Origin of the sequence: Streptococcus sp. HMSC10E12 (genome assembly GCF_001807855.1) — a bacterium.
GTDB classification, from domain to species: Bacteria; Bacillota; Bacilli; order Lactobacillales; family Streptococcaceae; genus Streptococcus; species Streptococcus salivarius.
The window spans coordinates 1-47,556 of record NZ_KV791098.1 but is presented as its reverse complement, the minus strand read 5'-3'; the positions used below and the strand labels follow the sequence as shown (position 1 = coordinate 47,556).

At 36.7% G+C, this 47,556-nt stretch carries 43 protein-coding genes, 1 tRNA gene, 1 other RNA gene and 3 pseudogenes; 22 read left to right on the top strand and 26 right to left on the bottom strand.

The window, feature by feature from the left end; genetic code table 11:
- From HMPREF3112_RS06515 to HMPREF3112_RS06480, 8 genes and pseudogenes are all read right to left on the bottom strand, one after another.
- Positions 1–802, bottom strand: a pseudogene (locus HMPREF3112_RS06515) (serine/threonine protein kinase); the annotation flags it as partial.
- Positions 803–1,305: 503 nt separating this feature from the next.
- On the bottom strand, positions 1,306–2,571 hold the full coding sequence (locus HMPREF3112_RS06510; RefSeq protein WP_060973106.1) for a tyrosine-type recombinase/integrase: 1,266 nt from the start codon (positions 2,569–2,571) through the stop codon (positions 1,306–1,308).
- Between the two features lie 89 nt (positions 2,572–2,660).
- A complete protein-coding gene (locus HMPREF3112_RS06505; protein WP_060973105.1) occupies positions 2,661–2,921 on the bottom strand; it encodes a MerR family transcriptional regulator in 261 nt (86 codons plus the stop codon).
- A complete protein-coding gene (locus HMPREF3112_RS06500; protein WP_060973104.1) occupies positions 2,911–3,498 on the bottom strand; it encodes a replication protein in 588 nt (195 codons plus the stop codon). The genes HMPREF3112_RS06505 and HMPREF3112_RS06500 overlap by 11 nt, the downstream gene beginning before the upstream one ends.
- Before the next feature lie 194 nt (positions 3,499–3,692).
- The gene (locus HMPREF3112_RS06495; RefSeq protein ID WP_060973103.1) at positions 3,693–4,310 is read right to left on the bottom strand and encodes a hypothetical protein; all 618 of its coding nucleotides are present in this window, start codon (positions 4,308–4,310) and stop codon (positions 3,693–3,695) included.
- Positions 4,311–4,312: 2 nt separating this feature from the next.
- Positions 4,313–5,389 (bottom strand): AAA family ATPase, encoded by a 1,077-nt coding sequence (locus HMPREF3112_RS06490; RefSeq protein ID WP_070438753.1) that lies wholly within the window; start codon positions 5,387–5,389, stop codon positions 4,313–4,315.
- On the bottom strand, positions 5,389–5,703 hold the full coding sequence (locus HMPREF3112_RS06485; protein WP_070438756.1) for a hypothetical protein: 315 nt from the start codon (positions 5,701–5,703) through the stop codon (positions 5,389–5,391). The genes HMPREF3112_RS06490 and HMPREF3112_RS06485 overlap by 1 nt, the downstream gene beginning before the upstream one ends.
- A 153-nt stretch (positions 5,704–5,856) precedes the next feature.
- Positions 5,857–6,291 carry a sigma-70 family RNA polymerase sigma factor gene (locus HMPREF3112_RS06480; RefSeq protein ID WP_070438751.1) on the bottom strand — a complete coding sequence of 145 codons (435 nt, stop codon included), beginning with the start codon at positions 6,289–6,291 and terminating at the stop codon, positions 5,857–5,859.
- Positions 6,292–6,818: 527 nt separating this feature from the next.
- Here HMPREF3112_RS06480 and HMPREF3112_RS06475 point away from each other — a divergent pair.
- The 5 genes and pseudogenes from HMPREF3112_RS06475 to HMPREF3112_RS06455 all read left to right on the top strand — a co-directional run bounded on the left by HMPREF3112_RS06475 (position 6,819) and on the right by HMPREF3112_RS06455 (position 17,651).
- A pseudogene (locus tag HMPREF3112_RS06475) lies at positions 6,819–8,422 on the top strand (N-6 DNA methylase).
- Complete coding sequence (locus tag HMPREF3112_RS06470) at positions 8,412–9,512, top strand: restriction endonuclease subunit S (RefSeq protein WP_070438746.1); 1,101 nt, start codon at positions 8,412–8,414, stop codon at positions 9,510–9,512. Before HMPREF3112_RS06475 ends, HMPREF3112_RS06470 begins: the two are co-directional and overlap by 11 nt.
- Positions 9,505–12,639, top strand: coding sequence for a type I restriction endonuclease subunit R (locus HMPREF3112_RS06465; RefSeq protein ID WP_070438743.1), 3,135 nt, complete (start codon positions 9,505–9,507; stop codon positions 12,637–12,639). Before HMPREF3112_RS06470 ends, HMPREF3112_RS06465 begins: the two co-directional genes overlap by 8 nt.
- 15 nt (positions 12,640–12,654) lie before the next feature.
- Positions 12,655–14,490: an ImmA/IrrE family metallo-endopeptidase gene (locus HMPREF3112_RS06460; RefSeq protein WP_060973098.1), complete on the top strand. Its 1,836-nt coding sequence runs from the start codon at positions 12,655–12,657 to the stop codon at positions 14,488–14,490.
- A 233-nt stretch (positions 14,491–14,723) separates the two neighbouring features.
- Positions 14,724–17,651, top strand: a complete 2,928-nt coding sequence (locus HMPREF3112_RS06455; protein WP_231724218.1) for an NACHT domain-containing protein — start codon at positions 14,724–14,726, stop codon at positions 17,649–17,651.
- Between the two features lie 326 nt (positions 17,652–17,977).
- Here the strand turns inward: HMPREF3112_RS06455 and HMPREF3112_RS06450 are convergent, their stop codons facing one another.
- Complete coding sequence (locus HMPREF3112_RS06450) at positions 17,978–19,462, bottom strand: RNA-binding domain-containing protein (protein WP_014632497.1); 1,485 nt, start codon at positions 19,460–19,462, stop codon at positions 17,978–17,980.
- Between the two features lie 166 nt (positions 19,463–19,628).
- Positions 19,629–20,549: a helix-turn-helix domain-containing protein gene (locus HMPREF3112_RS06445; protein ID WP_014632498.1), complete on the bottom strand. Its 921-nt coding sequence runs from the start codon at positions 20,547–20,549 to the stop codon at positions 19,629–19,631.
- A gap of 320 nt (positions 20,550–20,869) precedes the next feature.
- Here HMPREF3112_RS06445 and HMPREF3112_RS06440 point away from each other — a divergent pair, with 320 nt between their 5' ends.
- The 6 genes from HMPREF3112_RS06440 (at position 20,870) to HMPREF3112_RS06415 (ending at position 25,085) form a co-directional block, all read left to right on the top strand.
- The gene (locus HMPREF3112_RS06440; RefSeq protein WP_070438740.1) at positions 20,870–21,085 is read left to right on the top strand and encodes a hypothetical protein; all 216 of its coding nucleotides are present in this window, start codon (positions 20,870–20,872) and stop codon (positions 21,083–21,085) included.
- Positions 21,085–21,540 carry a hypothetical protein gene (locus tag HMPREF3112_RS06435; RefSeq protein WP_014632499.1) on the top strand — a complete coding sequence of 152 codons (456 nt, stop codon included), beginning with the start codon at positions 21,085–21,087 and terminating at the stop codon, positions 21,538–21,540. The genes HMPREF3112_RS06440 and HMPREF3112_RS06435 overlap by 1 nt, the downstream gene beginning before the upstream one ends.
- 274 nt (positions 21,541–21,814) lie before the next feature.
- Entirely contained in the window at positions 21,815–22,246 is a 432-nt protein-coding gene (locus tag HMPREF3112_RS06430) for a hypothetical protein (protein ID WP_014632500.1), read from the top strand.
- Between the two features lie 2 nt (positions 22,247–22,248).
- Positions 22,249–23,277 (top strand): replication initiation factor domain-containing protein, encoded by a 1,029-nt coding sequence (locus HMPREF3112_RS06425; protein ID WP_070438738.1) that lies wholly within the window; start codon positions 22,249–22,251, stop codon positions 23,275–23,277.
- A gap of 65 nt (positions 23,278–23,342) precedes the next feature.
- On the top strand, positions 23,343–23,591 hold the full coding sequence (locus HMPREF3112_RS06420; protein WP_070438735.1) for a hypothetical protein: 249 nt from the start codon (positions 23,343–23,345) through the stop codon (positions 23,589–23,591).
- Positions 23,592–23,600: 9 nt separating this feature from the next.
- The gene (locus HMPREF3112_RS06415; RefSeq protein WP_070438732.1) at positions 23,601–25,085 is read left to right on the top strand and encodes a tyrosine-type recombinase/integrase; all 1,485 of its coding nucleotides are present in this window, start codon (positions 23,601–23,603) and stop codon (positions 25,083–25,085) included.
- 94 nt (positions 25,086–25,179) lie between these two features.
- Here the strand turns inward: HMPREF3112_RS06415 and HMPREF3112_RS06410 are convergent, their stop codons facing one another.
- The 4 genes from HMPREF3112_RS06410 to rpmF form a co-directional block, all read right to left on the bottom strand.
- A complete protein-coding gene (locus HMPREF3112_RS06410; protein ID WP_021152667.1) occupies positions 25,180–26,487 on the bottom strand; it encodes an FtsX-like permease family protein in 1,308 nt (435 codons plus the stop codon).
- Positions 26,488–26,490: 3 nt separating this feature from the next.
- On the bottom strand, positions 26,491–27,231 hold the full coding sequence (locus HMPREF3112_RS06405; RefSeq protein ID WP_014632505.1) for an ABC transporter ATP-binding protein: 741 nt from the start codon (positions 27,229–27,231) through the stop codon (positions 26,491–26,493).
- 183 nt (positions 27,232–27,414) lie between these two features.
- Positions 27,415–27,564, bottom strand: a complete 150-nt coding sequence (rpmG, locus tag HMPREF3112_RS06400) for a 50S ribosomal protein L33 (protein WP_002262412.1) — start codon at positions 27,562–27,564, stop codon at positions 27,415–27,417.
- 15 nt (positions 27,565–27,579) lie between these two features.
- The gene (gene rpmF, locus HMPREF3112_RS06395; RefSeq protein ID WP_002892130.1) at positions 27,580–27,762 is read right to left on the bottom strand and encodes a 50S ribosomal protein L32; all 183 of its coding nucleotides are present in this window, start codon (positions 27,760–27,762) and stop codon (positions 27,580–27,582) included.
- Positions 27,763–27,992: 230 nt separating this feature from the next.
- Here rpmF and HMPREF3112_RS06390 point away from each other — a divergent pair, with 230 nt between their 5' ends.
- From HMPREF3112_RS06390 to yaaA, 7 genes and pseudogenes are all read left to right on the top strand, one after another.
- Positions 27,993–29,105: a vitamin B12 independent methionine synthase gene (locus HMPREF3112_RS06390; RefSeq protein ID WP_049529086.1), complete on the top strand. Its 1,113-nt coding sequence runs from the start codon at positions 27,993–27,995 to the stop codon at positions 29,103–29,105.
- 271 nt (positions 29,106–29,376) lie between these two features.
- Positions 29,377–30,378: pseudogene (locus HMPREF3112_RS06385) on the top strand (PTS transporter subunit EIIC).
- A gap of 152 nt (positions 30,379–30,530) precedes the next feature.
- Entirely contained in the window at positions 30,531–31,811 is a 1,281-nt protein-coding gene (gene hisS, locus HMPREF3112_RS06380; protein WP_002885861.1) for a histidine--tRNA ligase, read from the top strand.
- Between the two features lie 7 nt (positions 31,812–31,818).
- Positions 31,819–32,241 carry a hypothetical protein gene (locus HMPREF3112_RS06375; RefSeq protein ID WP_002885776.1) on the top strand — a complete coding sequence of 141 codons (423 nt, stop codon included), beginning with the start codon at positions 31,819–31,821 and terminating at the stop codon, positions 32,239–32,241.
- A gap of 109 nt (positions 32,242–32,350) precedes the next feature.
- Positions 32,351–34,102, top strand: a complete 1,752-nt coding sequence (gene aspS / locus HMPREF3112_RS06370) for an aspartate--tRNA ligase (protein WP_002885629.1) — start codon at positions 32,351–32,353, stop codon at positions 34,100–34,102.
- Complete coding sequence (locus HMPREF3112_RS06365; RefSeq protein ID WP_038676896.1) at positions 34,095–35,036, top strand: YitT family protein; 942 nt, start codon at positions 34,095–34,097, stop codon at positions 35,034–35,036. The genes aspS and HMPREF3112_RS06365 overlap by 8 nt, the downstream gene beginning before the upstream one ends.
- A gap of 86 nt (positions 35,037–35,122) precedes the next feature.
- Positions 35,123–35,854 carry a peroxide stress protein YaaA gene (yaaA, locus tag HMPREF3112_RS06360; protein WP_002885850.1) on the top strand — a complete coding sequence of 244 codons (732 nt, stop codon included), beginning with the start codon at positions 35,123–35,125 and terminating at the stop codon, positions 35,852–35,854.
- A gap of 28 nt (positions 35,855–35,882) precedes the next feature.
- Here the strand turns inward: yaaA and nrdG are convergent, their stop codons facing one another.
- From nrdG to rpmB, 9 genes are all read right to left on the bottom strand, one after another.
- Positions 35,883–36,488, bottom strand: a complete 606-nt coding sequence (nrdG, locus tag HMPREF3112_RS06355; protein ID WP_002885801.1) for an anaerobic ribonucleoside-triphosphate reductase activating protein — start codon at positions 36,486–36,488, stop codon at positions 35,883–35,885.
- A gap of 4 nt (positions 36,489–36,492) precedes the next feature.
- Positions 36,493–36,993 (bottom strand): GNAT family N-acetyltransferase, encoded by a 501-nt coding sequence (locus tag HMPREF3112_RS06350; RefSeq protein WP_002885693.1) that lies wholly within the window; start codon positions 36,991–36,993, stop codon positions 36,493–36,495.
- Position 36,994: 1 nt separating this feature from the next.
- Positions 36,995–37,126: a hypothetical protein gene (locus tag HMPREF3112_RS11740; RefSeq protein ID WP_002885877.1), complete on the bottom strand. Its 132-nt coding sequence runs from the start codon at positions 37,124–37,126 to the stop codon at positions 36,995–36,997.
- Positions 37,127–37,215: 89 nt separating this feature from the next.
- Complete coding sequence (gene nrdD, locus HMPREF3112_RS06345) at positions 37,216–39,420, bottom strand: anaerobic ribonucleoside-triphosphate reductase (RefSeq protein WP_002885751.1); 2,205 nt, start codon at positions 39,418–39,420, stop codon at positions 37,216–37,218.
- A gap of 98 nt (positions 39,421–39,518) precedes the next feature.
- Positions 39,519–41,165, bottom strand: a complete 1,647-nt coding sequence (locus HMPREF3112_RS06340; protein ID WP_038676894.1) for a hypothetical protein — start codon at positions 41,163–41,165, stop codon at positions 39,519–39,521.
- 212 nt (positions 41,166–41,377) lie between these two features.
- Positions 41,378–41,683: a DUF1292 domain-containing protein gene (locus HMPREF3112_RS06335; protein WP_002887079.1), complete on the bottom strand. Its 306-nt coding sequence runs from the start codon at positions 41,681–41,683 to the stop codon at positions 41,378–41,380.
- A 105-nt stretch (positions 41,684–41,788) separates the two neighbouring features.
- A complete protein-coding gene (ruvX, locus tag HMPREF3112_RS06330) occupies positions 41,789–42,208 on the bottom strand; it encodes a Holliday junction resolvase RuvX (protein ID WP_022496180.1) in 420 nt (139 codons plus the stop codon).
- The gene (locus HMPREF3112_RS06325; protein ID WP_002885737.1) at positions 42,208–42,474 is read right to left on the bottom strand and encodes an IreB family regulatory phosphoprotein; all 267 of its coding nucleotides are present in this window, start codon (positions 42,472–42,474) and stop codon (positions 42,208–42,210) included. Before HMPREF3112_RS06325 ends, ruvX begins: the two co-directional genes overlap by 1 nt.
- 126 nt (positions 42,475–42,600) lie before the next feature.
- Positions 42,601–42,789, bottom strand: coding sequence for a 50S ribosomal protein L28 (gene rpmB, locus HMPREF3112_RS06320; protein ID WP_002885786.1), 189 nt, complete (start codon positions 42,787–42,789; stop codon positions 42,601–42,603).
- Between the two features lie 169 nt (positions 42,790–42,958).
- Here rpmB and HMPREF3112_RS06315 point away from each other — a divergent pair, with 169 nt between their 5' ends.
- From HMPREF3112_RS06315 to HMPREF3112_RS06305, 3 genes are all read left to right on the top strand, one after another.
- Positions 42,959–44,227, top strand: a complete 1,269-nt coding sequence (locus HMPREF3112_RS06315) for a replication-associated recombination protein A (protein WP_002885641.1) — start codon at positions 42,959–42,961, stop codon at positions 44,225–44,227.
- 86 nt (positions 44,228–44,313) lie between these two features.
- Positions 44,314–44,509, top strand: a non-coding RNA gene (ssrS, locus tag HMPREF3112_RS06310) — 6S RNA.
- A tRNA-Lys gene (locus tag HMPREF3112_RS06305) sits at positions 44,510–44,582 on the top strand.
- 86 nt (positions 44,583–44,668) lie between these two features.
- On the opposite strand, the gene HMPREF3112_RS06300 is transcribed toward HMPREF3112_RS06305, so the two are convergent.
- The 3 genes from HMPREF3112_RS06300 to HMPREF3112_RS06290 are packed head-to-tail and all read right to left on the bottom strand — an operon-like array spanning position 44,669 to position 46,987.
- A complete protein-coding gene (locus HMPREF3112_RS06300; RefSeq protein ID WP_070438729.1) occupies positions 44,669–45,808 on the bottom strand; it encodes a tyrosine-type recombinase/integrase in 1,140 nt (379 codons plus the stop codon).
- A 1-nt stretch (position 45,809) separates the two neighbouring features.
- A complete protein-coding gene (locus HMPREF3112_RS06295; RefSeq protein WP_000369785.1) occupies positions 45,810–45,998 on the bottom strand; it encodes a DUF3173 domain-containing protein in 189 nt (62 codons plus the stop codon).
- A gap of 11 nt (positions 45,999–46,009) precedes the next feature.
- Positions 46,010–46,987: a hypothetical protein gene (locus HMPREF3112_RS06290; RefSeq protein WP_002927018.1), complete on the bottom strand. Its 978-nt coding sequence runs from the start codon at positions 46,985–46,987 to the stop codon at positions 46,010–46,012.
- Positions 46,988–47,426: 439 nt separating this feature from the next.
- Here HMPREF3112_RS06290 and HMPREF3112_RS06280 point away from each other — a divergent pair.
- On the top strand, positions 47,427–47,556 hold a 130-nt coding region (locus HMPREF3112_RS06280; protein WP_141738658.1), incomplete at its 3' end, for a helix-turn-helix domain-containing protein.

Here is a 47,556-nt window from a genome sequence, read left to right as displayed (position 1 = left end):
GAAGAGCAAGCCACCCGTTCTCACGGGTGGTTTTAACTATTCCGTTTATGAAGAAAATATTAGTAGGGCTTAGATCCCTGTGCAAAATTCCTCGTTTATGCACTAGAGATATAGTGTGAAGTATTTGCCGTAAAATATTAAATTTTGATTCATCTGGTAATTCGCTTTCTTTAATATAATTAGCAAAAGTAAAATCCGCTTTTTCCATTGTGTAGGAATAATTATCGATATTAAAGTCATATACATTTATAATACTTTCAATATCTGAACATGATTTTGTAATTTCAAACTCTCTACGAAATCGACTTCTTAGCGATTCATGTCTAACCGAGTCTTCATTTAATTTTTTTAATACTAATCCTGTAGATTTTTGTAGAAAAATATCTGCAAATCCACCTTTTCCGATTTCTACTAAATCTTGATTGGTTTCTACTAAGAAGAATTCATTGCCTTTTTTTGACAAATACAATGAATAAATTGAGCAGACTTTATTTAATTCCGTTAAAACCTTTTGTTGGTATTCTAAAGAATCAACTTCACCTTTTTAACGTTCTGTTAAAAGATATTGTTTGCTCAATATAATGCTGAAAAAAAGATCAAGTTTACCAGTTTCAGAGAAACTTAGTAATTTATCATTTACATAAACCCATCTTGTTGGGAACCCTTGACGGTAAACATCACTAAAACCGAAATAGCTATTAAAAAAGTCTACTAACTGTGGGCCAGTTTTATAGGTAAATAATTCTGTTTCATCCCCACAGAATATTTTTGCAAGTGTTTTGTAAAATTCTGGATTGATCAATAACGATACCTCTATCATAAATAAGCTAATAGATTCATTATAGCACTATAAATAAAGAAGACTATCTTTGTAATACACTTACTTAATTTTTTATATATCAACAATTTATTTGGTCAATTTAATTTGCTTAATTGACAGAAAAATGAAAGATCTCATTCAATCAGATCTATTTATTTTTTATGAATAAGTTGTACAACCTTGCTAAAGGTTGATATAAAGCTATTTATAAATCACTTGGACACAAACCGTGTCCAATCAGATTTTACGATAAAAAGGTAGAGAAAAAGGTAGAGTTTGAATTGAAATACAGTGCAATAAACTGCAATTGACAAAAAGAAAAAACGCTTGAAATCAGCGTTTTTCTTTTGTATTGATTCGTATTGAATCCTTATTTTACTTCTGTAAAGGTTTATTAGTGTTATTTCAGCATGCTATAAACGCTGTTATATCAACGTTTTTGAGTTCCTGTCTAATAAAATGTAGTCAAAAATGTAGTCATTTTATTAAGATGTAAGTTTGGCAATTTCTTTGAGGTAAATATCAACAGCCTCAGACTTTTTCTTAGGTGCTAGTTCAGCATAGGTGTCCATGGTTGTCTTGATTGACTTATGCCCCATTCTGATTTGGAGCTCTTTCCAGTTTGCACCTGCATTAAGCATCATAGAAGCATGTGTGTGACGAAACAGATGGAAACCATAATCAGGTAAGCCAAGCTCTGAGAGGCGCTTTTTAAGCGTTGTACGCTCGTTTCTATCGCACATATAATTCCCATAGATAGTCGGGAAAATAAGGTCTGTAGGGGGTAAATCGTACTTTTCAAAGTAAGTGTTCATCTCATTATGAAAATCTCTAAGGTCTTCCAATGTTTTTCTAGGAACGGCGACCCTGCGATTTCCTGAGTCTGTTTTAGCGCTATTTTTGCAGACAACCTCCCCCTTGATGCCAAGCTTTTTATTGGCAGCTCTCCACATAAGTGTTTTGGTAACAATAAGCTCATTGTTATCAAAATCAAGGTCATGAACGGTCATTGCAAGCAGTTCATTGATACGCAAAGCAGAAGCTAGCAAGGTATCACATATGACCTTAAAACGTCTATTAGCCCGTGTATTTGGTAAGCTACTTAGATAGTTCAGCCAAGTTGCTAAATCATCTTCATGTAACACCATAATACGCTCTTTAGATGGTTTTGGTTTAGGTGGGATTTTTATTGTTTTAGCTGGGTTATAAGAGAGTTCAAAGTTGGTAATACCGTAGTCGAAAATATCACTTAATTTATAGATAACAGCCCCAAACTCTTTGGCATGTCCTTTTTTAGACTTTTTAGCGCCTGATTCCACAGATTTCTTTGATTGTTGAGCAAGTTTGTTTACCCATACTTGAATATCAACAGATTTTATTTCCTCAGGCTTATAAGTACCAAATTTTGGAATGATATAAGTATCTAAGTATCCTCTAACACGGTTGATAGTATTTTGTGAGGTCACCCATGTTACAAAGCTAGTGAACCACGCTTCTGCGAGTTCTTCAAAATTATTGATGACAAGAGTCTCTTTTAAGGTAGCCCCTTTTTCTTCAAAGTCTAGTCTAGCCTGCATGATTTTTCGGTCAAGACTTCGTAAAGTTTTGGCAGTGATGGATGAGGTGACTTTTTTACCAGTCTTAACATCAATCCCAATATAAACACCTCTTTGAGTGTAGCTGATTGTACCGTTGTTTTTTGTAGTTTTTGTTATCTTTCGATTGTTGTGAATGATAGTTTCTTTTTGCATAGTAGCCTTCTTATTTCGGATATATAAAAGGCTAAAATAACAACCTCACATTTATTTATTGTGATAGTTTTATTTTAGCACATTTTGGATTAAGGAGTTAAGTATTTTATAACATCTTCCATTTTGTAATAGACTGTACGTGTTCCTTCTATAGGAGGTTCAAGCCTCTTTAGACCAGTTTTCTCCCACGATTTTAAGGTGTTAGGAGAAATCTGAAGAATTGACAACAATTCCTTTTGAGTGACGATGTTAGAGCTTTTCTGTTGTTCTTGTTGATGTTGAATGATGGTTAATAAGGTATTTAACAATTGTTCAATTTGGGTTAATTTGGCATATTCATTATTGGTCATTATCGTTGTCCTTTCCATAGCCTGAGTGACGACGAGAGTCAAGATATTTCGCAAAGAAGTAGGTTTTATCAACTATAACACTCAGTAGTAATGGGTTTTCCTCACGAGCATATATGACAAGATTATTAAACTCTGTGAAATTATGCTCCTCAATAGTATCAATCACAGTCGAAAGAAATTCATCGTTGTTATTGCTTATAAGAAATTTATCAAGTTCAAAGCCACACCCTGATTCAATATCCTCGATATCGTAAGGTGTCTTTTCAGGATTTTCAGCATGGATAAAGTAATCATACATACCTTTAGGGGACATGACGATTTCAACGTGACTAGGTGTGTTTAGTTTCTCTGTCAAAAGTTCTGAGACTTGCGAGTAGCTTTTAAGTGAATCAAAGAACAAAGCGCCATGTTTATGCGACTTCTTAAACTCACCTGTTTGTCTATTGACATCTTTATCATGCCATGGACTGAGCACAAAGGGGACGTGCATTTCTTCAAGGATTTCCAAATAGTTTTCAGGAGCACTCTCTTGATAGAGAAGGAAAGCCCATTTGTTAGAACGTTTTTCTTTTGCCATAGGCAGGTACCTCGTTTCTAGTTCTTATCTGTTAGGAGAATTTTAGGGTGATTTTGGTAGTCTTGTTTCAAAACTGTGATTATTGATTATTGGTGTAATGGGGGTCGTAGTAGCCCCATTACATAGCTAAGTTAGAGAGTTTGAAAGGGCAGTGCCTTTGGCTTTCACTTTGTGAGCCAAGCACCGCCCTTTCCTTATCTTCTTGTAGCTTTAAACCAGAGCTTATTTCCTTCCCGATTAGGTGAAGAAAAATAATAATTTGGATTACGGCTAGAAATTTCTTCCTTGATATGAGCCTCCATATCTCTCAGAAGTTTCTGAGCTTGTTGTGTCCTTGGATATTTGAGAAAGACGACAACAGTGCTTTTTCTGACATCAACAGTTGCTTTTCCTACTGTTTGGTTGAAATTTTTAAGAATTGGATTGAATTTTGTTATGGTTGTCTGATTATCAATCGTGATAGCAGACTCTGATTTATCATCTTGTCTGAGAAATTGTCGCAGGCGTATCGTCTGGTAGACAGACTTGAAGTAGTTCAAAATACTATCGTTAATCATTCGTTGGGTTAACTCAACGATAATCAGAGAAACAGCAACTAGTACAAGTATGGTGGCTATTTGGCTTGTGTAGCTTCCTAGAAGAATAAGTTTATTTTGGATAATGATGATAAAACTATTCAAAGATGGGATATCAAAATCTCCAAACAATTTTACAAGCAGATTGAAAGCGAAACTGAGTATGAAGCTAATTAGCCCAACGAAAAGAAGGGAGGAAATAAGATTGTATGATTTTTGAAAGAAAGTCTTTTTCATGTTTAGAGTATACCTTTCTTAGCGTAGTAGGTAGGACAAAGAAGAGGAAGAACTTGATAGGGATGTTCATTGTCGATGATTTGGATGAGTCCTGTTCCCTTACCTATTGGGATAACAATTCCTTCAGGGTCTAAGTCAGGAAAGAGAAATTGTGTCGTTTTCTTATTGATATTCCCTATTTGAACCAGTACATTCAATTGTTCACGAACTGATACAGGTATTGTATTGTGGTCAAACCTCTGGCTGACTAAAAATAGGTGGACTTTAGTGGCACGTCCAAGTAAAGCAATTTGAGACAAGAGTGAAAAGAATGAATCCTTAATAGTCTTGTTTACTCCTTCACTCAAGGCAAGTACCTCATCAATGACAACTGTCAAATGGTCAAATTGATGTTCAGGATTGTCGTAAAGTATTTCTTGGCGTTGCTGAATGAGATTTAGACAATTGCTGAGATTTTCATTGATTTCCGAAACAAAATCTGATTTTGAACGGTTCTTTTGAGGATGAATGACGGCAATACCATTTTCACGAGCCCAGCGAGACGGCGTATCAAACTTTGGGTCTACAATAATAAGTTCAGAATAATTTTTTAATAAACTTAGAAAGTAGGTAAGAGCATATGACTTCCCAGAGCCACTATTACCAGCAATTGCTAGCGAAGTGACCTTATTAAAGTTTAGAGTAAGATTTTTCATAATTGGAAGAATATCTTTTTCCTGCATTTTTGAAAATTCCTCTAAATCTGAGATGACTAAACGCTCAGAAACACCTTTTTTCCAAGGAAAGAAAAGCCCTCGCTGAACATGTATGTCATCAGTATCTAATGCCATGAAATAGGCTGAATTTTGCTTTAAGAGGGTATAACGTGGGTAAAGGGAAGCATTGGCAATCAAGAAAATTTTCTGATAGAGTTCATCATCAATGATATAACCTGCAGGTAAGCGAGGAATAAACAGAAAGCCGTCAGACATAATCTTAGTATCAAAGCTGTTGGTATAGCTAGTTTCCCCCTGCATGAGGGCTCCAAGTCCCATATTGAGACTTTGGAGCAGGTATTGAGCTAGTTCTTTATTCGTCATCATTTAACCTCCTTAATATTAGTAGCACGGAAATAGACATTATAGCCAACTTCACAGGCTTCTAGGTTCTCAAATTCAACCATAGTCATATAGGCAGGCAGTGTTACCTCAGATTCAAATTTCACTTGGAAGAGTGGAAGTCCTTTTTGAGAGAACCAAGCTTTATGAGCAATAATTTCCCCTGTTGGCTGACCGTCTTCAAATCTCATTTGAGGTTCAAGTTCAGTGCTCAAGCAATGAATTGCTTGTTTGATGTCAATATATTCAGTTGCTGTATTGGCTGAGTAGCCACCTTTGCGATTACGAGTTTTCATAGTTTTCACCATTTATCTTTCATTGTGTTTGTAGAGTTAGGTCGATGTGCTCCTTTTTAGTCTTGAGCTGGACTCTTGTTAGGTCATAATTTCTTACCTCCTTATCTATAAGGAGAAAAAAGCAGGAAATTGGTAGTTCCTGCTATAAGTTTTTTAGAAATATTTTCCGAGTTCTTCTTTTAGGATATTAAGGGTGTCCTCATAGTGCTTTTTAACGGTTTTATGGCTCTTGAATGGTGTCTCTTTCGTCAGTTGTAGTGCAGAAGTGCCATAGAGTGCAATTTCTAAGAAAATATGAAGGTCAACTTCTGGAAGCTTAGAGAGGATATTGTAGAGGTGTTCATTACGCTCCTTGATAAGTAACTGTTCAATGGGGTTATAAGTATTATCAGGATATAAATCCATAAGCTCCGTTGCTCGTCCTTCGTTCGTAACAGTAGCATTTAGACTAGTCTTGCCATAATAGCGTTCCTTGCGTTCAAGGTTATCCATTGCTTGACTGAGCAGTTTATCAACTCCGCTCCAATCGCCACTCTTAACAGCATTTGCAATTTTACGTTCACGTTTATCTTCGACTTTGTTAGTCATAAAGTTTCCTTTCCGTCCTAGGACGGAAGAGAAACACAGTAGTTTGCCGAATTGAGTATGAAAAAATGCACACCAAAGAAACGGCGAAACAGTTGGCACAGTCTACACCTGATGATGTAGCTATGTTCTGAGTTTCAATCCGTCCGTTTGATGCGCATCAATATAGGACTATAAAAATGATTTTGTTAAGATTTTCATCTTATGTTTACATTGTAGTTGATGGTAATCACTTTTCCCATGACCTGTTAGTTCATGTGTTTTAGGGTGACTGTTAAGGGATTTTTATAGTATAAAGTTCAAATTATGGGCTAATTCTGTGATAAAACATGAACTCCTAGTTCATAAAACACGTAACTTTTTTCAAAAACTTTTCTCACGTGATATAATAGTAGTAAGTAAAATTTGATTAGGAGAACAGTTGTGAAACAATCTAACAACACAACACAACACAGCACAGCAGGTAGTTTCTACCTTTTTTCAGCACGCAAAAAAACACCTTCACTCACTAAGAATGGAGGTGCTTTTTAATGGCTAAAAAAACAGTTTCTAAAGAGGCAACTCTAGAGCAAATTCTTTTTAATTGCCGTAATGCTTTACGTGGAGCAGGTGGAACAGAAAAGAACCGCGATGCCGTTATTGGTCTAGTCTTTATTAAATTTGCTAGTGATAAGTTTGAAAATCGCCGTCAGGAGATTAGTCGTGAATATGCTGACAAACCTGAATTGGTAAAGATTTTAGCAGAGAAGAAAGACTCATACACTTCACAGAATGTATTCTATCTTGAACCAGAGAGTCGCTGGTCTTATCTTGTTCAAGAATCAAGCTCCAATGATATAGCTATTAAAATTGACACAGCCATGGCAACGATTGAAAAGGATAATCCTTCTCTGGAAGGTGCTCTTTTGTCAAACTTCTATGCTGGCTTAGGTGCCGAGATTAGAACCTTAAAGAACTTGATTGACGAAATCAATAAGATTGACCAAAATAAATTCCATGAAGAGGATTTGATTGGGCGTGTTTATGAATATTTCATGCAATCTTATGCAGTGATGAGTACCAAAGAAGAGGGGGAGTTCTATACTCCGCCTTCAGCAGTTAAGTTGATTGCTGAACTTATTGAGCCATATTCTGGGCGAGTTTATGACCCTGCTTGTGGTTCTGGAGGAATGTTTGTTCAGTCTATGAAATTCGTTGAGCAACACCATGGCAACAAAAAAAGCATTTCTATCATTGGTCAAGAAAAGAACCCTGATACCCGTCGCTTGGCAAAAATGAATCTTGCGATTCGAGGAATTTCATATAACCTCGGGAATAAGCCTTATGGCGAAAGTTCGAGCTTTACAGATGACCAACATAAGGATATGAAGGTTGTGACTACATCATGGCTAATCCGCCATTCAACTTAAAAGATTGGCGTGGGAAAAAAGAGTTGCTAAATGACGCTCGCTGGGAAGGATATAAAGTCCCACCTGCTTCAAATGCCAACTATGCTTGGATTCTGCACATGTTATCGAAATTAGATGTGACGGATGGTGTCGCAGGCTTTCTTCTGGCTAATGGTGCTTTGAATGCCGATGGTGTAGAGTATGAAATCCGTAAACAGCTCATTGAAAATGATAAGGTCGAAGCGATTATTGTCTTACCTCGTGATATGTTCTATACGACAGATATTTCAGTAACGCTTTGGATTTTGAACAACAATAAAAAAGGTGGCCTGAAAAACGGTCATCAATACCGTAATCGTGAACATGAAATTCTTTTCTGTGACTTAAGGCGATGGGATGACCATGTAGAGCAATATGTTGTCGAAAAAGGAAAGAAAAAGAAAAAAACAGTCTTGACTGATAAGCAAATTGCTGATGTAAAAGCAATTTATCACTCCTGGCAAACAGGTGAGGGCTATGAAGATGTAGCTGAATTATGCAAATCAGCAAGTCTTGAGGAGATTCGCAAAGCTAACTATTCTCTTGCACCATCAAAATATGTAGAATTCATCGACCACGACTTAGAAATTGACTATGACACTGAAATGGCACGTATTCAAGCAGAAATGAAGGAGCTTTTAAAACTAGAGAAAAAATCTCAAGCTAGTATGGAAAAAGCATTTAAGGGTATTGGGTATGAATTATAAGCTAATAGAATTAATTGAACAAGTATCTGTAAAGTGTGGTACAGAGAATCATAACAATATTTCTGGAATAAACATTCAAAAACGCTTTATGCCTTCTAAAAATTCAGGTTCTAATACATCAAACTATAAAATCGTTGGTCACAATCAGTTTGCATGTAATTTAATGCACGTAGGCAGAGATGAAAAAATTCCTATAGCTTTAAACTTTGATAATCAAGAAATTGTCGTATCTCCTGCATATACAGTCTTTAGGGTTATCGATACTTCCATTGTCAATATTGATTATCTAAATATGATATTCACTTCGTCTGAGTTTGACCGATATGCTTGGTTTTGTACGGATGCTTCTATTCGAGGTAATTTGGATTGGGAGAGGTTTTTGGACATCCAACTCGATCTCCCACCTCTCCATGTTCAAGAAAAGTATGTAGCGATTTATAAAGCCATGTTAGCCAATCAAAAAGCTTATGAGAATGGCTTGGAAGATTTGAAGCTTGTTTGTGATGCAGAGTTAGATATTTTCAAGAGAACCTGTCAATTTGAATACGTTGGAAATCTCTTTAGCGAGGTTGATAAAAGAAACACTGGGAATCAGTTATCAAATGTCTTAGGAATAAATATCAATAAAGAATTTATGGCATCAAAATCAACTTCTGAAAAACTTGAGCGGTATAAGATTATAGAGAAAGACCAACTTGCATACAGCTCAATGCAGACAGGTAGAGATGAAGTTATTCGTATCGCCTTATATTCAGAAGATGAACCTGCGTTGGTTTCACCAGCCTATTCTATTTTAGTAACTAAAGAAAATGTATTACCAGAGTATATTATGATGTGGTTTAGTAGAAAAGAAGTGGATAGACTCGGGTGGTTTTTGAGTGACAGTAGTATTCGAGCAAATTTAGATTTGAAAAGATTTTATGAAATTAAAATCCCTATTCCTGACATCCATATTCAACAATCTATTGTAGATATTTACAATGCCTATATCACACGCAAGCAAATCAATGAGAGGCTTAAGAAGCAAATCAAGGATATTTGCCCTATTTTGATTGCTGGGGCGATAAAGGAGGCGAATGCCAATGCCTAAATTTACCGAAGCTCAGCTTGAAGAAGCCATTATTGAGCTTTTTCAAGAACAAGGCTATGACTATATCAATGGCGATAAACTTCATCGCAAGTATGATGAGATTCTACTGGAAGAAGATATGAGGGAGTTTCTGAGCCAGTGCTATTCAAATCTAACCGCTACAGAACTTGAAAAGGTCATCAATAAAATTAAATATGTCCCTAACACTCCACTTTATATGGGGAACCGTGAAGCGTTTTATCTAGTAAATGAGGGTTTTAACTTAGTTCGTGATGACTCAGCGCTAGCACCGATTCATATTGAGTATATTGATTTTGAGAATCCAGAAAATAACATTTTTAAAGTTGTTAATCAATATACTGTTCAAGATGTCCGTGAGCGACGACCTGACCTGATTCTCTTTATCAATGGGATTCCTGTTGCTATTTTTGAGTTTAAAACAGCCATTCAGGAGACAACAACTGTCTATGACGCTTGGAAGCAGATTACCATTCGCTACAATAGGGATATTCCATCTCTGATGAAGTATGCTTTCTTGTCAGTTATTTCTGATGGAGCTAATACCAAGTTGGGTTCTATCTTCACTCCTTATGAATACTACTATTCATGGAATAAGGCAAATGATGATGAGAAGGTATCTAACGGTATCTCTGCTCTTTTGACCATGATTCATGGAGCTTTTGCCAAAGATAGAGTGGTGGCTATTTTACGAGATTTCATCTACTATCCTGATTCTGATAAGAAGGATACAGCTATCGTGACACGCTATCCTCAGTTTTTTGCAGCCAAAAAGATGTTGGAAAATATCAAATTGCATTTAAAACCTTATGGAGACGGCAAAGGAGGTACTTACTTTGGTGCGACTGGTTCAGGTAAGACCAATACCATGCTTTTCTTGTCACGCTTGCTAGCTACACATGACCGAGAAACCTTCAAATCTCCAACGGTGATTATTTTGGTTGACCGTGAGGATTTAAGCGACCAGACTAGTAAACTTTTTGAAGGGTCAAAACGTTACCTGAAAACAGAAAAAGTTAAAACGATTGGAAGTCGAGCAGAACTTAAGCAAGAGTTATCTATCAATGAAAGTGGTGGTGTTTACATTACCACGATTCAAAAATTTGAAGAGGCGACAGGACTGCTTTCGGAACGGACAAATATCATCTGTATTTCAGATGAGGCACACCGTACACAGACCAATGTAGGTTCTAAGCTGAAGTACACAGAGGCTGGCGTTGAAACTTCTTACGGCTTTGCAAAGTATCTGAGGGACTCATTTCCAAATGCGACTTATGCTGGTTTTACAGGAACACCAATTGATGAGACTATCCATGTTTTTGGTGAAGTGGTTGAATCTTACACAATGAAGGAATCAACAGATGACGGCATTACGGTTCGTATTTCCTATGAACCACGTCTAGCGCGTGTTATCACGAATGAAGAACAGGTTGCTGAGATTGACAACTATTACAAAGAAGTTGAGGAACAAGGTGCCAATATTGAGCAGATAGAGGCAAGTAAACGTACCATGTCTAAGGTGACACAAATTTTAAATCACCCAGACCGAATCCGAAAAGTAGCTGATGATATTGTTGAACACTATGAAAAGGTAGTTAGTGAGAAACCTGAGATTGTTCAAAAAGCCATGGTTGTTTGTTCGAACCGTGAACATGCTTTTAACGTTTACCAAGCTATAAAATCAGTTCGTCCAGAATGGTTCATTGCGAAGAAAACAGAGCGTGAGGACTTATCACCGCAGGAACTAGAGAAGTTAGAATCTCTTCCTAAAGTCAATATAGTTGCAACTCGTAGCCAAGATGATGTCAAGGAGATGTATGATTTATTGGGAGATGCTAAACACCGTAAGATGTTAGACGCTCAATTTAAAAACAATGATTCAAACTTTCAAATTGTTATTGTAGTGGATATGTGGATTACTGGGTTTGACGTACCATCCCTTGCCGTTATGTACATTGATAAACCCCTTCAAAAACATACCCTCATTCAGACGATTTCCCGTGTAAATCGCGTCTTTGAAGGGAAAGACCATGGTTTGGTAGTTGACTATATCGGAATCAAGAGAGCCATGTTAGAAGCCATCAAAACCTATGGTGGTGAGCAAGAAAGTCCGATTGATGAACTGGAGATTACCTTGAAAATCTTTAGAAATCAGTTGAGTTTAATTGATGAATTGCTGGTTAATTTTGATGCTTCAGACTTCTATCATGGTACGCCTGCAGAGAGATTGCTTTGTCTTAACAGAGGGGCAGAGTACGTTCAAAGACTTCACGACATGGAAGTACGTTTTATGTACCTGTCACGTCGAATGAAGTCTGCTTATGAGATTGTATTTCCTTCTGGAGAGCTCACAGATGAGGAAACAGAGAAAGCTCAATTTTACATGGCAATCCGCTCAATTATTTATAAACAGACCAAAGGCAATGCACCCGATGCTGAAATGATGAACAAGCATGTTCAACAAATGATTGAGAATGCGATAGCTTCAACGGGTGTAGAGGATATTGTTAATAATGATAAGCAAGAGCTGTTTGATGAAAGTTTCCTAGATGAACTGGATGCTTTAGAAATGCCAATCACCAAATTTAATGCCCTGCTTAGGTTGTTAAAACGTGCCATTGACCAGTACGGCGGAACTAATCAGGTTAAAGCCATTGAATTTTCAGAGAGACTAGATAGAGTTGTTGAAGCCTATAATAACAGAGATAGTCAAATCTTTATTTCTGAGGTGACAGCAGATTTCATCAATAGCCTTTCGGATGAAATCATGAAGATTTTGAAAGACCTTCAAATTGATATGGATTCGTTCAAAGATTTAGGAATTTCTTATGAAGAAAAAGCCTTTTATGACATTCTTATCAAGGTTCGTGATGAACATGAATTTGAATATGCTGATGAAAAATGTATTGACCTAGCTAAAGCTATTAAAGAATTGGTTGATGACAAAGCTCAGTATGCAGACTGGTCAAGTCGTGAGGACATTAAGAGTCAGCTGAACATGGATTTAACGATATTACTCTACGAAAACGGGTACCCACCGCAATGGAATGATGAAGTCTTTGAGCAAGTACTTGGACAAGCTGAGAACTTTAAAAAGTCTACAAATTGATACCTAGGAGGATATATGGCTTCAATTACAAATTATGTAAAAGAGCATTACTTTGATGAGGTGTCTATAGCAGGGACTGATTACTTTGTACAAAACGCACTTAGTTTGGGGCTTTTAAGGAATGGAGTATCAGGGTCAATTTATGTTGAGTTCAGTGAGATTAAATATGTTTATGCGGGAAATAGAGATGATGATTTAATTGATATTGACGTAATCTTAAACATATATGCGGATGTTGTGTGGTTTGAGCTTTATAAAACATCATCTAGTCAAAAGAAAAATCGATGGTTACGTGTTTCTTGTACGGCACGTGTAGAAGATGGGCTTCATGGTTTTCAAATTCATAAAGTCACCCCATATAAGAAAGGTGAACTAAGCCTTTTTGAACATCCTTTTACAGATAAACTAGTACCTTTTTTATGGAAAAATGAGTTAGACAAAACCGCAGAAGCAATTCTAGCATTATATTACCCAGAATCTCTTCAATCACCCATGCAAATCAATCCTTATGCATTAGCTCAAACGTTGGGGCTCAGAGTTGAATTTGTAGAAATTAACCCTGACACCTCCATTTTTGGAAGGATTTATTTTGAGGACGACACAGAGAGAGGAATATCCGAGGGGACAATTGTTATCGATGGTAATTTGGAAAAAATAAGACCATCAGGGACAGTTAATAATACTATTATTCATGAGTGCTTACATTGGATTTTACACAGATATTCAGTAGAACTAGAGAAGGGCTCTGCTGACAGCGTAACCCAAATTTCAACAACTGAGGAAGCTGATGAGAAAGATTGGATGGAATGGCAAGTACATAGCCTTGCCCCTAAACTCATGATGCCTAAAGTGATGACCCAGCAGTTTGTCAAAGCTAAGTATGCTGAATTAAAAGAAAATAAACCTGTGAACTCAATGATTGATATCATTGAAGATTTAATTAAAGCCACAGCGAATTATTTTGGGGTGACTATTATAGCAGCTCAAAAACGCTTGGCAGAATTCGGGATAGAAGAGGCTAGAGGAGCATTTAATTATGTTGATGGTCGCTATGTTCCAGCTCATTCTTGGCAAAAAGGTTTTCTAGGAGTTGACCAAACATTTTCAATAGGGCTAAAGGATTTGTCAAAATTACTTTTAGAACATCAATCCGTTAAAAATAGATTAACAGAAGGTGGGCTAATCTATATTGACTCTCATATTTGTTTAAACGAACCAAAATATGTAGTTTTATCTGAAGATGATATTCCTAAGATGACCTACTATGCTCGAACACATATGGATGAGTGTTGTCTTGTTTTTGAAAAAATAAATCATAATCAAAGCTATTCAAGAGTAACATTTATCAATGTTTTGAATAATTCAGCTGAACTGAGTATCACTCCATCTTTCAAGTATCCAGCTAATGATAGGAATTTAGACATAGAGTCTAGAGCACGGTTACTAAGTGAATTAAGTTCGGAGTTGAGTCAAGCCTTAAGGGAATTACCGTATGATTTTGGTAGTGCGTTAAATTATCTAAGGAAGTATCGAAAATTGACCAATCAGTCTCTATCGAACTTATCCCTATTATCTGTAGAATATATTTCTAAACTTCAAAACAATCACATCAAAGAACCATCTGTTCAAACTGTTGTAGCGTTATGTATAGCCATGTCACTTCATTTTCAACTGAGTGATGAATTATTAAAGCGGGCTGGTAGAAGTTTGCGCTCATTATCTACGGATGAAGATATGCTCTATAATCTTATGATTTTGAGTTCTTCCGACTATACTGTGGAGGATTGTAATCAAATATTACTTGAAAACAATTTACCACCATTGACTATAAAAAAAGATTCTAGCATTTAAGCTAGAGTCTTTTGTATGTCCAAATTTCTCAGTTTAGAAATCTCCTAATGTAGCTAGTCGAACTCTCAACCTTCTTTTAACCACAAATCAAGAAAATATCTTGTACTGAATGGAACAATGAGAAAAATTATGTGATGTACTTGAATGTAATCTAGATGACATTTTAAATATGAATTAAACGAGAAGAGAATTCTATCCTTATGTTATAATTCAAATATGAAAGGATTTCGTATATGGTAGTTATTTTATCATTAATGGAAAATCTATTAGTAGAGCAACTAGGAAATTACTTTAATGGACTTATAGGTAAAATAAAATTAAGATTCGTTATAAAAGGGCTAAAGAACGAAGTTGAAGTGTTAATATTAAAACAATATGGAGACAGGGAATATTATCTAGATTTTGATAGATTTTTAATTGAACAGAATGTTCTTGAAAAAATAATAAAAAATTTTCTTAACCAAGATGTTTTACAATCGAAAACAATAAATCAATCAGTAGATTTTTACATGAATTTGTTTGTTGAAAAACACCCTAAGTATATATTATATAATATTGAGTTAAAGCAGATTATTCAAAAATATTTTGAAATCATATTTAAACAACTTAATAAAATAAGCACCTCGGAATCACAGGTACTATGTCGGACTATTAAGGAAATTGTTGATGGTATAGAAAGGCAGTTGCAGTACTTAACAGAAATAGTGGATGATAATAATTCATTATTAAAACAGATTGTAAGTGGAAATTTTAGAACACGCTCCTATATTGAAACCCTATTAACAACATCAGGTGATTCTTTTGTTCAGTCCGACTATTTTGAACGTTATCTATTTCAAGATACAGAAGGGGGTAAAGAGAGAGATTCATTAGATATCCTTTTACAACATCATAAAGTTGTATTAATTGGAGAAGCAGGATTTGGAAAAACTTTTGAAACCTTTAAGCTTATAAATCAATTATGTGCAAAATATTCTGATTATCAACTAATTCCTGTTTATGTTCCATTAATAGAGTATGAGGATGGTTTAGTAACATTATTCGATATTATTCAGTCGAAAATGGCCCCTTTCTGTGAAGGAAATTCTAAAGAAGCTATTAATCAACTATTTGTTAATAATAAATTGGCAATGTTCTTCGACGGCATTGATGATATTATTGATGAGAAAAAGAGATTGAAATTTTTTTCTGAAGCAAATCAATTAATGACACAATATAATCAAAATTTTTTCTTTTTCACAACACGAAATAATCGATATAAGCATGAACTCGGAGAAGATAAGAGCTTCCGACTAACGAACCTAGTTGATAGTATAATTCAAAGAGATTTAATTAGACTTGGATGGTATAGTAATCTTCCTCCATCATATCTTGAGTTATTTAGAAATCCCTTACTGTATAAAATTGGTAAAACTATTTTGGTTGATAGACAAAATAAGGAGTTGCTCAATAGAACTCAAATTTTTACAGAGTATTTTGAAAAGAATTATCGATACAAAAATAGTTATTCAGAATTGTCCCTACATGAAACATTAAATCTTTTTGGCAAATTTTCTTATGAGAATTTTAATCAATCTAGTTTTACATATAGCGAAGTAGATAAAATAATAAGTGCTTATCCAGTTTCTACACCTAATAAAAGAAATCTAATTGATTATTTCATAAATTTTGGAATTTTTGATACTTCAGATAGAATTACTTTTTCTCATAAACTATTTAGGGAGTTTACTGCGGCATACTATATTACAAATAACCTGATGATTTCATCCGATACTGAACTTCTTGAGAAGCTTATCTATAATGAAGAATGGCAAGAGGTAGTCGTTTTTATCTCAGGATTATTTTCTACTATTAATGAACAGGACAATTTTTTAGATTTTGTTCTACAGCATAACCTACCTCTCTATATTGAATGTGTTAATTCTAAAAATGATTTGTTGAGAAATAATGGAATAACTGATTTTTCCATAGAGAATCATGTGGAACGAATTTTATCAGAAATTCATAAAACTTATTCATTTATAGTAGAGAATTATTTTCATCCTATATCTGAGCAGTTTGAACCATTTATAACAGAAAATCAAGTGGATTCTAAAATCGGGATTACTGGAAGTATAGTAGAAAATAGTCTTTATTATTGGTTTGATATCGTGGATAAAAGTGTCCCAGATGTAAAAGTTGTTAGCTCTAATCTACTGAGTCAAGAATATCAAGCTACAATATTTTTAAAAACCACTGGGATGGTTACGCATTATATAAACTTGGAGTTATCAGGATTTATAGGGGATAGTGGGCGAAAAATTGCAGTAGAGCTTATTAAAACTAATTTGCAAGATATATTAGAAAAACAATCATTACCAGCAAGTAACTATATTTTATGTGAACTTTTAAAAGAAACCATAGATAGGTTATCTTGGCTTAAAGATATTGATGAAATTTCTTTGATGAGTAAAGAGGTTAGAAAAAGGATAGATGAAGCCCTTGAAGATTGTCCGGAAGTTTTAAGCTATACAACATCGGAAGGAGTAGAGTTGTTTAGTTTAAATAAATTGCTATCTATTCTACTACACTCTGGTGTGGATTATAGGAGTTCTATCATACCTGGTCGTGATAGAGAATATTCAGAATCAAATGGCTTAACAATGAACTTATATTCTACGAAAAGAAAAATAGAAATAGTTGAAACATTTTTTAATTTCGCTGAAGTGAGTTATCTGGAAATGGTGAAATATAACTTTCCTAAAATTTATAGATGTTTTTCAAAGTTTCAAGATATGCCGTACAAATTACTTATCACTTACAAAGATGATGAAAGTAATCCGTGGATAGGATATTATCACGTAGCATATTCAGGAGATAAAAATTTAGTTGAAGTATCTCATAGTGATTCGTTTAAGAATTATGAAGGAGTATATGATGAAATAATACGAAGTTACAATTTGTTAAATAGAGTTCCTAAAGATATTTCTACTCATGAGAGTGCTTTCTCAAATCTTTTATTCTCAAGAAATATTAGTAAAAATACTCCATTAAGTGATTATGTCCATAAAGAGATAAAGAACAGTTTAGAGGAGATTTTTGGTGTTTTTGATTATAGAATTATTAATAGTAATGTCGACAGGGAACAGATGCTAGAAAACAAGACAATAAAAGCCCTCTAATCAATTTATTAGAGAGCTTTTATTATATATCCGAAATTTTGTATTTATTTCACAAAAAATGTAGTCAAAAATGTAGTCATTCGGCTGATTTTTATCGCAATCTATTGAAATTTAAAATTTCAATAATCGCTTAAAATCAAGGTTTTTCACACCAGCTGACGTGTACTGAATGTCTACTTAACCTCAGTGAGTGTAATGTGTGATTTAGCAATATTCATGATGAGCAGGAACGTTGATTTAATGGGTTTTTCAATTCTTCAATTATTGATAAGATAGAGTGATTTTGACCTTGGTTTGGTTTCAATCAGACAAAAATCAGACAAATTTTAGTGTTTGGTCATAAAATCACCAAGGTTTTTAATTTGTTGTTTGATGATGTGATATTGTTCAGATGAGGTTCTAGGGAGTACATATTTGGTTGAACGCCCTTTTCCGACGATTTCTATATATCTCTTATTTTGCAGAGTTTTCAAATTTTCTCTAAACTTATATTCTGTCATCAGATTATTCTCAATGACATCATTTTTGCTGATGTTTCCATTTTCGATTATATACTTGAGAATAGTCTTTTCGTCTTTTGATATGTTTCGGTATGAAGACAATAAGTCTACTTTCCAAATGGTTACGATTGTGCTATCGAAAGTAGTTGTGACCTCAGGAATTTTCAACTTGTACTTTTCTGACACATCAAAAATTTTAGGACCACCTGAGCCAGCCTTTTCCGACATCCCGATTCTTCTAAATAGTGATGAAATAGTACTATTTCGTGTTTTGGATGTACCACCATGTATAAATTCAGGGATGGAAATTTTCATTTTTCCAGGATTCTTAAATTCATAAAAATCATTATATGCGGTAATAACGATAGGTGAATCAAAATCATAGTAAGCATGCATTAAGCAATTCACTAGTGCTTCACGTATGGATTCAGATAAGTCTTTTTTAAATGGTAAACGATGGGCAGATTCATCATTGAGTTCGAACCTATCGTTTGTTGTTGCAGTTAATTTCTTATATGCCAAATTGAAGAAGTCATACATGTTCAAATCGGGGTACATCATATCCCCTGTCGAAACTCTGTCATTCCACCTAGTAGAAAGTGAGTTATCCTTTTCAAAGTAGTCTAATTGAAATTTAGGGTACCTAGAAATTATAGAATTATATTTTCCAAAAAACAGTAATCCTCCTGCGGTCAACTTATAGATGCCATCTGTCCTATCCTTCTTGAACACACCAATTTCAGTTAAGAAGGCTCTGAGTGGCATATTGATATACTTAGTATTTCCACTTAGCTCAACTAATAGATTTTTATATTCCTTAATTGTTTCAATATTGAGATCATTTTCGTCATAGTTAGTTAGGAGTTCGCTATCAATATCATCATGAGAACTTGCCATAAGATATTTCAACTCTTCCTTGTCGAGTTTAACATCCCCCTCCCCTAACCTTTTGTAAGATTCTCTGAAATCATTTTTTAGATGGACAGGCTTTTGGTCACTACTGGCTTCCCGTATTGTTATTACCATAAGCTGACGTTCTTTATCAGGAATACTTACGTACTCAATATCATTATCTGTTAGCAAGTTACAGCTAACTTTTTGTTTGTTTGCAACTAAAGCAAATAGATTATCTCGAATTTTCTGAGGGTCGTTTACCCCTTGATAAGGATCTTCATTCTTTTCATCAATTCCTAAAATAATTTTTCCACCGTTGGTGTTAGCGAAAGCAGAATATGTTTCCCAGAAAGAATCGGGGAGTGCATTTTTAGCTTTTTTGTATTCTAAATCGTTTCCTTCAATTTTTAATTTCACATCTCTTCCTCCTAACTTTTAAAAATCAATTTATAGGAAATCACGCGAAAACCGCGCGTAATTTTGTTTCGAAAACACTCAAATTTGATTGATTTTAAGGCATTTTTGAGTAGTTAGTTTTAAAAGGGTATCGAAAATCACGCGAAAATCACGCGAAAACAAATGATTATTTTTCCGCCCAGTCAGTCCAATCGTCAAAGGTTGTATTGTTATAAAGTTCTATCAGGCGTGGTCTAACGGATTGAATGACCTCAACTAATTCATGACCTTCATAAAATTGTGAAAAAGGCATACCGACTGTTGCTTGGGATATATCAGAAAGTAGTTGTCTTGTTGTTTGGCTATCCGCAAGTGTATTTATCAGAAAACCAAGTAAGTAATTGGAATCATAGCTAACTTCTACGCCTACTTGAGGTGAATCTTTAAGTAGGCGTTCATAGCCTTCTTTAACTTCTTGTTTGATTTTATCTTTGGTAAGATTTTCTAGATTTCCGATAAAATCATATGAAGTATAGATTTGATTGGCAAAGTAATCAGAAAGTTCTTTGACTTTAGTATCATCAAGACCCCTTTGCTGACTTAGATAGTTCTGAGCTTCCTGTCTAATTGAATTTTTTAGCGTGTCATAGAGCATTTCAAAGAAGATGTCGTCTAAGTAGCCTTCACTTGGGTAACCAAAATCATTTTCCCAGTCAGGATTTTCAAATGTTCCAATGCTTACCCCTCCGTTAGTTGTGACTGATTGTATTGGATCTGTTTTAATCCTAAAAAGCTCATCTTTTATCTTTAATGGGGTTTCAGGATATTCGTCTAGAAATTTACCATAACCGAGTTTTCTAAGATAAAGTTCAATGTATTCTTCTAATTCTCCATAGTAAAACCAACCTACAGGTTTCCCATAGATTTTTGACACTTTCTCTAAAACTTCAAGAGGAGCTAAGTTATCTCCTCTAACATATGCATTAATGGTTGATTTTTTGAGTCCTAGACGATTTCCAAAATCTGTAAAGGATAAATTTAATTCATCCTTGACTTGTCTAAGTCTTCGCCCCACAGACTTTTTATCAGGTTTAAGTATTTCAAACATAAGTTACCTCTTAGACAATTATAACACAGGAGTTTATAAAATCGTACATTTTTTGGAGATAACACTTGACGCCGTGTATGATATCGTATATAATTATTGGTGAGCATTAGGATTGCTCAAAAAAATTTACATCATTCGTACATAAAAACGTATATGTTCGATAGAAAGGAGCTAATCTAATAATCAAAAAAAGAAAGGAAGGTACAAAAAATCCTTGAACAACCTAGTACATCGTTCAAGGACAGTAAATCTAATTGCTGTAATTATACCAGATATTTCGGATACATGGTAGTTATCCAAAATCAGAAAAGAGGGTAATTATGAATTTAACAGGTATAGAACTACAAATAATAGAGTGGGTAGTCTACTTACAAGAGACAAAAGAGATAGTCTTAATCAAACCAGAGTATTGTAATTATTTGGATGACAGAGAGCTCAATAACCTTATCAAGGGTACGGGATCTGAGCGATTAATTGAATCTAGAGCTTTGCAGATTGTGATTGACTTTCTCAATCAGAAAACACAGGTAAGCTAATGAGTGAATACGATTATCAAGAAGTTGTGGACAGGGTTGACGGTCTTAACTCAGTTTCAACACTGAAAAAGTGGCGCTTAAAAATTGAAAGCCTGACCGATACTCAATTTAAAGAAAGTAGGGTGAGAACGGGTCGAAACTCATATTCTAAAGTTTATCTTTTTACAGAAGATGACCTAAACCATTTTCAAACGATTGCTGATAAGAAGTCTTCGTTGGGGCTAGAAAGTGCAATTCTAAGCGCTTATGGGTTTTCTAAAGAAAATGATTCTCAAAAGCCTATTAGAGAACTTGTTGATGAGCTAGAGGTCTCCTTTAAGGAAATCCAAGAGGATTATCGAAGGAACCTAGCAAAGTTGAAACAGGAGTTAGAAGTGCTTCTGGCTAGAATCCAGACCTTGGAGAAAGAGATTAAAGAGAAATCATCTAAGAGACTTGGCTTCTTTCATCGATGAAGACGGTTCGCCACCCCACCGCTGGGCGAGTGGTCAACACGGTAGCCCAGAGCAGGTGGGGAAGGTGGTAAACGGCTGAACTCGATTTGACATTTGCACCCCAGTCCCTATTAGGGGGTGCACACATACATGAATTGTGGTCAAATCCCTTGATACGCAAAGGATTTGGTGATTTGAAGCAAAATTTATGAAAGAACCTTTATAAAGCCCATGCTATCAATGGTTTACGACAGATTTCATGTATGCGTAGCTTTTATGAACAGGAGAAAAATACATGACAAAATTTAACTTAACAGACGAAACTGTGAAAGTAGGCGATTTGAAATTGGATAAATCACAATTTGACATTCCAAAGAAAGTGACTATCCTTTCTTCACGGGTTGCTCCAGTCTATAAAAATATCAATGGCGAAAGCATTGCGACAGATGAAGTGGCTAAAATTACTTGTTCTGTACAAGATACAGACAAAATTCAGGCCTTGAAAGACTTAGGTTATTCCTCTGATGACCTTAAGAGCATTCGTTTGGAGATTGTAGATAATCTTGACAAGTTAGCTAAATCCGTTGAAAAGGATGAGCTGAACTCTCTCGTAGTAGAACTTGTAAATCCAGAAGTCCACCTTGGTTGGCGAGCTAACAATAATGGTGGTGGAAATTGGGGTGGCTTAAAGCTAGTGGCAACCGATATTAAATTTATTGGAGCCTAAACATGGATAACTCAGTGATGTTAGACTACTTAGCTGTAACGATTAAAGGCTTAGCCCCAGATGATGTCATTGAGAAAATCCTCATTCTTCCTAAAGACAAGTTTGTCCTCAATGAATGGGGTATAAACAAGTACCAACGGCATTATGCCTTCTCAGAGATAAAGGTTTATTTCAATAAGGATTGGGAATCGAAAATGGGGGTATTTATCGAACTGAGAGGGCAGGGGTGCCGTCAATATGAAGAATACATGGAAAGCAATGTCAATAATTGGGTAACATTAATGAAGCGTATTTCTGAATATCATAGTAACGTCACAAGGCTAGATATTGCCAATGATATCTTTGACGACAGCCTATCCGTCCCACTTATTTACAGTTACTGTAAAAGGCAACTCTGCATATCAACTGCTAAAACCTTTGATTACCATGAAAAGAGTGTTCTTGAAAATGGTGAAAAGGTTGGTGAGATGGTAACGATTGGTGTTAGAGGTACTCAGCAATGGTGTATCTATAACAAGCTGTTAGAGAAAAAACTAGACAAAGATTTACCAGAAACGCCATCATCATGGACAAGGGCAGAGCTTAGATGTTGGCAAGAAAAGGCAAATTTATTAGCTAAACAGATGAAAGATGGGCGACCTCTCAAAGAGATTTACTTTGAGGCAATTAACGGACATTATCGTTTTGTCAGTCCGAGAGACAAGGATTCTAACCGTTGGCGAAGAAAAAATGTAAAGTGGTGGAATGACTACCTAGAGACAAAAGCAAAGACTGTCTTGAGTGTTAAGCGAACGAAGCCAACTCTAAAACAGTCGGAGCTATGGACAGAAAAACAAGTCTCACGAACACTCGGGAAACTCTATGTGGCAAAAGCAGAATCACATGGACAAGAAAAGGCAGATAATTATATTCAGCACCTACTTGAGCTTGGTATATCTAAGCTAACGAAAGTAGACGAAACAGACATTCAGCAGTACAAACAAGAGCAATTAAGCTCAGCTTATTGGGGCATAAGAAAAGACGACTTGTAAAACGCTACAATCCGCCTTTCTAAAAATACCTATCTTGACTATAACTAGAATAGAAGGAGAATTCAATGGCAATATTAAAAACAGAACATGATTTTGACTTGACCCGTAACTGGTACCGAAAATCTGTCTTTTTAGATGAACTCTGGCATGGCATGACAGTTGCAACACTTAATAGCTACATTCGTCAGATGAAAGACAGTCCATACGCCTTCGGTATCAAAGGAACGCATGGCAACGTCTTTATCCACTCGGAAGTCTTTGTAGTATGGTTTGACTACAAAATTGCTAACCAGTATGTTGCAAAGATGGTGTAGGGGGTACCTATGAGAGATAATGGTTCAAGAGTACTCATCATCAGTTCTTGGCGACCAGACCCTAATAAGGCGGGTAACGTCTTGGTGAAATTCGCTATGCGATTTACCCACCCTATTACTAAAAAATCTCACAAGAAATACCTTTCTACAGGTGCTAGTAAAGGATGGTTTACTACTAAGGCAAGACCAAGTAAGAAAACATCATCAGGGAAAGAGCGTCTCTTGGTCAGTGATATTAAAAACTCGCAACTGATTACACAGGTCACGCAAGAACTAAATAAATTAGTTGATGACTATATTGCTGAGGTAATAGGCGTAACACCCAAGAAAGCAAAGAGGATTTTAACCCTAGAAGAAATCGCCAAGCCCTTTGATGAAGATGGAAATCTTTATGGTAAAGCCTTTAGAGCATGGCATGAGAGGGTTAAGCCAGCCAATAATACCCTTAAAACAAGGGTTACTATCTACAACCGTTATATTGAGCCTAACTTTGATACAAGAATGTCTATCACAAAATTTGCCTCTATGACAGATGAAATTCAAAATCTTATCAATGTTTCTTCTATGCACATGGCAAGAAACCTGCACATCTATCTTAAGATGATTTTTGACTGGTCAGTGGAAAATGGACAAATTACTCTTACACAAGACCCGATTGCTAATAACAAGGTTAAAAGGCGAGTTCTGACAAAGAGTGAGGAGCAAAACAGGAAACGTGAAGATATTGCGGAAAAATACCTAGAAGCAAGCGAAGTTAACTATGTTCTCCGCCTGATAGAAAGCTGGACAAATAGGCCTGATAATCAACTTATCGCAGATGTGTTGAGAATGATTTTCCTAACAGGCATGAGACCAAGTGAAGTTTTGGGCTTGAATGAAGATATGCTTGATTTTGAGGGAAAGTGGATAAAGGTTCATTGGCAGAGGTCAAGTAAAAATAAATCAGATGAGGTTATGGAATCTCTTAATCTTGATGAAAAGGAACGTTACCGAGCAGACCTTAAGACTAAGGAAAGTGTTCGTACGATTCCAATGAGCCCTGAGGTAGAGAAAATCTTGCGACACTACATTGACAGAAATAAGTTTCAAGCTCAATTCAATCCGACTTACCAAGACTTGGGATATCTCTTTACTAGAACTTATATCAGGGCAGGTAATCGGCAAGGTTCTCCGTTTTATCACAACGAGCTATCACAATTCCTGAGAGGTGGTTCTAGTCAGTCAGTAAAGTATAATAAGAAGGCAGGTAAGTCCTATAAGGATATTGATAATTTCCTAGACTTTGGGAGACCGATTCATGTCATTCCTCATATGTTTCGCCATAGTTTTATTTCCATTATGGCAAGTGAAGGCATTGATCTCCCAACCATTCGAGAATTTGTCGGACACTCGGAGGATTCTAAGGAGATTGAACGTGTCTATCTCCACGTGATTAAGAAACAAAAAGACACCATGAGAGGAGCGGTTGAAAAGCTAGAGAAGTTGATTGAGTAACAAAAGTTAAACTTTAATCAGATAAAAACTAGATGAAATAGAATTTTGAACATTAGAAAAAAGCCTAGAAACATGCGTTTCATAGGCTTCTTTCTTAAAATGTTTGTTTCTTAATATGGCTTACTTTAGTGATGAAAGTCAAAAGAAAGAGTAGTGTAGATAGGATGATAGCTGGAAGGAAAAGACCTGTCCAATTAGTCATTCCCATTTTCAACAATCTGAGTGAATGGTTCATCAGACCAATCATTGCAAGGTTAATCACTAGGGAGATAAAGAACGCCAGTCCCGTTATAATAAGACTTTCCCAAAGTTTTGTATGCAACAGTTGAGCAGGAGAAACTCCCAATGTGGCTAACTGTTCCTGCTCTTTGGCCTCCTGGCGGACAGACAATAATGTCATGGAGACTACGTTTGCTAATATTAATAGTACAGGAGCTAGGAAAAAGGCAATAAAGGAAACTAATAATTCTAATTCACCGTCTTCTTGAAAGAAAGAAAAGATATTTTGCGAGAGTAGTTGAAAACTCCCAACCAATGTAATTCCAGCAACAACCGAAGCATTAATGGCTTTAAGATAAGATTTTTGACTTAGAATTTGCCATTTTGCAAGGATTGGGGCATACCTGTGGCTAAGTAGTACGGGTGATAAAAGTTTGATAATACCAATTTGAAGATAGGGAGATAGAGCATAGATAGCAAAAACATTGACTAGCATGAGATAAAGCAAGGAACCAGTACCCAATAGTGGTTCTGAATGATAAAACATAAATAAAAGGGAAGCATATAGGGCAACTAAAATAGCCCATGGGACTGCTTTCTTAACAATTATCCAAAATTTAAAAGTTTTTCGTTCGACTTTCTGTTTAAGGAGTTTACTGGTATAGAAGTACCCACTAACAAAAGCGAGACTTGAAATTAAAGCTACGGTAGCAAGCAGTGCCAACGGTTGAGAACCAAAGTTTAAATCTGGCATCATACCTTTGCCAAAATACTTCTGTAAATAATAATAGTAGTAACGGCTTATCGGTGTTGCAATGAGAGCACCAGGTATACTGGAAATAAATGCCATTAAACTAATTTGTCCAGCAACTAAAATTGACAACTGCCAGCGGTTAGCACCTAAAATTTCCCAAAGTTGATAATCCGATTTGAAATAATTTAAAAGACTAGCAATGAGACTGGAAATAATAAGAAAAAGAGTTAGCCCGCCAAAGAAAATGGGCATAAGGAATACTGGGCTTGGGTCTGTTTGAACACTGAGTAGTACGTCCTTGTTTGCTATAATATTAAAGTCGCCTGAAAGGGATATCCCTGAAATGAGACTTGCCATAAAAAAGACAGGTACAGTTGCGGTCCATTCTTTCCAACTATATCTCCATTGGTAATAAATGAGTTTTAACATGATTTATCTCTCCCTTACATCAGTCTCTATACCTAAAGCCTTAGTTAATTCTTCAGACTTAGGTTTTATAATTTCTTGGGAAATCAAACCATCCTTAAGGATGAGTGCTCGGTCAGTTTTTGAAGCTAGCTCAATATCGTGAGTAACCATGAGGATACATTTCCCCTGATTAGCTAGTGTTCTTAAAATATCAAAAACAATTTGACGAGAGGTACTATCAAGCGCACCAGTAGGCTCATCTGCAAAAATAATCTGACTATCTGCTAAAATAGCTCGTGCAATAGCTATTTTTTGTTGTTCACCACCAGATAAGGTTGAAGGGAAGGCTTTGCTATCTGCCTTAAATTGCAATTTTTCCAGTAAATCAAGTATCTCTTGGTTGTTGACCTTTTTGCCTGATAATCTTAAAGGTAAGGCGATATTTTCAATAATAGGTAGTGCAGGTACCAAATTATAGGATTGGAAGATAAATGCTAAGGACTCACGTCTTAGTTTAGCAAGTTTATTAGGACTAGTTTGATAGGGATCTAAGCCTTGAATCTCAACCTTTCCTTGACTTGGTTGCAATAGACCTGACATACATTTTAATAGTGTTGATTTTCCAGAACCACTGACACCTAATATAGATATAAATTCACCATAGTTAGCTGATAAACTGAGACCGTTTAAAATCTGAATAGTCTTACCCTTGCTTAATTCAAACGACTTAGCAAGGTTTGTTACTTCGATTGCCTGTGTTTTCATAGTCATTCTCCTATAAGTTGACTTTTTTCTATTGTATCATTTTTAATATGCTGTTGTAAGGGAATAAATAGTTTGGTAAATAAAAGTTAGAAATAATTCAATCAGACAAAAGTCAGACAAAACCGCAATTTAAGCACGAAAAAAGCCTAGAAACATGAGTTTCATAGGCTTTTCTTATCTTAATTATTTTACTTCAGTAAAGATTACGTGTTTACGCAATTTTGGTGAGTATTTTTTCAATTGAAGACGGTCTGGAGTGTTACGTTTGTTTTTTGAAGTAAGGTACAAGCGTTCACCAGATTCTTTGTGTTCAAGTGTAATATTTACGCGCATGGTATCTCCCTTCTATTATTTAGTTGCGTTAGCTTTAGCGATTTTACGTCCTTTGTAGTATCCTTTAAGTGATACACGGTGTGAACGTGAGTAATCTCCAGTTGTTTCGTCAAATTGTACTGATGGAGCAGTCAATTTGTAGTGTGTACGACGTTTGTTTTTCTTCGCTTTTGAAGTGTGACGTGCAGGTACTGCCATTTCTTTATTTCCTCCGAATTAATATTTATGTTCTTGATTTTAAATCAACTATAACAGAATAACATATCTTTTTTGTAAAGTAAAGTTGCTTGACAAAAAAACTTGTCAATAAAATATATAGTTAAAAACTATATCGTATGATAACAAATATATATTTCACAGCTATAACAGCAAGTGCTAGAATAGGCTTATTATTACATTAAGTGAAAGCATAAAAGGAGTAAATAACTATGAGTAAAGTTCATTATCATTTTGATCATGTTGGTTCTTACCTTCGTCCACAAGCTTTAAAAGAAGCACGTGAAAAATTTGCCAATGGTGAGATTTCGCAAGATGAATTGTTGAAAGTACAAGATGAATTGGTTAAGGAATTGGTTCATCATGAAGTAGAAAATGGTCTTCAAGTCGTTTCTGATGGTGAATTTGGTCGTTCTTGGTGGCACCTTGACTTCCTATGGAACCTAACTGGTTTTGAAGCTTACCAACAAGAGGATTCATATAAATTCCATGGAGCTAAGACACGTACAACTAACGTTCGTATCAATGGTAAAATTGCTGAAAATCCTAATCATCCTTTCTATCGTGACTTTGAATATCTTAAATCAGTGACTCCTGAAGGAATTACTCCAAAAGTAACTATTCCAAGTCCATCACTCATCATTAACCGTGACCACCGTAGTGATCTTTATGCAGATTACTATGATTCATGGACAGATTTCCTTGATGATTTGGCTAAAGCTTACCATGATACCATCCAACATTTCTACGATTTGGGTGCACGTTATGTACAGTTGGATGATACGACTTGGGGTTATTTGATTCAACAGTTTGAGAATGAAAAAAATAATCCTGAGAAAACAGCTGAGTTGGCAAAAATTGCTGAGGATGATGTGTACACTATCAATAAAGCCTTGGAAGGTCTTCCAGAAGATTTGACTTTGGCTACTCATATTTGTCGTGGGAACTTTAAGTCAACTTATCTTTTTGAAGGTGGCTATGATTCAGTAGCTAAATATCTTGGTCAATTGAACTATGATATCTTCTTCTTGGAATACGATGATGCGCGTTCAGGTAGCTTTGCACCACTTCCAACGATTTGGAATAACCGTGATCATGTTGAATTGGTGCTTGGTGTGATTACTTCTAAGGATCCAGCTTTGGAAGATGTAGATGCTGTCATCGCTCGTATTCATGAAGCGGCTGAGCTTGTACCACTTAAGAACCTTGGTATCTCAACTCAATGTGGTTTTGCCTCAACTGAAGAAGGTAATATCTTGACTGAGCAAGATGAGTGGAATAAATTGCAATTGATTAAAACAATTACTGATAAAGTTTGGTCATAATAGAAAAAATGCAGAGGACAGGCTCAGCTTGTTCTCTCTTTTTATGAATATAGAAAGGAAGTGTCATGAATTATAAAGAGGTGGTGGCCAGTATCAAGTTGTTGTTGGGAGTGATGTACCAAATATATACCGCGCTTTGGAAGGGTTATTGGATCTAGATGAAGTATCTAAGGAATCATCGGAAAAACAAGATAGAACTCCTCTTCAAAGCTTTTTAGCCCTTATTTCTGGGATTTTCACCCCAATCTTACCAGTAATTACAGCAGCAGGGATGATCAAGGCTGTTTTGTCCTTTTGGGTTGTCTTTAAGGTAGTAGCTGTAGATGATGTTAACTATCAAGTTCTTAATTTTATTGGCGATGCTAGATTTTATTTCTTACCTGTATTTTTAGGTGCCTCAGCAGCTCGACAGTTTAAGACGAATGCTCAATTGGGGATGTTGATTGGTGCTATTTTATTACACCCAACTTTTACTCAGATTGTGACAACTGCCAAGGAATCAGGTCATGGCGTCTCTTTCTTTAGTATTCCTCTTACATTAACTTCTTACTCATCAACGGTTATCCCTGTTATTTTGGCAGTTTGGTTTATGAGTTACGTGGAGCGCTTTGCGATTAAAATTTCACCAAAAGCTGTGAAGTTTTTCTTGGTTCCTATGATTACGACCTTAATTACTGCAATCGTAACACTTTAGATTTTAGGTCCAATTGGTGCTGTCATTGGTAACTGGTTGGGTGACTTCTTTAAGTGGTTGGAAAACTTTGGCCCATGGGTTGTTCCGACAATTGTAGGAGCAACCTTCCCGTTAATGGTTACAACAGGAACTCACTATGGCTTAGTATCCATTGGAATCAATAACCGTATGACTATTGGTTATGATACGATTGCACAGCCAGGTGCTTTGGCTTCAAATGTGGCTCAGGGTGGAGCAGCCCTTGCTATTGCTTTAAAAACTAAGGATACCAATAAAAAAGCTCTGGCTTCATCTGCTGGGATTACTGCGATTTGTGGAATTACGGAACCGGCTCTTTATGGGGTAACTTTACAAAATAAAGCAGCCCTTATAGGATCTATTGTTGCCGGGGGAGTAGGTGGCTTCTTCCTTGGTATTTTAGGTGCGAGAAATTTTGCGGGTGGTTCCCCAGGTCTCTTGACGATTGCTGCGTATATTGGTGAAGATACACTTAAATATTTTTACACAGCTATTGCAGGTCTTGTAATTTCTGTTGTGGTATCTTTCATTGTGACCTTCATTCTTTATAAGGAAGATTAATGATTGTGGCAGGCCGAGAGGTCTGTTTCTTTCTGACGTTGAAAAATCCTCCACCATTTCCCAAAAGCTATATAAATTATGATAGAATAGAGTGATTATATCTGTAATAACGGAAAAGGAGGGCAGGTCTATCTGAGGCCTGTATCATCATTATGAAACTTCAAAAACCTAAGGGAACGCAGGATATTTTACCTGCGGATAGTGCCAAATGGCAGTACGTAGAAAATGTTGCACGTGAAACATTTAAGAAATACAATTATGGTGAAATTCGTACACCTATGTTTGAACATTACGAGGTCATTTCACGTTCAGTAGGTGATACAACTGACATCGTTACTAAGGAAATGTATGATTTTCATGATAAGGGAGACCGTCATATTACACTTCGTCCAGAAGGAACAGCACCGGTTGTACGCTCTTATGTAGAAAACAAACTCTTTGCGCCAGAGGTCCAAAAACCTGTTAAAGTTTATTATATTGGATCAATGTTCCGTTATGAACGTCCTCAAGCAGGACGCTTGCGCGAGTTCCACCAACTAGGTGTAGAGTGCTTTGGATCAAAAAATCCTGCAACAGATGTTGAAACCATTGCTATGGCCTACCAACTCTTTAATACGCTTGGCATTAAGGATGTTACCCTTCATTTGAATAGCCTTGGAAATACTGAGAGTCGTCTGGCTTATCGTCAGGCCTTGATTGACTATTTGACACCAATGCGTGAAAGTTTGTCAAAAGATAGTCAACGTCGTTTGGATGAAAATCCTTTGCGAGTACTCGATTCAAAAGAAAAAGAAGATAAGGTTGCCGTTGAAAATGCTCCATCTATCCTTGATTATTTAGATGAAGAAAGTCAAGCGCACTTTGACGAAGTACGTACCATGCTTGATAGTCTTAACATTCCTTACGTGATTGATACTAATATGGTACGTGGTCTTGATTACTACAACCACACGATTTTTGAATTTATTACCACTATTGATAAGTCTGAATTGACAATTTGTGCAGGCGGTCGTTACGATAGTTTGGTTGAATACTTCGGTGGTCCAGAAACAGCTGGTTTTGGTTTTGGACTTGGTTTAGAACGCTTGCTTTTGGTTCTTGATAAACAAGGTATTGAGCTTCCGGTGGAAGAAAATCTGGATGTTTACATTGCAGTACTTGGTTCAGGTGCCAATGGCAAAGCTCTTGAGTTAGTTCAAGCTATCCGCTATCAAGGATTTAAGGCTGAACGTGATTATCTTGGACGTAAGATTAAGGCACAATTTAAGTCAGCAGATACCTTCAAGGCCAAGACGGTTATCACATTAGGTGAGAGTGAAGTGGAGTCAGGTCAGGTTAATGTCAAAAATAATGCTACTCGTGAGGAAGTTACTGTAAGTTTCGAAGAGCTAACTAAAAACTTTGCTGCAGTCCTCGAACAGTTAGAAAAGTAGGGGGCGTATGGTTAGTATAGTTGATATGCTCAAACGGAGTGAAAAGTTCAGTTTGGCTTTTGATCGCAGTATGCCCATTCGTTTCCAACAACAGTTTTGGCAGTTGATTGCCTTTCTTGATAAACATGATATTACTTGGTTTAATGATGAGCCTGCAAGTGATCATGCGATGTGTCAGCAATTACTTGGTCAAGTTTGGCGTCAGGATTGTCAAGATGTGGTCTTGAGTTTTGAAACCCAGGAACGTTATTTGGGATGGCAGGTAGACGAGGAAACTGATGAACTTAGTGTTATCATTGAAGATGTTTACGGATTCCGTTGGAATAGTTTACTTGACTTAGAAACAGCCGATTATCGTTTTGAAGATTTTGAAGAGTTTGCTGAGGATTACGTGGATACTAGTGATTTGTTGAAACAATTTGGCAAATAGTTTTATAAAAAAGAAAGTCTATTAAAATTCTAACCTGAAATGGGTGGGGTTTTGATGGGCTTTTTGCTATAATAGTTAAGACTAAAAAATTAACGAAAGAAGTGTATTTATGGAACGTTCTATGTATGCCGGACGTGTTCGTAGTGAACACATCGGAACTACTATTACTTTGAAAGGTTGGGTATCTCGCCGTCGTAACCTCGGAGGTTTGATTTTCATCGATCTTCGTGACCGTGAAGGTTTGATGCAGTTGGTTGTTAACCCTGAAAATGCGGATGCTAATGTTGTTGAAACAGCTGAAAGCTTGCGTAGCGAATTTGTTATTGAAGTAACAGGAACTGTTGAAGCGCGTGAACAAGCTAATGATAACTTGCCTACAGGTGCTGTCGAACTTAAAGTTGAAGACCTTAAAGTCCTTAATACTGCCAAAACAACACCATTTGAAATCAAAGATGGTGTTGAGGCTAGTGATGATACACGTATGCGTTACCGCTATTTGGATCTTCGTCGTCCAGAGATGTTGGAAAACTTTAAGCTCCGTGCAAAAGTAACTCACGCCATCCGTAATTATCTTGATGACTTGGAATTTATCGATGTTGAAACACCAATGTTGACAAAATCTACACCAGAAGGTGCTCGTGATTACTTGGTTCCAAGCCGTGTTAGCCAAGGTCACTTTTATGCTCTTCCGCAAAGTCCTCAAATCACTAAACAATTATTGATGAATGCTGGTTTTGACCGTTATTATCAAATTGTTAAGTGTTTCCGTGATGAAGATTTGCGTGGAGACCGTCAACCTGAGTTTACACAAGTTGACTTGGAAACGTCATTCCTTAATGAGCAAGAAATCCAAGATATTACAGAAGGATTGATTGCTAAGGTTATGAAAGAAACTAAAGGAATTGAAGTTACACTACCATTCCCACGCATGTCTTACGATGATGCCATGAATAACTATGGTTCTGACAAGCCAGATACACGCTTTGACATGCTTTTACAAGACTTGACAGAGGTTGTCAAGGGTGTAGACTTCAAAGTGTTTGCTGAAGCGCCAGCTGTTAAGGCAATTGTTGTCAAAGGAAATGCAGACAAATACTCACGTAAAAGTATTGACAAGTTGACAGAGTTTGCCAAACAATTTGGCGCTAAAGGTCTTGCTTGGGTTAAGATGACTGACGGAGCTCTAGCAGGTCCAGTTGCTAAATTCTTGACAAGTATTGAAGATAAGTTGACAGATGCTTTACACCTTGAAGAGAATGATCTAGTTCTTTTTGTAGCAGATACACTTGAAATCGCTAATAACACACTTGGTGCTTTGCGTAATCAAATTGCTAAAGAACTTGACATGATTGACAACACTAAGTTCAACTTCCTTTGGGTTGTCGATTGGCCAATGTTTGAGTGGTCTGAAGAAGAAGGACGCTATATGTCTGCTCACCACCCATTTACTTTGCCAACAGAAGATTCTGCAGCAGAGCTTGAAGGAGATCTTTCCAAGGTACGTGCTGTAGCTTATGATATTGTCTTGAATGGTTATGAGCTTGGTGGAGGAAGTCTACGTATCAATCATAAAGACCTACAGGAACGTATGTTGAAAGCCCTTGGTTTCTCTGAAGAATCAGCCTATGAGCAATTTGGATTCCTTCTTGAAGCTATGGACTATGGTTTCCCACCACATGGTGGTTTGGCTATCGGTCTTGACCGTTTTGTTATGCTTCTTGCAGGTAAAGATAATATCCGTGAAGTGATTGCCTTCCCTAAAAATAATAAGGCATCAGATCCTATGACTCAGGCCCCAAGTCTTGTGGCTGATAAACAGTTGGAAGAACTTGCCCTTCATGTAGATTTAGAAAATGAATAAAGCACCTCTTCATAAACATGTTAAATTTGTAGCGAAAAAGTCTGCGAAGAAAATGGGCGTTTTGCAGGCTGTACGTAGTATTTCCCGTGAAAAATATACTGAAAAAGTCTCAGCTTCTTTACTTTATGGTCTCTTATCGTCAATCGCCGTTAATTTCTTTTTTCAACCTGGACATGTTTACTCCAGTGGAGCAACAGGTTTGGCACAGGTTTTATCGGCATTGAGTGTTAGAACTTTGGGCTTTGAGATACCAGTATCATTGACTTTCTATGCGATTAATATCCCTCTCTTGATTATGGCTTGGTACAAGATTGGCCATAAATTTACAATCTTTACCTTCATTACAGTAACGATGAGCTCCCTTTTTATTCAGGTGATGCCACATGTAACCTTGACAGAGGATCCTTTGATCAATGCTATCTTTGGTGGTTTGGTCATGGGTACGGGGATTGGTTTCGGTTTAAAATCACGTATCTCTAGTGGGGGGACGGATATCGTTAGCCTCACTATTCGTAAGAAAACAGGTCGTGATGTTGGTAATATCTCCTTGATTGTCAATGGAATTATCATGGTTTTTGCGGGCATTCTTTTTGGTTGGAAATATGCTCTTTATTCAATGGTGACTATTTTTGTTTCTAGTCGAGTTACAGATGCGATTTTCACAAAACAAAAGAAAATGCAGGCTATGATTGTCACAAGTAATCCTGACCCAGTTGTAAGGATGATTCAGAAGAAACTCCACCGTGGAGTAACGCTGATTAATGATGCGGAAGGGACTTATAATCACGAAAAGAAAGCAGTATTACTGGCGATTATTACGCGTGAAGAGTATACTGACTTCAAGCATTATATGAGAAAGACAGATCCCAAAGCCTTTGTCTCCATCGCAGAAAATGTACATATTCTAGGTCGTTTTGTTGATTTAGATGACTAACAAAAAAAGGAAGTTGACGAACGTTAGCTTCTTTTTTGTTGGAGAGAATTCTTGACGAAATGCCTGCTTGACTTTACAATATCAGTATGATTAGATTTTTAATTCCAACCGCAAAAGAAATGAAGGCCAGTAAGGAAGTTTCGTCTCAAAAATTATCCGAAAAGAGTGCGGCTATCCTAACTGAAATGGCAAAATTGTCCACAGATGAATTATCCACAGCTTATAAAATAAAGCCTGAGCAGGCTGAGAAAGAAAAGCAGCGCTGGGCTGCGATTTTATCGGGAGAAGCGAAAACCTATCCGGCTATCGAGCTTTTTAATGGACTGATGTATCGTCACATCAAACGTAGTGACTTATCCACATGTGAAAAAGAATTCTTAGACCAACAAGTATTTATCACATCTTCTTTTTATGGAATCATTCCCGCTTTTTACCCGATTCAAGAACATCGTCATGACTTTCATACGAAGATTAAGGTTGATGGTCAGTCCTTAAAAAACTATTGGCGTGCTGAATATGATCAATTTTTAGAGGAGAGTCAAGTTCCGGTTGTTTCTTTGCTTTCAAGTGAATTCGAGGATGTTTTTAGTCCAACTCTTCGTAAGCAGTTATTCACGGTTAGTTTTATGGAAGACCGCAATGGGGTTCTTAAGACTCACTCTACGATTTCCAAAAAGGCAAGAGGGGCTTTTTTGACAGCTGTTATGGAGGAGAATTGTCAAACGATTAATGATTTACGAAAATTGTCTTTTGATGAGTTTAATTATCGTGAGGATTTATCCTCTAATAATGAGCTAGTTTTTGTTAAAATTGCATAAAAAGTCTGAGTTATAAGCTCAGACTTTTTTATAGCATATCTTTACGATCGACTTGTTCATAGTTCGTTTGACCGTCATTTAGCTTGTCCCAAATAACGACTTCTCCTTGATTAAGAGATTTTTTGACATCAATAATACGTTGATTAGATGATCCTCGAAACTGGAGCATAAGGTTCTTTTTAGTGATGTCAAAGCGGCCGTCAACGAGAATGTCAACGAGTTGAAGAAGTTCTAGTTTATCAGGAGTTTCAAGCATCAACTCCTCCCAAGTATAACCAGTCCAAGACCAGATATCTTTTTCCGGGAGTTCCTCACGAATGCGTTTGACTAGGGGAATGAGAATTCCTGTGTTTAGGAAGGGTTCACCACCAAGTAGCGTGAGACCTTGTACGTAAGGTTGAGCTAGATCCCTCATGATTTGTTCTTCAAGTTCTTTAGTATAGGGAATTCCTGCCTTAAAGGACCAGGTGGCAGCGTTATAGCATCCCTCGCAATGAAACATGCAACCAGAGACGTAAAGGGAGTTACGCACGCCTTCACCATCAACGAAATTAAAAGCTTTGTAGTCAATAATACGTCCTTGGCTAAGTTCTTCAGACTTCCATTCCTGTGGTTTTGGTGTATTCCATGTCATGATTCTACTCCAAATCTATCCAATAGCGCTCAGTTTCATGGCGAATGTTCTCCAACTGGCCACCGTTGGCTAATATAACAGCTCGACTAGCAGGATTCTTGATACTACAAGTGACCAGAGCACGATGAATATTCTTGTCTTTAGCTACTTGTAAGCCTTGACGGAGTGATTCTTTCGCATAACCCTTTCCTCGTTCGGATGGACGGATAGAGTAGCCAATATGGCCCCCTTTTTCTAGTAAGTAGTCATTTAATCGGAGACGAAGGTTGAGGAAACCAAGAGCATGATCCGCTTCGTCAAAACTAACCAGCTGGATAGCAGGAACCCAGTTTTCAGGAATATTGAGTCCCGCTTCCGCTTGAATATTTTCTTCCAGCCACTCTTCATAAACAAAATTGTCGGGGTTCCAAAATCCACCATCATGAGCAGATTGCTCCCTTTCAAATTCAGCCATCATCTCTAAGATAGCTTCTTTATCTGTTTGACTCGGTCGGCGTAAGATCATATTATTTCTTCTTTCCAGCTTTTTTCAAAAGGGCTTGGACACGTGCTTTTTTATCGTTTTTTACAGTTGCATTTTTTTCGTGGTAACGTTCCACTTGTTGCATACCTTTATAATCTAACTGATATTTTCCCATTATATTCCTTTCTAAAAATGAAATAAGCAAAGCAGTTGGAAGGTATCATCCAGCTGCTTCTAGTTTATTATAATGTATTCTAGGTCTTATTAAAGGTGTTTACCTTCATATTTTATGGTTGAACCGTTCATGTGTTTGACTCGAGCAGAGATTTCTTTGTGGCGTCCTTTAACCATTGGGCGTGCCTGTGGATTTCCTAGATAGCCGCAAGTACGTTTGACAACATCAACTGTTTTAGGATCTGTGTTGCCACAGTTAGGACACATGAATCCACGTTCTGTTGGGGTGAAGTCCCCTTCAAAGTCACACTTGTAGCATTTATCAATTGGAGTATTCGTTCCGAGGTAACCGACACGGTCATAAGCAAAGTCCCAGACAGCTTCGAGTGCCTTTGGATTTTGCTGGAGAACTGGATATTCGCAGTAATGGATGAATCCACCAGTTGCGCCAGCTTCGGGGTAAGCTTTTTCGAATTCTAATTTTTCAAATGGTGTTGGATTTTTACGAACATCGTAGTGGAAAGAGTTGGTGTAATACTCTTTATCTGTGATATCAGTCACGACACCGAACTTTTCAGTATCCAAACGACAGAAACGATCCGTCAAACTCTCTGATGGTGTTGAATAAACAGAGAAATGATAATCATATTCGTCAGACCAACTTTCACAAGCATTTTTCATAGATTTAACGATATCTAACGTGAATGCTTTGGCTTCTGGATTAGTCTCCCAGTCACTACCATAAAAAACGGATGCTACTTCATAAAGCCCAATATAACCAAGTGATACAGTTGCACGACGATGTTTGAAGAGTTGATCTACATTATCGAATTTACCTAGACGTTGGCCAAAGGCCCCGTACTGATAAAGAATAGGTGCATTAGCAGGTGTAGCTTCTTTGACACGTTCAACTCGGTAGACGAGTGCATCTTTGGCAATTCCCATTCTTTCTTCAAAAATTTCCCAAAATTTATCTTGGTCTCCCTTAGATTCTAGGGCAATTCGAGGAAGATTAAGGGTTACAACACCCAGATTCATTCGTCCAGAATTAACTTCAACACCATTTTCATCCTTCCACCCCTGGAGGAAGGAACGACATCCCATAGGAGCCTTAAAGGAACCTGTCAATTCAACGATTTTGTCATATGACAAGACATCTGGATACATACGCTTTGTTGCACATTCAAGAGCTAGTTGCTTAATATCGTAGTTAGGTGAGCTAGGCTCTAAGTTAAGTCCACGTTTTAAGGTAAAAATGAGTTTAGGGAAAATGGCTGTACGGTGCTCGGAGCCAAGTCCTAAAATACGAACTTGTAGGATAGCCTTTTGGATTTCACGCTCAAACCAGTTTGTCCCTAAACCGAAACCGAGGGAGGTAAAGGGAGTTTGTCCATTCGAAGTGAAAAGCGTATTAATCTCGTATTCAAGAGATTGCATAGCATCGTAGATATCTTTACGCGTTTTGGCGCGTGCATAGTCTTCACGTTTTTCTTCAGCTACCCACTCTTTAGCATCAGCTAAGTGTTTTTTGTAGTTAAGTTCTGCGTAAGGAGCTAAAAACTCATCGATACGGTCTGCAGTACAGCCACCATATTGACTAGAGGCAACATTTGCGATGATTTGTGAAATTTGTGCTGTTGCAGTTTGAATGGATTTAGGACTTTCAACTTCAGCGTTACCAATTTTAAAACCATTTGCCAACATGCCTTTGAAGTCAATCAAACAACAGTTGGTCATAGGTGTGTAAGGGCTGTAGTCTAAATCGTGGAAATGGATATCTCCCTTTTGATGAGCATTTGCTACGTGTGGAGGAAGCATCTTAAGTCCTACAGATTTTCCGACAATTCCTGCGGTTAAATCACGTTGCGTATTGTAAAGATCGCTATCTTTATTAGCATTTTCGTGAACAACAGCCTGGTCTTTATTAACAAGTTTACTAATGGTGAAATTGATGTCAGTAGCCTGAGAACGCTCAAAATCACGTTTGGTACGATAGTTGATATATTCTTGAGCGATAGCATATTCGTTAGCTTCGAGTAACTCGTGCTCTACTATGCTTTGGATTTCATATATTTTGATATTTTGAGTGAAGCGGTCATTGATTTCAGCAACAATACGGTTGGCAATTCCCTCCAACTTTGCTTCAATCAAGGGTGTGATAGGTGTAATAGCTTCACTTGCTTTTAGGATAGCCTCATATATTTTACTTGAATCAAAGACAACCATACGACCATCACGTTTGATGACTTTGATATCAGGGTTGATTGTAACCTTTTCTTTTTCTAATGTAATCATCTAAAAATCACCTCGCTACTAATTATAGCACTAGGCAAAAAAAAATCAATATATTGTGGTATATTTTTATCTCAACCACTATATATTGATTTTTTGACCTATTTTAGGACGTAAACAGTGTATCGTTCAACGCCTTTTACAGGGGCTTTTTTATAGTTTTTTGAAAGTGTAGATTTAACATCAGAAGGTAGTTGTGTATCTTGTTGGACAACGATATATTGTGCTGAATCTTGGATAATAGTATCTGAGAGAGCTTTCTGATGACTAGATTTAGCTGTGTTAAGTTCTGGAAGAACAAATTGTGAGGCTGCTTTACGACCGCTTTCCAAATAAATTTTTGCTGATGAATCGTAAACGTAGATAGTTTCATCCTTCTTAGTATTTTTAGCGAGGTAATTTGCAACAGTACTACGTTCAGTATTATTTCCTAAATTAAATAGGAATATAATGATTGGCATCGCGAAAGCAAATGCAAAGACTGCAATAGGTAAGAAGTAATTACGACTAAGGAAGATACCAAAAACTTTAAGTGTGTGAATCTGGTTACCATTACGACGTCGGTGAGAAGTTCGCTCTGCTCTCTTTTTAATAGCATCATCTAAAGAAAGTGCTGTCAAGACTAGACCATAAGGTACGATGTTGAGAATACTGTAAAGCCCAAAGCTTTGAGAGAACAAGCTGTAAACTACTGTAAAGATAAAACTAAGGAGTAGTACCCACTTGATGCTCTTATCTTTAGCATCGCCAAGAAGGTGGTTGCTTGTAGTCAGTGCACCAACAAGTAATCCAGAGCCTATAACAGCAAAACTTTGGTAAGCTAACGTAAGTAGAAAGTCATTTTTTTCTACAGCGAGTTGTGTAAAGTTGTAAACCAAAACTTGGTTAATATAGTCCGATGTAATTTGTAAATTTAGGATAAAGTAAAGACATAGATACAATACTAGAATGTTACCAAAAATAATACAAAGAACTTGATAAAAACCACGAGCAAAGTGTTTGTTGACAAGGTTGTAAACGAAGATTGTCACAAGTGACAATATCCAGAAAATAAGAGTTCGAGCTTCAAAAAGAGCTCCTGCAGTGCCAGCGAAGCCGTAAAGAATAAAGGCTTCATCACGACTGTGACCCGCAAAGTAACGAGTTAAGAAGAAGATGGCACCTAGGACAAAAGGCATAGCAAATTGGATAGGGTAGAGACCACCAAAACCAAGTGTTCCATTAGTGACATAGAAAATAATACTAATTAGAGTGGCAATTTCCTTCTTGTTTGTCATGTGCATGACAGTCTTGTAAAGGTAACTTCCAGAAAGATAGTAGGTAAGGAATTGAATAGGAATCAGCCAAAGAGTTGATCCTAAACGGAAAGCCAGAGAAACTAGTAAGTAATAAAAGAAGCCGCCTGTCGCAAAAAAGTCAGAGTAGGGTAAGCTACCATTGGCAAACATTTTTGCAATGTAAAGGTTTTGAGACTGTATATTATTGGCAAAGTCTGTAAAGCAGGGAACTGATATACTAAAAATACTCAAAATCAAACTGAGAATCAGGATATGGCCTCTATGCTTCCATGGAAGTGAAATCTTAGTTTTTTTCTCTATTTGAGACGAATTTGATTCTTCTGTATGTCCCTGAATTGTCACTTCAATCTTTTCGGATTGATTATCTTGTATATGAGATTGATGGTGGCTTCGATGATAACCTTGGTAGCCACTTGAATCTAAAGTATTGTCTTCGTTGTATGGACTCACAATTAAACTCCTTTGTTGACATTTGGATAGTTATAAATAAAAGGGTCTTATCCCCTAATTGTCTTATTTAAAGTATATCAGATAATACCATTTAGTCAATTTTCCTCTAATTTCTTACATTTAAGAAAAAAATATCTAAAAAAGAGACTGAGATACAATATCCCAATCTCTTTTTAACAAGTCATTTCTTTGCCTATGGCATTGATTATTTTTTAGTTTTCATCGATGAAGCTATTGAAAACTTCTTCAATCATATCCCATTCAGCATCTGAATCTTCAGGGATTGGTTGAAGGTCGCCTTCAGTACCGTCTTCATTTTCAGTGAATGAGTATGCTTGGATTTCAATTTCTCCATTAGCATCTTCTTCAGCACCAGCTGGTACCAAAAGAACATAGTTTTTACCAAATTCTTCGCGTCCATCAATAGTCAACAAGATTTCAAAAAGTGTTTCATTTCCTTGTTCGTCTACTAAAGTGATGACTTCATGATCATGGTTGTGGTCGTGATTGTGTGACATATTGTTCTCCTTTTTGTAGAGAGCACTGAATAGTGAGGAAATCTAGTATATTGCTTGGCAGTTTACTAGATTGTCACTTGACTATTAGGTCTCTATTACACTTTCTTAAAACATTCGATCGAGGTAGTTTTGTAGAATAAGTTGGGCAGCTAATTTATCAATAACTTTTTTACGTTTACCACGGCTGATATCTGCTTGTTCAACCAACATACGCTCGGCTTGAACAGTTGTCAAGCGTTCGTCTTGGTAATCTACAGGAATTCCAAAGATTTCCTTGATTTTGTAACCATAGGCTTTGCTTGCCTCAACACGTGGTCCTTCAGTGTTATTCATATTTTTAGGAAGACCAACAACAAATTTTTCTACCTTATATTCTTTAACGAGCTCGCCTAGTCGGTCGAAACCAAACTCTTCAGCCTCCTCGTCAATTTTAATAATTTCAACGCCTTGGGCTGTAAAACCGAGGGGATCACTAATCGCAACTCCTACTGTTTTTGAGCCAACATCAAGTCCCATTACTCGCATTAGAGGTCAATTCCATTTCCTTTAAGATAATAGCGAACGAGTTCTTCAACGATTTCATCACGTTCGTATTTACGAATCTGGTTACGGGCGTCATTATAACGCGGAACATAAGCAGGGTCACCGCTCAGAACATAACCGACGATTTGGTTGATAGGATTATAACCTTTCTCAGCTAACGAACGGTAGACATTTGTCAAAGTATTACTGATTTCATCTTTGCTACCGTCGTCTAGGTTGAAACGAACAGTTTCATCTGTAAATCCCATACTGACACCTTCTTTCTATAAGAATTATCTGTTAGTTCTTTATTATAACATAAGTATAGCCAAAAGGGAAAGACGATGAACAAAAAAAGAGACGACTGAAGCCATCTCTCTTAATATCCAATAAGATTAAACGCGTTCAACTTTACCAGATTTAAGCGCACGAGCTGAAGCCCAAACTTTTTTAGGTTTACCATCAACAAGGATAGTAACTTTTTGAAGGTTAGGTTTAACGGCACGTTTAGTTTTGTTCATAGCGTGTGAACGGTTGTTTCCAGAAACAGTTTTACGTCCTGTAAAGTAACATACTTTAGCCATTTCGTGTTTTCCTCCTAGGTAGAATTTATTACGGATGTGCTAGCACCACATACCAAAACATTCTATCATAAGAATTTAGGTTTGACAAGAACTATTTATAATTTCTTTTTATAACAAAATAGTATATGCTTATTATAATAAGAAAAAATCAGTTAAAAAAGGAGAGAAGATGCCAGATAATCTTGCTCTACGCATGCGTCCACGTACAATTTCAGAGGTGATTGGTCAGAAGCATTTGGTTGGTGAAGGTAAAATTATTCGCCGTATGGTAGAAGCGAATATGCTGTCGTCAATGATTCTCTACGGGCCACCAGGAATCGGGAAGACCTCAATAGCTAGTGCTATTGCAGGAACAACAAAATTTGCTTTTAGAACCTTTAATGCTACTGTTGATAGCAAGAAACGCCTACAGGAAATTGCGGAAGAGGCTAAATTTTCAGGTGGCTTAGTTCTGCTTCTAGATGAGATTCATCGTTTGGATAAAGCTAAACAAGACTTTTTATTGCCACTCTTAGAGAATGGTAATATTATCATGATTGGGGCTACAACGGAGAATCCGTTTTTTTCTGTCACACCAGCCATCCGTAGTCGTGTACAAATATTTGAGTTGGAACCACTCTCTAACGAGGATATTAAGGAAGCTATACTAGGTGTTCTAGAGGACAAGGAGCGTGGCTTTGACTTTGATGTCCAGTTAGATGAGGATGCTCTAGATTTTATTGCTACGGCTACTAATGGTGATTTACGTTCGGCTTATAATTCCTTAGATTTAGCTGTCATGTCGACGCCAGCTTCAGAAGATGGGCTTCGCCATATTACTTTAGATACAGTGGAAAATAGTTTACAACGTAGCTATATCACCATGGATAAAGACGGTGATGGACACTATGATGTACTTTCTGCTTTGCAAAAATCTATTCGAGGCTCTGATGTTAATGCCAGTCTTCACTATGCAGCACGTTTGGTTGAAGCAGGAGATCTCCCTAGTCTAGCACGACGCTTGACTGTGATTGCGTACGAGGATATTGGTTTAGCTAATCCTGATGCGCAAGTTCACACGGTTACAGCTTTGGAAGCTGCACAGAAAGTAGGTTTCCCAGAGGCGCGTATTTTGATTGCCAATGTAGTTGTTGACTTAGCTTTATCTCCTAAGTCGAATTCGGCTTATATGGCTATGGATGCTGCCTTGGCAGACCTTAGAAAATCAGGGAATTTACCTATTCCTCGTCATTTGAGAGATGGACACTATGCTGGAAGCAAGGAACTGGGCAATGCACAAGATTACAAGTATCCCCATGCTTATCCTGAAAAGTGGGTCAAACAACAATATCTTCCGGATAAATTAAGAGGTGTGAATTATTTCCAACCCAATGAAACCGGGAAATATGAAAGAGCTCTTGGAGCTAATAAAGAACGGATCGATAAGTTATCTAGGTAATACGAGAGGAATCAACGAAAACGATTGCAAAAAAATTGATTTTTCCTCTTGCAATAATTTTCAAAAGTGGTATTATAAAAACATAGAAATTGCTGTGGTATACGAATCCACATATAAGTGTTGACCGACTAATTTTTGTATTATCGGGAGACAGAGGTCTATTAACAGTGTGCAGGCTGGCTCACCCAGAAGCAACTGAAGTTAGTAGCGAGTCGCCCACCTGCTTTTTTACGTCGCGGGTTCAATACAAACGGTGGATCATCGGTACCAATACAGCATCCAGCCTCCTTAGCTCAGTTGGTAGAGCAGTGGACTCTTAATCCATGGGTCACAGGTTCGAGCCCTGTAGGGGGCATAGAAATACAGAAGAAAAAGCCTTGATTTAAAAGGCTTTTTTGCTTGTCTATAACTGATTTGCCCCATCATTTGCCCCATATTTTTTTATGAGCAATCTTTCCAGACATCTTTGATTTGATTAAATTCCTCAAAAATTTTCTCCTCTAAAGTGTGTCCATATACTTCTACTAACATTGAAATATCTCTATGCCCTAGAATTTTTGCAATAACCCCAAGGTCAAATCCTTTGTGCCAGAGGTAACTTCCATAGGTATGACGTGCTCCTTTTGTCGTGATAATTGGATAAATATCTAATTCATTTAAAAGAACACTCAAAGCTTTATTGACACTAGCAATATCTGGTACCATATGAATATATCCATAATGCTGAAAAATCATTTTATACCTGTTCTTGATACCTAGCTCTTTATTAGCCTTCTCTTGTTCAATTTTTAGGACTTGTAATATCTTAATACATTCTTCGTCTATCGGTACCATACGAATAGACGTTTTGTTTTTTGGAGGGACAAATTTATGAGAAAGGGTATTAAACCTTCTATATGTTTTTAACAGTCCTCTGTCAAAGTCAACTTCATTCCAAGTTAACGCTATTAACTCTCCAAACCTCATCCCTGTTTTTAATAGAAAATAGACGATATAAGGAACAATTGATCGTTGGTAATCAAATTTTCTCTTTACTGCTAAAAGTAAATCCAGATAGTCCTTTTCTGTATGCAAATATTTCTCTTCGGTCATCTGTTGTTCTTTGGATGAAAATAACTCGACATGTTGTGTAAAATCATCTATTAGAACTTTGTCGGCAATTGCCATTTGGATGCTCTGATGGATTCCAGTATTCAATCTACCAAGAAAATTTCTACCAACTGTTTGCCCATACTTATTCATTATTCTTTGGTATTCACTCGCACGAATTTGAGTGACTTTTTTATTTCCAAATAATCTTTCAATTGTGTTTTTACGGAGAAGATATTTTTTCTTTGTCTCTTCCGACCTGCTACTCGGTAGAATTTTTAGTTCAAGCCATTCTTGATATAGATCTACAAGAGAAATATCTCTAGAAATTCTTTTCCCTAAACGAAGTTCTTGCAGAATCGGTTCAGCTTCTGACTCTGCAAGTTTTTTTGTTTTAAAACCGCTATTATGAACAACAGTTTTCCCTTCGCTACGAATTTCATAGGTCCATAAATTACTATCTCCTCGCTTTCGATAACGAACACTTGCCATATTACGCCACCTCAGTTCCTAGAATCTCATTTACAACACTTTTTGGAACAACCATCAAACGTTTGCGATTATAAAATGTATAGCCTCGTGAGACAAGTAATTCTCTTGCCTGATGAATGATATCATTCGCTGTATGAGGGCGATAGCCCATTTCAATTAATTCTTTGTTACTAATTAAATTATTGTCCATAGTTATCCTCCTTATTTATTTTCTAAATTCAGAAACTCGCCTACAAGTAGTTGTAATTCTGCATTTAATTTAGGGAGATTCTGTATTAATACTTCTTTTAATTCTTCCGCAAATTGGTTCGTTTCTTCTCTCAATAGTTTGCGGACTCTTGTTTTTTTCTTTTTGATGCTGTCTGATTTTAAATTTGGAAAAGCTAATGATAACAGTTCAGGATTGTTGAGAAAGATAATTGTAAAGGCTCTTTGATCCACTCGAATATGATCTAGCTTATAAAACCCGAAATTATCAAGTCTACTCATAATATCTTGGACCATCTCCTCACCAATCGCTTTGGTTCTGAGTTGGAACTCTAGTCTCCACCAAAACGGATTCACATCCAAATCTAGCTTCTCTTCTCGCTTGTGAGCAATGATTTCTTTATTCTTATCATATAACCTAACTTGTACATTACTACCGCTAGAACCCCAATATTTCGTCTCTAATTCGCCCCCTCGACCATAGAAGACCTTATGTGTAACACCACCTTTAATATGTTGCAAATTAACGATTTCAGGCCTGTTGAAAATGTCAAATGCCAAATCAAAACGAGACAAACGTACCGTCAATGAATTCAATCTGGCAAAGTACATTAATTGCCTCCATACTTTCATTCCATCAAATTCTTTTAAAGTGTTAGGATTGAAATCAATCCGAATCAATTGTTCACCTCCATAAGTGGATAATTGAAAAAATATAATATTGATTGAATCATACTCATTAAGATCCTTAGCTAAAGCAAAGACATCATCTCGCACGTTATCATGTATTTCAAATGCGTCAACTCTTGTACTTATTGCCTGTTTCAGATTTTTGAAAATTCGTCTTAGGGAACCAGTGTCTGTATCCCAGATAACCGTTAATCTATCAATACTGACATCTAGTCGCTGTACTAATTCTCCTACATCACATCGTTCTTGAATGCTTCTTAAATCTTGTAAAGAAACCAACAAAATTGTCCCCCCTTCTTTTAGATTTTTTAGGTCTCAGAAACACCGTCAAATCAACGTTTGCTCGTTCCGTCGTTCTTTGGACGTTGTCCTAAGTGTACCTTTTTGCTGGCTGTTAGAATAGCCAACTTTTGCTTGGCTAGAAATTGTCTGGACGGCAGTCTTCGGGACTTCGCCTGACTTCCCGTCAGGCTCGCCCTTGTCCTTGTCCACACAATTTCTAGCTCTAAGGCTTCGAATAGTCATAAGTCATCGTCTCATCCTCAACTTCCTCCTCACTCACTATCCCTAAACTTACGAGCTATTTTTTTGTATTATTTATAACTTATTTATAAGTTATAAATATATTTTATAAAAAATATTTTAAATAGTCAACTAAAAACTTGATTTGTAAGTTTATAGGTGATAAAATAAGTTAAAAATAAAAGAATAGGAGTTTTCCATGACCTTTATTATTCAAAATTTTGGACCCAATTTGGCACGCCTACGCATAGAAAAAGGAGTAAGTCAAACTCAACTAGCTGAAGATTTAGGAATTGGTAAACAGTCCATCTCTGATTACGAAAAACAAA

What these genes read in the sequence shown, in the direction of transcription:
- HMPREF3112_RS06325 (WP_002885737.1), bottom strand. Translation starts at nt 42,474, where the DNA reads ATGGGATTTACAGATGAAACTGTTCGTTTCAACCTAGACGACGGTAGC.
- HMPREF3112_RS06445 (WP_014632498.1), bottom strand. Translation starts at nt 20,549, where the DNA reads ATGTTTGAAATACTTAAACCTGATAAAAAGTCTGTGGGGCGAAGACTT.
- HMPREF3112_RS06335 (WP_002887079.1), bottom strand. Translation starts at nt 41,683, where the DNA reads ATGTCACACAATCACGACCACAACCATGATCATGAAGTCATCACTTTA.
- yaaA (WP_002885850.1), top strand. Translation starts at nt 35,123, where the DNA reads ATGATTAGATTTTTAATTCCAACCGCAAAAGAAATGAAGGCCAGTAAG.
- HMPREF3112_RS06505 (WP_060973105.1), bottom strand. Translation starts at nt 2,921, where the DNA reads ATGACCAATAATGAATATGCCAAATTAACCCAAATTGAACAATTGTTA.
- HMPREF3112_RS06375 (WP_002885776.1), top strand. Translation starts at nt 31,819, where the DNA reads ATGGTTAGTATAGTTGATATGCTCAAACGGAGTGAAAAGTTCAGTTTG.
- HMPREF3112_RS06485 (WP_070438756.1), bottom strand. Translation starts at nt 5,703, where the DNA reads ATGAAAACTCGTAATCGCAAAGGTGGCTACTCAGCCAATACAGCAACT.
- rpmG (WP_002262412.1), bottom strand. Translation starts at nt 27,564, where the DNA reads ATGCGCGTAAATATTACACTTGAACACAAAGAATCTGGTGAACGCTTG.
- HMPREF3112_RS06420 (WP_070438735.1), top strand. Translation starts at nt 23,343, where the DNA reads ATGGCAATATTAAAAACAGAACATGATTTTGACTTGACCCGTAACTGG.
- HMPREF3112_RS06455 (WP_231724218.1), top strand. Translation starts at nt 14,724, where the DNA reads ATGGTAGTTATTTTATCATTAATGGAAAATCTATTAGTAGAGCAACTA.
- HMPREF3112_RS11740 (WP_002885877.1), bottom strand. Translation starts at nt 37,126, where the DNA reads ATGGGAAAATATCAGTTAGATTATAAAGGTATGCAACAAGTGGAACGT.
- rpmB (WP_002885786.1), bottom strand. Translation starts at nt 42,789, where the DNA reads ATGGCTAAAGTATGTTACTTTACAGGACGTAAAACTGTTTCTGGAAAC.
- HMPREF3112_RS06490 (WP_070438753.1), bottom strand. Translation starts at nt 5,389, where the DNA reads ATGACGAATAAAGAACTAGCTCAATACCTGCTCCAAAGTCTCAATATG.
- HMPREF3112_RS06495 (WP_060973103.1), bottom strand. Translation starts at nt 4,310, where the DNA reads ATGAAAAAGACTTTCTTTCAAAAATCATACAATCTTATTTCCTCCCTT.
- HMPREF3112_RS06410 (WP_021152667.1), bottom strand. Translation starts at nt 26,487, where the DNA reads ATGTTAAAACTCATTTATTACCAATGGAGATATAGTTGGAAAGAATGG.
- HMPREF3112_RS06460 (WP_060973098.1), top strand. Translation starts at nt 12,655, where the DNA reads ATGGCTTCAATTACAAATTATGTAAAAGAGCATTACTTTGATGAGGTG.
- HMPREF3112_RS06315 (WP_002885641.1), top strand. Translation starts at nt 42,959, where the DNA reads ATGCCAGATAATCTTGCTCTACGCATGCGTCCACGTACAATTTCAGAG.
- HMPREF3112_RS06500 (WP_060973104.1), bottom strand. Translation starts at nt 3,498, where the DNA reads ATGGCAAAAGAAAAACGTTCTAACAAATGGGCTTTCCTTCTCTATCAA.
- aspS (WP_002885629.1), top strand. Translation starts at nt 32,351, where the DNA reads ATGGAACGTTCTATGTATGCCGGACGTGTTCGTAGTGAACACATCGGA.
- rpmF (WP_002892130.1), bottom strand. Translation starts at nt 27,762, where the DNA reads ATGGCAGTACCTGCACGTCACACTTCAAAAGCGAAGAAAAACAAACGT.
- HMPREF3112_RS06470 (WP_070438746.1), top strand. Translation starts at nt 8,412, where the DNA reads ATGAATTATAAGCTAATAGAATTAATTGAACAAGTATCTGTAAAGTGT.
- HMPREF3112_RS06350 (WP_002885693.1), bottom strand. Translation starts at nt 36,993, where the DNA reads ATGATCTTACGCCGACCGAGTCAAACAGATAAAGAAGCTATCTTAGAG.
- HMPREF3112_RS06425 (WP_070438738.1), top strand. Translation starts at nt 22,249, where the DNA reads ATGGATAACTCAGTGATGTTAGACTACTTAGCTGTAACGATTAAAGGC.
- hisS (WP_002885861.1), top strand. Translation starts at nt 30,531, where the DNA reads ATGAAACTTCAAAAACCTAAGGGAACGCAGGATATTTTACCTGCGGAT.
- HMPREF3112_RS06435 (WP_014632499.1), top strand. Translation starts at nt 21,085, where the DNA reads ATGAGTGAATACGATTATCAAGAAGTTGTGGACAGGGTTGACGGTCTT.
- HMPREF3112_RS06295 (WP_000369785.1), bottom strand. Translation starts at nt 45,998, where the DNA reads ATGGACAATAATTTAATTAGTAACAAAGAATTAATTGAAATGGGCTAT.
- HMPREF3112_RS06405 (WP_014632505.1), bottom strand. Translation starts at nt 27,231, where the DNA reads ATGAAAACACAGGCAATCGAAGTAACAAACCTTGCTAAGTCGTTTGAA.
- HMPREF3112_RS06440 (WP_070438740.1), top strand. Translation starts at nt 20,870, where the DNA reads ATGAATTTAACAGGTATAGAACTACAAATAATAGAGTGGGTAGTCTAC.
- HMPREF3112_RS06365 (WP_038676896.1), top strand. Translation starts at nt 34,095, where the DNA reads ATGAATAAAGCACCTCTTCATAAACATGTTAAATTTGTAGCGAAAAAG.
- HMPREF3112_RS06390 (WP_049529086.1), top strand. Translation starts at nt 27,993, where the DNA reads ATGAGTAAAGTTCATTATCATTTTGATCATGTTGGTTCTTACCTTCGT.
- HMPREF3112_RS06300 (WP_070438729.1), bottom strand. Translation starts at nt 45,808, where the DNA reads ATGGCAAGTGTTCGTTATCGAAAGCGAGGAGATAGTAATTTATGGACC.
- nrdD (WP_002885751.1), bottom strand. Translation starts at nt 39,420, where the DNA reads ATGATTACATTAGAAAAAGAAAAGGTTACAATCAACCCTGATATCAAA.
- HMPREF3112_RS06510 (WP_060973106.1), bottom strand. Translation starts at nt 2,571, where the DNA reads ATGCAAAAAGAAACTATCATTCACAACAATCGAAAGATAACAAAAACT.
- HMPREF3112_RS06415 (WP_070438732.1), top strand. Translation starts at nt 23,601, where the DNA reads ATGAGAGATAATGGTTCAAGAGTACTCATCATCAGTTCTTGGCGACCA.
- nrdG (WP_002885801.1), bottom strand. Translation starts at nt 36,488, where the DNA reads ATGACATGGAATACACCAAAACCACAGGAATGGAAGTCTGAAGAACTT.
- HMPREF3112_RS06465 (WP_070438743.1), top strand. Translation starts at nt 9,505, where the DNA reads ATGCCTAAATTTACCGAAGCTCAGCTTGAAGAAGCCATTATTGAGCTT.
- HMPREF3112_RS06430 (WP_014632500.1), top strand. Translation starts at nt 21,815, where the DNA reads ATGACAAAATTTAACTTAACAGACGAAACTGTGAAAGTAGGCGATTTG.
- ruvX (WP_022496180.1), bottom strand. Translation starts at nt 42,208, where the DNA reads ATGCGAGTAATGGGACTTGATGTTGGCTCAAAAACAGTAGGAGTTGCG.
- HMPREF3112_RS06480 (WP_070438751.1), bottom strand. Translation starts at nt 6,291, where the DNA reads ATGACTAACAAAGTCGAAGATAAACGTGAACGTAAAATTGCAAATGCT.